The sequence below is a fragment of the Rhizobium sp. WW_1 genome, from assembly GCF_003610155.1.
Taxonomy (GTDB): Bacteria; Pseudomonadota; Alphaproteobacteria; order Rhizobiales; family Rhizobiaceae; genus Rhizobium; species Rhizobium tropici_A.
The window spans coordinates 910,829-966,921 of record NZ_RAIN01000001.1 but is presented as its reverse complement, the minus strand read 5'-3'; the positions used below and the strand labels follow the sequence as shown (position 1 = coordinate 966,921).

The following is a 56,093-nucleotide window of genomic DNA, read 5'->3' as shown; positions in this document are numbered from 1 at the left end:
GTCTGCAGCTGCGTCACCGCGTCACCGCTCTGCGTGGGATCGTTAAGGGTTACGACGATCTGGTCGCCGGTGCGGACGACCGAGCGGGTCTGGATGTTCTTGTCGCGCAGGACGCGGCGTGCGTCCTGCTGCAGCGATTGCAGCCGACCGTTCGTCAGGTCCTTCTCGTCGACTTCGAGGACGAGATAGGAGCCGCCGCGAAGGTCGAGGCCGAGCGAAACCTGGCTATGCGGAAGCCAGGACGGAATCTTGCTGAGAACCGACTGCGGCAGCGCGTTCGGCAATGCAATCAGAAAGCCAATGACGATGATCACTGTATAAAGTGCCACGAGCCATGGTGAAGTACGCATGGGTATTATCCTTGAAATAAGCTTATGCCTACGGTCTGGCCGCCGGCGGACTTAAGGTCTTGTCGGAGATTTAGCGCGTCTGCGCCGATCGCTTAAGCGAAGTCGCTCGGAGGGCCCCGCGCGCGATAGGCGCGGAAGGTCAGGGATTCGAACCGGGCAGCATCGTCCGGACAGTTCGATTGCCAGGAGCTTGCCGGATATCCGAGCGAGGGAAGGGCTGCAAGCGTTGCAGGCCCGATGTCGTGCCATGTCGCCTTCGGCGTCACCAGCCGGTCGGCCACGACGATGCCGCGCACCGGATCGCGCAGCGAAAGGTAGAGCGGCTGGGTGTCCTTGCCCGAAGAGAGGGCATCCGCATCGGCACGCGCGGCAAGGTTGATACCGCCGCCAAGCGCCAAGCCGATATAGGCGAAGAACGCGACGAACAGCGAGGCAATCACGCGCGCTCCGGCGCGGTGCTTCCTGTGATCGCTATCTTCGCTGTCGGCGGCGCCGAATTCGAGCGGGCTCAACGGTCCAAAATGCCTTTATTCGTCTGCCGGCGCGAACGCCGGCGGTTCGGTCATGATATCAGGACGCCTCGCGTCTTCCCACTGCATAATTCCTTAAATCTGGGTCGATTTAAGGAATTATGCAGCAGATTGAAAGTGCTACAGCGACCTTTGCGCGTCACATGTGACGCGCGGCGCTGTAGTGCGGCCTGTCATGATGCAGTTGTGCGAGCCGGTCAACCGTCCGGGCGCGATTTCTTAATTTTCCGTATCTCCCGTTTCGGCGGCGGATGGCTTGGGCGCGAGGCAGGATGCCGGGACGCGATAGGCATAAAGCGTCTTGCCCTTCATTTCGCCATAGGGCGGCGACCAGCTCTTCAGGAGCTCGGCCTGGCCCCCCGGGCAATCGATCGGATCGTTGTCGACGAACAGGACCGGACCGGTCACGCTGGCCGGCAGGGAGAAATCCTGCTCGTAATAGTTATGGGGAAAGCCGCCGAAATGGCGGGCATAGATGCGGAACGGCTGGCCCTTCAGCGTATAGTAGAGATCGGCGAGGACATCGCGGTCCTGCGCGACGATATCGGTCATCTTCGCTTCCGTGGCGATATTGGCGATTTCGTTGCTGATGACGCTGCGGCCGACATAGCGCTTCATGACAAGATCGCCGTTCGGCAGCTTGATGTCATAGGCGAAGACCGTCAGGACGGGGATGACGATGGCGACGACCGCGCCGATGATCAGCGACGTGCTCAGCCCCTTCTTCGTCAGGCGATAGAGCACCAGCACGGCGAGAATGGTGCCGGCGGCATAGGCGGAGACGGCCCAGTTGGCATAGGCCTTGGCGAGAAGGGCTTGCAGCGTGATCAGGGCTATGACCGGCACGGACAGCCAGAACAGCAGCTTTTCCCTGTCGTCGCTCTGCCCGCGGATGACCCGCCACGTTGCCCATAACATCGCATAGAAGACGACCGGGCCGACGACCCCGAATTGCGCGCCGAAGAAGCTGAGCCCGTTGAGCACATGCTTCGGCAGGCTGTTGCCGTTGCCGCCCTTGCTCCATTGGGCAATGCTTTCGGTGTGCTTGATCGTCGCCGCATCATGGGTGAGGTTCCACCAGAGATTGGGGGAAACGACGATGGCGCCGACGATCGCGGCAATCGCGACGTCCCGCCAGGCGATGCGCGCCGACCGCATCGTCAGCATGGCAATGCCGACGCCGGGGAGCAGGAAGAGCACGGAATATTTCGTCAGGAAGGCGATGCCGAGGCTGGCGCCGAGGATGATGGCTTCCAGCACCGAAGAGCGCTTGTTGAGGCCGATAAAGGCCCAGACGGCGATCGTCACGAACAGGATCTGGATCGTGTCGGTCGATACGAGCACTGCCGAGAGCGAGGCGGCGGGCAGTGTGATGAAGATGACGCCGACCCAGGGCGCGATCTCGCGTCCGGTCTCGTCGTCGATCAGCCGCCGCGTGGTGCACATCAGCATCAGCGCGGTGGCGAGGTGGAAGAGCGGCGCCGACAAGCGCACCCAGAAGGTCGAATCCGATCCCGAGATCACGTTGAAGAAGCGGATGACCCAGGCAATCATGGGCGGCTTGGAATAATAGCCAAAATCCAGATTCTGGCCCCAGAACCAGTATTGCGCCTCGTCGACGAAGAGATCCGTCCTGTTGAGGAGCAGCATGAGCACGCGCCAGAGCGTCACTCCGAAGATGATCGCAAGGGCGAGCCCCAGCGAAAGTTTCTGGCCGTGTGTTCGGGAATGGGTCGTGTCGAGCATTAAAGGATGGGTCTCGGTGCCTGATCGTGAGGCTTAATACGGAACTATTGAGGCCAAAGCTAGCTCCCGGCTATCTCGAAAGACAGCAGGGATTGCTTCATGGCGGCGAAGCGCCATGCATCCGATCCGGGCGATCCGGGATTGTGAGGTATCCGTACGGCCCGCCTAGAGAACGCGGGAAGCGGTCTTGCCGCGCGTCTCTTCGATGCGGCACAGAAGCATGAACGCCACAAGCGTCAGGCTGGCCATCAGCGAGGCGGTCAAACCAAGAACAATCATTGCTCTCTCCGTAGCGACATCGAACCTGTCTATGCCCTGGGTAGTAAGGCATGAAGCTTGCTCGTGACTTGCGGCCTGAGCGCTTGGCGGGCGTTTCACTATGCTGGAAAGTAATTTCTAATTTAGAATAAAGTAGATCGAGCGGTGCTATGCTTGGCTATTAACCTTCAGGCAAGGAATTAACCATAAATATTGAGCCTGAACGTCGGAATGGGAAAATTGTGACTCGTTCTCAGCAGGCATGAAGCCGCCCCGTCGTACCGGGTTCGATCCGGTATCCATTTCATCAAACAGGTCCGCAACAGACTTTGATGAACGAGCGAGCTTCGGTGCCTCGATCAGCTGATCGATGGCGACGGCTGCCCTTCCTCGCCTCCTCATTGCGCCTGGCGCGGATCATCAGCGGCTTCGCCGGCGCTTGGATGCGCGGCAGTTCGGCAGGGACGATTTTGGCGCAGGATACGCCGTCAGATCAGGCAGGCAGGGCGCAGGCTGGCAGCCTTCGCGACCGCTTGCGTTTTGCTGGTCTCGACGCCGGGCAATGCGACACGCTGCGCCGCAGCCGGCCGATGCTCGAAGCCCATCTCAAGGCCGGCCTTCGCGATCTTTTCCACCGCTTCCAGACTTTCCCCGATGCTTCCCGCAATTTCACCAGTGAAAGCCAGCTCGAACGGCTTCAGGATCTGCAATCCTCGCACTGGGACGTGCTGACGGATGCGCGCTTCGACAGCCTCTATGCCGAGCGAGTCAAGGTCCTGTCCGACAGCGAAAGCAAGATGGGCCTCGACCCGCGCTGGCATGTTGCGGGCCATGGCGTCATGCTGGAGCATCTTCTTTCCGGCCTTCTCGGCGAGATGGGTGGCCGCGCCATCCTGCCGGGAGCCAAGCGTCGCGCCCGCGAACTCGGCGAACTTGTGACTGCGGTCGTGCGCCTCGTCATGGTCGATGTCGAGATTGCCGTATCGCTGCGTTTCAACGAATTGCGTGTCGGCCATCAGCGCGCACTGACCGAGCAACGGACCGCCGACCGCGCTGAGGCGGCTGCCTTCATCGCCGAACTTGCCAACGGTCTGGCGGATCGCGATCTGACGACCCGGTTGCCGGCCGATTGTCCCGATGCCTATGTCGAAGTCGCGGAAGCCTTGAATGTGGCGCTCTCGGATATCCAGCAGCAGTTTTCGGCCCTGTCCGGCGGCGTGCAGGCGGCCGAGGCGACGAGCGACGCCATTTCCCGCGCCTCGAAATCTCTGGCGGAAAAGTCGGCCGAGCAGTCGCAAGGACTTGCGAACTCCGCGAGGCAATTGGCCGAGCTTGCCGACCAGGTGCGCGGCAACGCCGCCAATACCCGCTCGGCCGAGCGCGTGACGGCATCGACCCGGGCTGCGGCGGAAGATAGCGGCCGGATCGTCGGCCAGGCGATATCGGCCATGGCGGATATCGAGACCTCGGCCGAAAAGATCGGCCAGATTATCGGCGTCATCGACGAGATCGCCTTCCAGACCAATCTTCTCGCCCTCAACGCCGGCATCGAGGCGGCCCGGGCCGGCGACAGCGGTCGCGGCTTTGCCGTCGTCGCGCAGGAAGTTCGCGCGCTCGCGCAGCGTTCCGCTGATGCGGCGCGCGAGATCAAGGTTCTGGTGACGGGGACCAAGGCGCAGGTGGATGCCGGCGTCCAGATGGTCGGCCGCACCCAGGATGCGATCGGCAGCATCGTGCGCCAGGTAACCGATATCAACGACGCCATTTCAGGGATCGCCGCCGCCAGTGACGAACAGGTCGCCGGCCTGAAGACGCTGACGGCTGATATCGGCGGCTATAGCGAGCGTGCGGCCGCAAGCGAAAGTCAGGCAACCCGCACCGAAGCAGGTGCCGATCATCTGCATAGCGTCGTCGTCGAGCTCGGCCGGACCATTCGCGAGTTCCGCATCGAGCGCGAGCGGCGTCATGCAGCGCCCGCCGCGCCGGTCAAGGCCGCCCAGCAACGGCAGCTTTCCGCTCGCGACGAACTCGGTCTCGCGCGAGATGAACAAGACATGGCCGATTTCGGCTTCCCGCTTCGCAGGACCGCAACGGGAGGCGAGCGTAATGCCTTTTGATCTTTCAGTTTCATGCACATGCGGGCCGGTCGGTCCGATTTCAGACAACGAGGAATGACGCGATGCCGAGCAGGAAAGGCGAAAAGACAATCAGTCTGGCCGCGGTGCTGGACCTCAACGAGGCCTCTGCCCTTCGCGGCACGCTGATGGGATTGCGCGGCAGCAATGTCGCGATCGATGCGTCCGGCGTCGAAAGGATCGGGACCTTGTGCGTGCAGGTCATCATGGCTGCCGCCAAGACCTGGGATGAGGACAAGCTCTCCTTCACCTTCTCCAAGGTGTCGGATGCATTTCAAAAAACGATGCAGGTGATCGGGGTGGATGTCTCCCATCTGCTTGCCAAGGAGATCCGGAAATGAAGAAAAAAGTGCTGACCGTGGATGATTCACGGACCATTCGAAACATGCTTCTCGTCACCCTCAACAATGCGGGTTTCGAGACCATTCAGGCCGAAGACGGTGTCGAGGGCCTTGAAATCCTGGAAGAAGCCAATCCCGACGTCATCGTCACGGATATCAACATGCCGCGTCTTGACGGTTTCGGCTTTATCGAAGGCGTTCGCCGCAACGACAGATATCGCGCAGTTCCGATCCTCGTCCTGACGACGGAAAGCGATGCGGAAAAGAAGAACCGTGCCCGTCAGGCGGGTGCGACCGGCTGGATCGTCAAGCCTTTCGATCCCGCCAAGCTGATCGATGCCATCGAGCGCGTAACCGCCTAAACAGGACCCGCCCCTTATGGATATGAACGAAATCAAAGAGATTTTCTTCCAGGAGTGCGAAGAGCAGCTCGCCGAACTGGAATCCGGTCTCCTGAAAATGAATGACGGCGACCGCGATCCGGAAACCGTCAATGCCGTATTCCGCGCCGTTCATTCCATCAAGGGTGGGGCAGGTGCCTTCGGTCTGGACGACCTGGTCGCATTCGCCCACGTCTTCGAGACCACGCTCGATTGCGTTCGATCCAACAAGCTGGAGCCGACCCAAGATGTCCTGAAGGTCATGCTCAAGGCGGCGGACGTTCTGGCGGATCTCACCAATGCCGCCCGCGATGGCGGCAGCGTCGATCAGGCCCGCAGTCGCGGCCTGGTCAAGGAACTGGAAGCTCTGGCAACTGGCGGTGTCCCCGCGCCCTCCGTTTCCGTGGTCGTCGAGGCCGCTCCCAAGCCCGCAATGCCCGTGCCGACAGATGATAGCGGTTTTCAGCCGATCCCCTTCAGCTTCGACGACGATTTCGGCAGCGACGAGCCGGCGAACGACGGCGTGCCGGAATATGAAGTCAACTTCAAGCCGCGCTCCGATCTCTACGCCAAGGGCAACGACGCGACGCTGCTGCTGCGCGATCTCGCGCGGCTCGGCGAAATGAACATCTTCTGCGACATGGACGCCTTGCCGGGCCTCACGGATCTCGATCCCGAAGGCGCCTATTTCAAATGGGCGATCGCGATCAAGACGGACAAGGGCGAAGACGCCATTCGCACCGTCTTCGAATTCGCCGAATGGGACTGCGATCTCGAAGTCCGGCTGGCTGGCGGTGATGCTGCTTCGAGTGGCGAAGAATTGCCGATGGTGCCGGTGCCCTTCGATCTTTCGATCCTCGACGATGACACCGCCGCGCCGGCTGTCGAACCCGCCGAGGAAGCGCCGGCTCTGAAAAACGACGTTGCCGCCGCAGTCGCTGCCGCAGAGACGGCCAGCAACGTTACGCAGCTCGCTTCCGCCGCTGCGCGCGTCGAGAAGAAGGAAGCTGCCCTTGCCGCAGCTGCCTCGAATGCCGCCGCCGCGCAAAACAATGCAGCCGCTGCGGCGGCTGGGCAAACCATTCGTGTCGACCTCGACCGCGTCGATCGCCTGATCAACCTCGTCGGCGAGCTTGTCATCAACCAGGCGATGCTCTCCCAGAGCGTGATCGAAAACGACAATAACGGCGCATCTTCGATCAATATGGGTCTCGAAGAGCTGCAGCAGCTCACTCGCGAGATCCAGGATAGCGTCATGGCGATCCGCGCGCAGCCGGTGAAGCCGGTCTTCCAGCGCATGTCGCGTATCGTCCGCGAAATCGCCGACATGACAGGCAAGTCGATCCGCCTGATCACGGAGGGTGAGAACACCGAAGTCGACAAGACCGTCATCGACAAGCTCGCCGAGCCGCTGACGCATATGATCCGCAACGCCGTCGACCACGGTATCGAGAGCCCTGAGAAGCGCACGACGCTCGGCAAGAATCCGGAAGGCACCGTTCGCCTGACGGCAAAGCATCGCTCCGGCCGCATCCTGATCGAACTGGCCGACGACGGCGCCGGCATCAACCGTGAGAGAGTGCGCCAGAAAGCGATCGACAACGATCTGATCGCGGCCGACGCCAACCTTTCCGATGAGGAAATCGACAATCTGATCTTCCTGCCGGGCTTCTCGACCGCCGACAAGATTTCCGACATTTCCGGCCGCGGCGTCGGCATGGATGTTGTCAAACGCTCCATCCAGGCGCTCGGCGGCCGCATCAACATCACCTCCAAGCCGGGGCAAGGCTCCGTCTTCACCATGAGCCTGCCGCTGACCCTCGCCGTTCTCGACGGCATGGTGGTGACGGTTGCCGGCCAGACGCTGGTCGTTCCATTGACGGCAATCGTCGAAACGCTGCAGCCCGAAGCTGCGGCCATCCACTCCTTCGGTGCGAACCATCGCCTGATCTCGATCCGTAATAGCTTCTGCCCGCTGGTCGATGTCGGACGCATCCTGAATTTCCGCGCCACCCAGGCCAATCCGGTCGAAGGCGTCGCGCTGCTGGTGGAATCGGAAGGCGGCGGCCAGCGCGCCCTCATGGTCGATGCGATCCAGGGTCAGCGCCAGGTCGTCATCAAGAGCCTCGAGGCCAATTATACGCACGTGCCTGGCATCGCGGCTGCGACCATCCTCGGCGATGGCCGCGTCGCTCTCATCCTCGATGTCGATGCGGTGGTCGGCGCGTCGCGCGGCCAGTCGCTGAAGGCTGAGATGTCTTACGCGGCGGCGGGGTGAGTTGATGTCCTATGCCGTCAAGAACCTGAGCCAGGGCAATCGCGAGCTGATCGCCTTCCGCATCGGCGATCAGGAATTCTGCGTCGATATCATGTCGGTCCGCGAAATTCGCGGCTGGACTCCGGCAACGGCCATGCCGCATGCGCCCGGCTACATGCTCGGCGTCATCAATCTGCGCGGCGCGGTGCTGCCGATTATCGACCTCTCGGCCCGGCTCGGCATGAAGCGGGCGGAGCCGACGGCGCGGCATGTGATCATCGTGGCGCAGGTCAAGCATAAGGTGGTCGGCCTTCTCGTGGATGCCGTTTCGGACATCCTGACGATCACCGACGATAGCATTCAGCCGACGCCGGAGGTCTCTTCCGACCACGAACGGCAGTTTGCCCGCGGCATCGTGGCGATCGATCGCCGCATGATCTGTCTGATAGAGTTGGAAGCCCTGTTCCCTGAAAGCGAAAGCGAGGCTGCATGAGCGTGATGGGAGCAACGGATTTCAGGGCGTCTCCGGACGAGGTGCTGGCGAGCGGCGAATATCCGCTGACGCGTCGCGATCTCTCGGAAATCGCCGCCATGATCTATGCGGATGCGGGCATTTCTCTCAACGAGAGCAAGGCGTCGCTCGTCTATTCCAGGCTGTCGAAGCATATCCGCGCGCTGGGTCTTGCCGGCTTTCGCGATTACTGCCAGCTGGTTTCATCGCCGGCGGGAAGTGCCGCGCGCCGGGAGATGCTGTCGCACCTGACGACGAATTTCACGCGCTTCTTCCGCGAAAACCATCATTTCGATCATCTGCGCGACGAGGTCCTGCCGGGTCTCCTGGCGCGCGCCAAGGCCGGTGGCCGGGTGCGCATCTGGTCGGCTGCCTGTTCCGACGGGCAGGAGCCCTATTCGATCGCGCTCACCGTGCTCGCCTTGATGCCGAACGTCGCGGACTTCGATTTCAAGATCCTGGCGACGGACATCGATCCCAAGATCCTGGGTCTGGCACGCGCCGGCGCCTATGATGAGGCGGCGCTCGAAACGATTTCGCCCGCCATGCGCAAGCAGTGGTTCCAGGACGTCAACCTGCAGGGCCGCCGCAAATTCCAGATCGACGATCGCGTCAAGCGGCTGATCACCTTCAACGAGCTGAACCTGCTCGGGCAATGGCCGTTCAAGGGCATGTTCGACGTCATCTTCTGCCGTAACGTCGTCATCTATTTCGATGAGCCGACGCAGACGAAGATCTGGACCCGTTTCGCCGGCCAGCTGCACGATCACGGTCATCTCTATATCGGTCACTCCGAGCGGGTGGCCGGGGAAGCGAAGCACGTCTTCGACAATATCGGCATTACCACCTATCGCTATCTCGGCAAGAATGCGGGGAGAAAACCATGAGCACCGCTGCCCGCGTTCTCGTTGTCGATGACTCCCCGACCATGCGCGGCCTGATCACGGCCGTCTTGCGCGCCGATCCGGAGGTCAATGTCGTCGGCCAGGCCGGCGATGCGATGGAGGCGCGCGCCGCGATCAAGGCGCTCAATCCTGATGTCGTAACCCTTGATATCGAGATGCCGAACATGAACGGCCTCGAATTCCTCGAAAAGATCATGACGCTCCGGCCCATGCCGGTCATCATGGTTTCCACGATGACGCATCGCGGCGCTGACGCGACGCTCGCAGCCCTTGAGATCGGTGCGTTCGATTGCGTCGGCAAGCCCTCGCCGGGCGAGCCGCATCCCTTCGGCGATCTGGCCGACAAGGTGAAGGCGGCAGCCCGCTCGCAGCGGCAATATGTCAAGCCCGCCGCCCAGCGTGTGCCGCCGCCGGCTGTCTCGGACTTCCGCGTGGGGCGCAAGATCGTCGCGATCGGCTCCTCTACCGGCGGTGTCGAGGCGCTGATCAACGTTCTGCAGAAATTTCCGGCCAACTGCCCGCCGACCGTCATCACGCAGCACATGCCGCCGACCTTTACGCGCAGCTTCGCCGAGCGGCTGAACCGCCTCTGCGCGCCTGTTGTCCAGGAGGCGACGGATGGTGCGCGGCTGGAAATCGGCAAGATCTATCTGGCGCCGGGCGGCGAAAGGCACCTTAGGGTCGCCAACGCCTCGGCGCCCCATTGCCGTCTGGTGGACGGCGGGCCGGTAAACGGCCATCGCCCCTCTGTCGACGTGCTCTTTGATTCGGTTGCCGAACTGGCAGGCCGCAATGCCGTCGGCGTGATCCTGACCGGTATGGGCCGCGACGGCGCCGCCGGTCTCCTCAAGATGCGCCACGCCGGTGCGCGCACCATCGGCCAGAACGAGAAGACCTGCGTGGTCTACGGCATGCCGAGGGTCGCCCACGAGCTCGGTGCAGTCGAACAGCAGTTTCCGCTGAACGCCATTGGCGAGGAAATTTTGAAAGCCACAGCCGCCCGAAAGGAAGGGAGCGAATAATGTCTCTAGCGGAGAAAATCAAAGTTCTGATCGTCGACGATCAGGTCACCAGCCGCCTGTTGCTGAGCGATGCGCTGACGCAGCTCGGCTTCAAGCAGATTACGGCTGCCGGCGACGGCGAGCAGGGGATGAAGATCATGCAGCAGCAGCCGCATCATCTCGTCATCTCCGACTTCAACATGCCGAAGATGGATGGGCTCGGCCTCCTGCAGGCGGTGCGCACCAACCCGGCGACCAAGAAGGCTGCCTTCATCATCCTGACGGCGCAGGGCGACCGCGCGCTCGTGCAGAAGGCGGCGCAGCTCGGCGCCAACAACGTGCTCGCCAAGCCCTTCACGATTGAAAAGATGAAAGCTGCCATCGAGGCCGTCTTCGGAGCGTTAAAATGATCACCGAGGGTGCAGCCCGTCGCGTGCATATCATTCAGGGCGAGTACAAGGTCATCAGCGATCCCGAAGTGGTGCTGACGACCATTCTCGGCTCTTGCGTGGCGGCTTGCCTGCGCGATCCCATCGCCGGCGTCGGCGGGATGAACCATTTCCTCCTCCCGGGAATGGCCAACTCGCCGATGAACGGTGGCGATGCGACGCGTTACGGCGTGCATCTGATGGAGCTTCTGATCAACGGCCTGTTGAAGAAAGGCGCACGACGCGACCGGCTGGAGGCGAAAGTCTTCGGCGGCGCCAAGACGATCGCGACCTTTTCCAATGTCGGCGAGCAGAATGCCGTTTTCGCCATGCAGTTCCTGAAAGACGAAGGCATCCCGGTCGTCGGCTCCAGCACGGGCGGTGAGCATGGGCGCAAGATCGAATATTGGCCGATCTCCGGACGGGCCAGGCAATACCCGCTGACCGGTGCGGAAACGCAGAAGACCGTTGCGCTGGAACAGCGTCCGGTCGTGGCACCCAAGCCGGTCGACAATACGATCGAATTTTTCTGATCAGCGAGGCTACCGCATGACCCCCTTCCAGCGCATTGAAACGACTGCCATCGAGGAAACGCTTCCGGCCATCCTTCTGCGCATCGTTTCCGAATTGCACGATGTCGCCTATCTGATCGAACGCATCGAGCCGCAGCTGCTCGATATCAGCGGCGCCAGCATGATGGCGTCTCCCGAGGCGATGAAGGTCGTGCAGGGCATCGATCTTGCCGTTCAGAAGACGCGGGGCATCGCCGAATTCATCGACACGATTGCCGGCACCATGCCGGAAGGATGGACGGTCGATCTTGCAACCGCGCTGAGCCTGGTCAAGTTGACGGAGATGCAGAGGGCGCTTGGCGGCGGCGGTTTTCACGCCCATTCCCAGCCCATGGCGAAAGCTGCCGGCGATTTCGATTTCTTCTGATCTCGCCATCGGCGACAGATACTGTTTTTCTTATGTAATCCCCTCTGTTTCTCCACGGCTTTTTCCTGATTTCTCCGGCCGGACGAAACGCTCGCACAAGTTTCGGTTTCTATTTTCGCTGCAGGGTACAAAGCCATCAAGTCTTTGACGAATCGTGCGAGAACAGAATGAATCTGTTAAATCAATTAGTTCCCCTGCTTCGGAATCTGCAGAATCTCGGGAGAACGCGGCTGATGATCCTGGGGGGCGTGGGCGCGGTGTCCATGCTGCTGATCCTTTTTGCGGCCCTCTATGTCAACAAGCCAGCCCAGGAGACGCTGTATGTCGGCCTGGATGCGACCGATCTCAACCAGATCAGCATCGCGCTTGCGGAAGCCAAGATCAATTTTCAGGTTGGTACGGATGGCACCAGCCTGACAGTTCCGGCCGGGATGACCGGCAAGGCTCGCGCGCTTCTCGCCGAGCGTGGCCTACCCACCAGCGGCAAGGCCGGTTATGAGCTCTTCGACAATGTCGGCTCGCTCGGTCTGACCTCCTTCATGCAGGAAGTCACTCGCGTCCGTGCTCTCGAGGGTGAAATCAGCCGCACCATCACCTCGATCGCCGGCATCAGCGCCGCCCGCGTCCATATCGTCATGCAGGACGTCGGCAACTTCCGCAAGGCCGACCAGAAGCCGACGGCATCGGTCATGATCCGGGCGAGCGCGGAAGCCGCCCGCAAATCGGCCTCGGCAATCCGTCACCTCGTCGCCTCCGCCGTTCCCGGCCTGGAGGTCGATGACGTGACGATCCTCGATTCCACCGGCCAGTTGCTTGCATCGGGCGATGATCCCGGCAATGGCGCTCTCAGCCGCAATCTTGGCATCGTGCAGAACGTGCAGAACGAGGTCGAATCCAACATCGACAAGGCGCTCGCGCCCTTCCTCGGCATGGACAACTTCCGCTCCAGCGTAACGGCGCAGTTGAACACCGACAGCCAGCAGGTGCAGGAAACCACTTACGATCCGGACTCGAAGGTCGAGCGTTCCGTCCGCACCGTGAAGGAAGCCCAGAAGTCGCAGCAGAGCCAGCCCGACAGCGCCGCGACTGTGGAACAGAATATTCCGCAGGCGGCTCCGCAGTCCGGCGGCAACACGCCGACGTCGAACGACCAGTCCGACAAGCGCGAAGAGCAGACGAACTACGAAATCAACAGCAAGACGACGGCGACGACCCGCAACAGCTACAGGGTCGAAAAGCTGTCCGTCGCCGTGGTGGTCAACAAGGGTCGTATCGCCCAGATGGTCGGCCAGGGTGCCGACCAGGCAAAGATCGACGCCTATATCGCCGAAATGCAGAAGATCGTCGCGACGGCGGCTGGCGTCGATCCGTCGCGCGGCGACGTCGTGACGGTCAACGCGATGGACTTCCTCGACACCCAGCTGCTCGAGGACACGTCCTCCAGCTTCAGCATCACCGACATGCTGAGCCGCAACATGGCCGGCATCATCAACTCGCTGGCCTTCGTCGCGGTCGCCTTCCTGATCGTCTGGATGGGCTTCCGTCCGCTGATCCGCTCGCTCGGCGGCGCAAACAGCGGTGCCGCGCTGCCGGAAGCGGCCGGCCTCGAACTGCCGGACTTCGCACCTGCGGTTGGCGGCCCGGGCGCGGCGCTGATGGACGGCTTCGGCTCCGACTTCGGCTTCGACAGCACCGACGACCTGCTGACGATGGGCGACGACGGCGGCACCTTCAACCGCCGTGTCAAGGAAGGACCGGAGCGACGCCTGTCCCGCATGGTGGAAATCAGCGAGGAGCGCGCCGCGAAGATCCTCAGAAAATGGGCCGTCGACAAGGCCGCCTGACAGAAGGACCGGGAAATTTCCCGGTCCTTTTTTATTGTCCGGGCGACGGCATTTGATCTTGCGACATCGTCGGCGCCACCTGTGATCAATTAGTCGCTGCCAAGCGAATTGACGTGTTCGTAAGATGGAATTTCACTGGATAGACGGTTGCTGGGTATAAAGAATCGACTTACAAATACTATGGCCGCTACGTAATAGCCGTGTATTCAAAGCGAATCGGCCCTCGTTTTCCGTGTTTTGCATGTTTTAAGTTGCAGGTACCCGGAATGCGGAAAAATCAGTCCATGGTTCGCAGATCGTGTTTTCGGCGGTGCATGGCAACACGGGCGCAGATGTGTAATTCAAGGATGAGTGCGCTCATCTGCCCGCTTCCGCCGGGATGTGTTTGTGTCGCGGGGAGAAAGATCCGGCGCTGAAGCCTCATCGGAATCCCTTTGGGTTTCCTGAGCTGATGTGTCGGGCTCATGGGAACAATGCTCTCGTTGACGACGAATCGTCCAACAGCGGCAGGAAATGCAAGTATGGACATGCAGATATCGCAGATGAGCAAGGGCGATAGAGATGCGCGATCGATCGTGTCCGCCGGAGCTATGTCGCGCGAGCAGCTTATTTTGCAGCTGAATGCCGTTTCCGGCCCAGGCTATCTGCAAGCCGGCCTTCACGCACTGACGAATTATGCCGGTGCCTGCCACTATCTTCTCGTCCGGTCGGATCTTATCCAGGAAAGCGGCCTGGATTTCGTGATTTCCTCCGATTGGCCTTTCGATCTCGTCCGCCGCCTGTCAGCGGAACTGACGAGCGGCTATGGCAGGATAGGCGAGCTGGAAAAATGCATGGCGCTGTTTCAGGCGAGCGTCGCGCTGTTGCCCGATGATGTCCTGCCGCCTGACGGCGTCGGCCGCCAGTACTACTCCTTGACCTTCAATGTCGGTCGTACGCGCTTCTCGCTGCTGTTGCTGGCGGCGGAAGCGGGGCTGCTTTCGCCGGAGCGGCTGCGCGATGTCGGCCTGCTGGCCGGCTATCTCGCCAGTTCCACGCGCTGTTTCGAGGGCAAGCTGGAGCGGGAGTTCGATCTGACCGAACGTGAGCTGGAATGTCTGTTCTGGATCGCCGAAGGCAAGACGAGCGACGAGATCGCCATGATTCTCGGGATCTCGCGCAATACCATCAACAACTACATCACGAGCGTCATGCGCAAGACCGCCACCAAGACCCGCTCGGAGGCGATCGCCTTCGCGGTGCGCAACAATCTCGTTTAAAGGCCGACCGGATGCGCTATCAGCCAGACAGGACGACGGATATGCCGGGTGAATCCAGGCTGACCCGTTCCGGGCGGATTTCCGGCCGCTCCGATCTGTTTCCGAAGCTGGTGTCGATGCAGAAACTGGTCGATGCGCAGCATTTCGCCGTCTATCGGCTGCATGGTTCCGGTCTGCCTCACAAGCAGCGTCTGGTCTGCGAACTCGACAATTGGGGCTCGGCCAATTCTGTCATCGGCAAATCTTTCGTGGAGGCCTATGGCGAAGCGCTGATCGAGCATATCGACAAATCGCTGCTCCCGCTGATGTGGAACGGGCGTGACAGCGACAGCACGGCCGAGACGCCGGATTTCGCCGTCTTCACGCAACGTCTGAAACCGCATCTCCTGCCCTTTGCCGGCGTCGCCTTTCCTGTGCGGCTGGGTGCGGTCGGCAACGGCTACATCGTCTTCACGGCCAAGTTCATGGATCTCGCAAGCGATCTGATCGTAGAGCTGCACGGCCGCTGCTGTCAGATCATGATGGAGCTTCTGTCGCTGGATGAGCGGCGCTCGCAGGCTGCCGAAGCGCTCAGCGAGCGCGAAATCGCCTGCCTGCAGCTTGCCGGCGACGGGCGCATCAGCGAGGAGATCGCCGAGAAGCTGGGATTGTCGGTGCATACCGTCAATGCCTATCTCGGATCGGCGACGATCAAGCTCGACAGCGTCAACCGCATCCAGGCAATCGCAAAGGCGATTCGCTTCGGTTACATAAGCTGACGCGGCGGTGCCGCGCGGAGCATTTGCGGTGAGGCGCAGTTGCCGACCGCTTGCTGCTGAAACAAACAAATATCGTTGAAGCAAACAAATAGAGCGGCTGTCCGGCCTTGGCCGACACATGCCGCTCCAGCGAATCGTTTCCTCCAGCTATTGAACTGAGCGCTTCAGATCGCGCGCACGGGCTCGCCGCGCACGACATACCGCGCGTCTCTCAGGCCGCGTGCAAGCAGGGCCGTATTCTCATCCGGATCGTTCGAGGCCTTGTCGAAGGCGATATGGTTGATCTCGATGCCGGCATGGTGTTCCGCCAGCGACAGCTTGGCATAGATCGTGACGCCGCGCGGCTTGATCTCCAGATCGAGCGTGACCTCAGCCGGTCCGCCCCAATCGAGCTTGTAGTCGCCGCCAAGCCCGAAATTGACCGTGCCGGGAAGGAAATAGAGCTCGGCCGCAGAGGCGACCAGGTCGGCGAGATTGCCGTATCGCTCGAAGCGCAACAGCGAGATCAGGTCGGCGGCATCGAGGAGGCGCAACTCGCTGGCAACCGGGCTGATGGCTTCGGCTAGTATTTGTTCACGTTGGGCAGAGTAGGGGCATTTTTTCATTTGGTTTATCGTACCCGTTTTCTATTCGACTGCGCCGCGTAGATCCGATGGATGAGTTCTGCGACAGCCTTGTAAAATACTGACGGTATGACGCTATCAACCGAGACTTGCGCAAACATGGAGCGCGCGAGCGGTGGGTCCTCGAAAACGGGAATATTGTTGGCTTCGGCTATCTCTCTGATTTTCAAAGCAATCAGATCCTGGCCCTTGGCGACGACGATGGGCGCGTCGCTTTCCTCGCGCACATAGCGAAGCGCCACGGCAAAGTGAGTCGGATTGGCGATGACCAGGGTGGCGCGCGGCACCTGCTTCATCATGCGGCGACGGGCGCGGTCACGCGCGATCGAACGCTGGCGCGACTTGACGATCGGGTCGCCCTGCGACTGCTTATGCTCGTCCTTGACCTCCTGCTTGGTCATCTTCAACTGGTCGAACCAGTGGTGTCGGCTCCACAGCAGGTCGGCGATGCCGACGACGATGGTCGCCAGCAGCACGAGGATCAGGATGCGCTGAACGATCGTCGAAAGCCGCACGAAGATGGTCTGCGGATCGGATACCAGCGAATCCATTGCATGGAAGTATTGGCTACGCAGTACGAAAAACATGACGATGCTGACGAGCACGATCTTCGTGAGCGATTTGCCGAATTCCACCATGCCGGTCGCGCTGAAGATGCGCTTGAAGCCCGCTACCGGCGAGATGCGGGAAAACTGCGGCCGGATTCGCTCCAGAACCGGGGTCGGCAGGTTTTGGAACATCGAGGCGCTGACCCCGAAGAGGAAGAAGAGCACCACGGCGGGCAGCACCATATTGCCGATCTCCCAGCCGATGCGCGTTAGCAGGGCGATGGCATCGGGGCCTGTCTCCAGCTGCCATTGATCGGGCTTTTCGAAGAGATCGCGCAAAACCTCGCCCATGCGACCGACGCGCTCGGGCAGGAAGAAAGTCACATAGATGACAGTCGCAAGCATGGAAGCAAAGATCGTTGCTTCCCTGGAGTGAGGGACATTGCCCTTCTCCATGGTGTCGCGGAGTTTTTTCTCCGTCGGTTTCTCTGTTTTACTGTCCTTGTCTTCGTCAGCCAAAGCAGCCGCCCTTTGCGAAACGGAAAGAGGCCGCGCTTCGCGCGCGGCCCGCAGTTCGCCAGTCTACGACGTTTTCCCTGAGTCGCGCCGCGCTTACGCGGCTTCTTCCACAGGCGTATTTTCCTTGGCCTTCAACTCGATCTGGCCGGAATTGGCGAGGCGAATGGCCTCCTGGGCGATGGCGCGTCGCGCAATCGCGATCTCGCGCGGGTTGATGCCGGTATTGCCCATCTGCAGATCGGATTCGATCATGCGGCGCTGGCGCGGACTGATCGAGGACAGAACGATCTCGCGAATCTCGTTGCTGGAACCTCGCAGGGCCATCGTCAGGATGTCGGCGGCGATATCGTTGAGCAGAAGGACGCGGCTCGGCTGCGGCATGCGCGTGAGATCGTCGAAGAGGAAGATCTTCGGACGAACCTTCTCGACCGATTCCTTGTTGATCGATTCGAGCGAGCTGAGCAGCGTATCGACCTGCGGCTTGTCGAGCTCGTTCATGAGGTCTGCGACCTTCGTCGAGCCGGAAGCGTTGCGTTCGGCGTCGATCTCGGCCATCAGCCCGAGCACGCGGTTCTCGATGATCTGGGCAGCCTTTGGGCTGACATCCTTGATGTTGACCGTGCGGTTCATGATGTCGGCGCGCTGGGCTTCGGGAAGCTGCAGCAGGATCTTCGCACCGAATGCCGAAGGCATCATCGACAGGACATAGGCAATGGTCTGTGGATGCTCGCGCAGGAAGAACTTGGCAACGAAGACCGGGTCGGCTTCGCCCAGACGATCCCAGATGGAGGTTTCATAAGCCTGGAAGGCCGTGCGGCGGCCAAGCAGACTGTCCACCTCATCCGGCGTCAATCCCTCTTCGAGAATGCTCTCGATGGCCTTGGCGTTATCCATGAGGCCGGCGCCCTCGGTGAAGAGGTCTTCGAATTCGGCCACGAGCTGCGCCAATTCGTCCGGCGGAATGAGCCTCAGCGATTGCGCCGAGGCAATGATCATCTGCAGTTCGTTCTGCGTGAAATATTTCAGCAGCCGCCCTGCCACTTGTTTTCCCATGGCGAGGAGGACGGCGGCTGCCTTTTCAGTCTGAGATAACGGTTTCTCGGCGATCGCGCCGCTGAAATCGTCAAAGTCCATCATGGTCTTCTTCTCCGTCCCGCAAGGGGGAGTGGGCTCATCCTGAGCCGGGTTCAGCTTTTCTTCGCGTTGTAGATCTCAGTGAGCTTGATGCCGAACCTGGTATCGTCATGTTCCAGAACGGTAATCTCGCCCCGGCCGATCTTGCGGCCGTTCACGGTAATTTCGACCGGTTCCCCGATCTTCTTGTCGAGCGCAATGATTGCGCCCTCGGTCAGGTTCATCAGGCCTGATACCTGCATGCGGCTGCTGCCGAGCACGATCTGGACATCGATCGGAATATCCATGATCAGGTCCAGATTGGCGGTCAGCGCGCTGCCTGGAGCGGCCGGTGCGGCGGAGGTGCCGCCGAAATCGCTGTCGTCGAAGGCCGGGCCGGCATTATCGTCGCCGAAATCGCCGAAGGTGGAAAGATCCGTGCCCGTTTCCGCGCCGAATGCTTCGGCGTTGAAATCAGGCAGGCCGCCTTCATTGTCTTTCTTCAGGACGCCGCGCAGACCATCGATGGCCTCGTCCAGGGCGGCGTCGCTGCTTGAAACTTCCAGCGATTCCTCGCCGCTTTGCTGTATCGTCTTCGTAGCCATGAAATCACTATTCCAGTTGAAACTTGCCTCAAGCTGCCGTGAGGGTGACTCACGCGCCAGCCGATCAATTCATCAAATGTCGAAGAAGCTCGTCGTCGGAATTGACGTTGTCCTTGACGCGCACCGTATAATTTTCGCCAGAGCGGCCGAATTCGCAGATGTAGAGGTCCTTGCTGTTGGCGCTGACCTCGACCCGGACGTCGCCGGTATTGTCCATGAAAGGAATGACATCGCCGACCGCAAGCTTCGAGATCGTTTCCAGCGTCAGTGATTCCAGCCTGATTCGCGCCTCGAGCGTCACCTGCGAGCGGCGCACCTGTTCGCCGAGCTGTTCCGACCACGCCTGGGAGGCTGCTGTCGGGTTCTTGGCGCGCGGTGCGCTGACGACGGTGCGCAGAAGGTCGCGCTGCGGCGCGATGATGACGATCTGCGAAAGCGATTTGCCGAGAGAGATCGTCATCGTGATCGCTGCGGCGAACTCATTGCCCTCGTCGCCGATGGCCGCGGCGCGGTCCTCGATGTTGTAAGGCGGATCGAGATAGGGTTCGAAGCCGCCGGTGGCATTGACCGCCGAGCGCAGCACCTTGGCGATCTTTTCGAACACCATGACCGAAAGGTCGAGTTCGATGACGGATAGCGGCCGCGCGTCTGCTGGTTCCATGTCCTCGGGCCGCGCGCCCAGCATATGCTCCATCAGCGTCATGATGAAGCCGGCGCCGCAGCCAAGAATGAAGTTCGGCGCCCAGTTGCGCAGCGAGCCGTTGACCAGGGCATGATTGCCGCCGAGCGCGGCGATCAGCTCGTTCATCGGGCCGGACTGACAGCCGGCATAGGCGATGTTGATGTCCAGACCCGTCTCGCTCTTGATGACGTCGGGCAGGAATTCGGCATAGACCTGGGCGAAGGCCGTACCGAGTTTCGCAAGTGTCGCCTGATCCCCGAGATTGCCCGTGAGCTTGGCAAAGAGGGTGCGGTCCATCGTCGGTGCCTTATGCGCTGATTGCTGGCTCATGATCGTCAGGCTGCCTTGCTTTCACCGCCGGGGTTCATCATTTCCTGCTCGACGGCATCGATCGACGGGCGCTCGTAGGAGGAGATGGTCTTGCGGCCGTATTCGAGAGCGACCTGCGGAACCGATCCGTTCATGTAGGCAAGCAGGGTCTGCTTCACGATGACGTAGAGGCGGTGCTGCTTGCTGCGCACGACCTTGATCTGGGAGACCAGGGGCGCGCAGACCGAATAGGACAGGATGATGCCGAGGAAGGTGCCGACCAGCGCCGAGCCGATGAGATGGCCGAGCACTTCGGGCGATTCGTTGATGTGGCTCATGGCCTTGATGACGCCGAGAACGGCGGCGACGATACCGATCGCGGGGAAGGAATCGCCCATGATCGTGATGGAGTGATAGGGCTTCATCTTGTCGTGCAGCATCGTGTCGAGCTCTTCGTCCATCAGCGCCTCGATCTCGTGCGAGCGGGCATTGCCGATGATAATGAGGCGGACATAATCGCAGATGAAGGCCGTCAGATCCTTGTTCTTCAGCACAGTCGGCGCCGCCTTGAAGATCGAGGATTCGTCGGGATTGTCGATATGGGCTTCGATCTCGTTGCGCGACTTGGTGCGCAGATCGCGCATCAGGGCATAGAGCACGCCGAGCGTGTCGAGATAGTCGCGTTCCTTCGGCACCGCGTGGCGGAAGGCTTCGCCGAGCGCCTTGCCCGAATCCTTCACGACTTTCATCGGATTGGCCATGATGAAGCCGCCGAGGCCGGCGCCTGCAATAATGACAAATTCGAAGGGCTGGAACAGCGCGCCTACGTCTCCGCCCATAGCCATGAAGCTGCCTATGATGCAGCCGCAGGTCACTACAAATCCGATAATAATATTCATCGTCGGTCCACACCTGAACGTTGCTTCATACGATGAACTAGGGGACCTGCCTTGCGTGAGGCTGTTCGATGGGCCTTCACGCGCCCTTTTTGCCTTGTCAGCTTCGCACAAGCCAAGCCCTTCAGGATGGCGGGTAAGGGCATCCATGCCCCGCTAACGAAATGTAGGAGCGCCCCGGCGTTTCCTTTCCCGTTATTCTCCAATGTCCGGAGGGCGTTGAAAATGCAGTCTGGTATCTATGTGGCGCTATCGTCCCAGATGGCGCTGGAGCGGCGTCTGACGACGATCGCCGACAACCTGGCCAACGTGAACACGACGGGTTTCCGTGGTACCGAGGTCAAGTTCGATCAGGTCCTCAGCAATACCCAAAACAAGCTCAACGCCAAGGTCGCCTTCGTCTCGCAGGGCAACGACTATCTCTCCACTGAAAACGGCGAACTGCAGAACACCGGCAATCTCTTCGATTTCGCCGTCAAGGGTGACGCCTATTTCGGCATGAACACGCCGGCTGGCCTGGTGCTGACGCGCGACGGCCGCTTCACCATGACCGACAGCGGTGCGCTGGTCACCACGAGGGGCTTCCCCGTGCTCGATCCCGGCGGCGCCCCGATCCAGCTCGATCCCGCCGGCGGCGCGCCGACCGTCTCGTCGAACGGCACGATCACGCAGAACGGCCGGCGCATGGGTCAGATCGGCCTTTATAGCGCCGATGTCAGCAAGGGCTTCCTGCGCTACCAGAACAGCGGCATCCTGCCGACCGACACGCCGCAGCCGATCATCGACCGCTCGAATATCGGCATCGCCCAGGGCTATATCGAAAACTCCAACGTCAACGGCATGCGGGAGATGGCCAACCTGATCGAGGTCAGCCGCGCCTTCGACAATATCAGCACCTTGACGAGCAGCAGTGAAGGCACGCTCACCGACGCCATCAAGACCCTCGGCGGCAGCCAGTAAAGAGGCTTGTCATGGTAGAGGATCGGTTGCCTGAGGGCGCAATGTCGCCGAAGCTTTCGCATCTGGCCGTTCTGGCGGGCCAATACGCGATGGCGGAGAATGCCGTGGCCCATGGCGGCCATGTACGCACCATCGCTGCTGGGCACTATACCGTCGCCGGCCTTTCCAGACAGGTGCGCCTCGGCGATTTCGTTGCGCATCGCTCGCAGACCGGCGTTCACCTCGGCGAGGTCGTCCGCGTCGAGCCGGAGCTCACCTATGTATGTCCGATCGAGCCGGGCGAACCGATCGGCATCCAGGACACTATCATCCGCAAGGGTGCCTTTCGCCTTGCGCCCGATGACAGCTGGTGTGGCCGCACGATCAATTCGCTCGGCGAGCCGATCGACGGGCTTGGGCCGATGACTGCCGGCCTGGAGGCACGCTCGATCTCCAACACCGCACCGCCTTCGATGACGCGCAAGCGCGTCGAAACCGGTTTCAAGACCGGCGTGCGCGCTATCGATATCTTCTCGCCGCTCTGCCTTGGTCAGCGCCTCGGCATCTTCGCCGGCTCCGGCGTTGGCAAATCGACGCTGCTGTCGATGGTGGCGAGAGCCGACGCCTTCGACAAGGTGGTGATCGCCCTTGTCGGCGAACGTGGCCGCGAAGTGCGCGAATTCATCGAGGATACGCTCGGCCCGCATATGCAGAAATCGGTGGCCGTCGTTGCGACCAGCGACGAGAGCCCGATGCTGCGCAAGATGGCGCCGCTTTCGGCCATCACCATCGCCGAGCATTTTCGCGATCAGGGCGACAACGTGCTCCTGATCGTCGACAGCGTGACCCGTTTCGCCCATGCCATCCGTGAAGTGGCGACCGCCTCCGGCGAGCCGCCGATCGCCCGCGGATATCCGGCTTCAGTCTTCACCGAACTGCCGCGTCTTCTCGAGCGGGCAGGTCCGGGACCGGAAGGGACCGGCACCATCACCGCCATCATCTCCATTCTCGTCGATGGCGATAATCACAACGATCCGATCGCCGATTCCACCCGTGGCATTCTCGATGGCCATATCGTTCTGCAGCGCAGCCTTGCCGAGGAAGGGCGCTATCCGCCGATCGATCCGCTCGCATCCGTCTCGCGTCTGGCGCGAAAGGCCTGGACTCCGGACCAGGAAAAGCTGGTTTCGCGCCTGAAGGCGCTGGTGCATCGCTATGAGGAAACGCGCGATCTGCGCCTGATCGGCGGCTATCGCCAGGGCAGCGACGGCGATCTCGATATCGCCGTGCGCCAGGTGCCGATCATCTACGACATACTGAAGCAGACCCCCGGCGAAGAGCCGTCGGCGGATGCGTTCACCGACCTTGCGACAGCCCTCAGAAACGCTTCGGGCGGTGTTCCCGCGAGAGGCAAGTGATGACCGTTCGCCGTATTACCTCGATTATTTCCCGTCGAAAAAGGGGCCAGAAGTGAGAGAATCCGACGCAGATGAACCGGTCGCCCCGCCGAAATCGGCGAGAAGGCGAACCGTCGCGGACAAGGCTCTGGCCTTTACCGGACTGGCGCTTGCCGGCGCTTCTGCCTTCTTCCCCTGGTACGTCTTTCTGAACCCGGACAAGTTCGGCATCCATGTGGCCGAAGGCGATCGCACCCGCGATCTGCCGAATTGGCCGGGCCGCACCGTCGTCAGCGTATCGCCGCTTGCCATGGTCAACAAGAATCCGAGCGAGCCGAAGGATCTCATTCCCGATCCCTTGACGACGGCGACGGTCAGCAACACCGGTCGCGAGGACGACAAGGGGCCGCCGGCCGATCAGCAGCCCTTCCCCGGCAAGTCCGCCTTCCAGCTGCTGCATGTCGCCAATGGCCGCGCGCTGATCGAGGACGATACGGGCATGTATGTCGTGCGGGTCGGATCGCTTCTGCCCGACAACAGCCGGCTCGCTTCGATCGAACAACGAGAGGGAAAATGGGTCATCGTCACCTCGGCGGGCGATGTCTACGGCAACAATTGAGGAAGCCCCGGAATCGCCTGGATTTCAGGCACTTCGAAGACTTTACAGGAACGCATTTTCCGCAAGTCCCACGCAAGATTATCCCGCTAGATTCACAGTGTAAGAACGGAGAGAAGCCATGCAACCGATTCAGCTCTTTGACCTGGCCTCGCGGCAAGCCGAGTGGCTCCAGGTGCGTCAGCAGGTTGTTGCCGGCAATATCGCCAATGCCAATACCCCGAAGTTTCGCGCCAAGGATGTCACGCCGTTCCAGGCGGTTCTGGACAACCAGAACGTCAGCATGGCCCGGACCAATCCAGCGCATCTTTCGGGCAGCGAATTCAGCACGAGCGGCAACGTGAATGTCGAAGAAGCGCCGCTCGCGCAAGAAATTGGCGTCCAGGAGTCGGGTAACACCGTCGGCCTGGAAGACGAGCTCGCCAAGGCCGGTGAAATCAAGCGCCAGTATAGCTTGAACACCGCGCTCGTAAGCTCCTTTCATCGCATGATGTTGATGGCCGTAAAACAATAGAGATGAAGTGAAGATGTCATGGACCCCTTATCAGCCACATTGAAGATAGCAGGCTCCGGCCTGGAGGCTCAATCGACCCGTCTGCGTATCGTCTCCGAAAATATCGCCAACGCCCGTTCGACGGGTGACACGCCCGGCGCCGATCCCTACCGGCGCAAGACCGTGACGTTCGGCGCGGAAATGGATCGCGCCAATGGCGTAGCCACGGTCGGCGTCAAGAAACTCGGAGAGGACACGGGCAAATTCGTCGAAGAATATGATCCCAGCAATCCGGCGGCGGACCAGAAGGGCTACGTCAAGATGCCCAACGTCAACATCCTCGTCGAGATGGCCGACATGCGGGAGGCCAATCGTTCCTACGAAGCTAATCTGCAGACGATCAGACAGACCCGTGATCTCATCTCCTCCACTATCGATTTGCTGAAGAACCAATGATCGACTCGGTAAAGAATGTAGCCTCTCTTTCGGCGACGCGCGGCCTCGGCGGCATCGCCACGGATATGACCTCCGCCGCATCAAGCGCGCTCAACGCTTCCCCCGCGGTCGCCATGGGGGCGGATGCCGGAATGAGCTTCGCGTCGGTCATGTCGAATGTCGCGAAGGATTCCATCAACTCGCTGAAAGATGCCGAAAACGCTTCCTTTGCCGGCATCAAGGGTACGATGAGCACCCGCGAAGTCGTCGACAAGGTCATGCAGGCCGATCAGACCCTGCAGACCGCGATCGCGCTGCGCGACAAGGTCGTCTCGGCGTTTCTCGATATTACAAAGATGCAGATTTAGTGCGGGGCTTCCCGCTCTAATTACTTGATTTGGCGTGAGTTGTTCGCTGGCCGCATCGCGGCTTCGAAGGTCTCGCCCTTGCTCGAAGGACGAAAGCATGAGAGCGCTCGCAATTGCCGCGACGGGCATGGACGCCCAGCAGACCAATCTTGAAGTGATCGCGAACAACATCGCGAACATCAATACGACGGGTTACAAGCGCTCGCGCGCCGAGTTCTCCGACCTTCTCTATCAGACCGAGCGCGCCAAGGGCATCTCCAACAGGCCGAACCAGGCCGTGGTGCCGGAAGGCGCCAATATCGGTCTCGGCGTGCAGACGGTGGCCGTGCGCAACATCCAGGTCCAGGGCCAGCTGTCGCAGACGCAGAACGACCTCGACGTCGCGCTCGTCGGCCGCGGCTGGTTCCAGATCCAGATGCCTGACGGCACGACGGCCTACACCCGCGCCGGCTCGTTCAACAGGAGCGATACCGGCCAGATCGTCACGCCCGACGGCAACGTGCTGCAGCCGGGCATCACGATCCCCAGCAATGCCAGCAGCGTTACCATCAGCCAGTCCGGCCAAGTCGCCGCGATCATCGGCACGAACACGACACCGACGGTGCTCGGTCAGCTGCAGATCGCCAATTTCGTCAACGAAGCCGGCCTGCAGCCGATGGGAAGCAACCTCTTCACGCAGACGCCGGCGTCGGGCGACCCGGTCGTCTCCGATCCGAACCAGAACGGCTTCGGTTACATGAAGCAATTCTACCTGGAATCGTCGAACGTCGATCCGGTTAAGGAAATCACCGATCTGATCACCGCGCAGCGCGCCTACGAGATGAATTCCAAGGTCATCACGACGGCAGACGAAATGGCGCAGATCGTCAGCAAGAACCTGAAGTAGCGAGAGGGACGGGCCGAACATGAGGTTTCGCCGGATGAAAAGCTTAGCAATGGCCTGGTTCGCCGCGGCGAGCCTCTCCGTCGTATTCGTCTCGGTCGCGCCGATGGGCGCCGCGAGCGCCGACGGACCGAGCCTCGGAACGGCCGTTGTGCCGACCGAGACGATCTATCCTGGCGATATCATCACCAGCGGTCAGCTCGAAGAGGTCGAGGTCACTAACCCGAACCTGACCGGCGACTATGCCAAGCGGCTGCGCGATGTTACGGGGCTGGTGTCGAAACGCACGCTTCTTCCCGGCCGCACCATTTCGATCTCCGCGCTGCGCCAGCCTTATGCGGTGACGCGCGGCTCCAATGTCCGGCTGGTGATGAGCATGGGCAGCATGACGATCACGGCAGCCGGTACGCCGCTCGATGATGGCGCCGTCGGTGACAACATCCGCGCCCGCAACATGGACTCGGGCATCATCGTCAACGGCACTGTCCTCCAGAACGGCACGATCCGCGTGGTCGCAAAATGAAACGGCTTCGTCAATTTCTAGCAGTCCTGTTCGCATTGCCGAGCCTGATCGTCGCCGATCCGGCTCTCGCGATGCAATCGCGCATCAAGGATATCGCGTCGCTGCAATCCGGCCGCGACAACCAGCTGATCGGCTATGGCCTGATCGTCGGTCTCCAGGGGACCGGCGACGGCTTGCGTTCCTCGCCGTTCACCGAGCAATCCATGCGCGCGATGCTGCAGAACCTCGGCATCTCGACGCAGGGCGGGCAGTCGGCCGCCAAGAATACCGCAGCCGTGATGGTGACGACGAACCTGCCGCCCTTCGCCAGCCCCGGCAGCCGCATCGACGTGACGGTCAGTTCGCTCGGCGATGCGACGTCGCTGCGCGGTGGCACGCTGATCATGACCTCGCTGAGCGGCGCCGATGGGCAAATCTATGCTGTCGCACAAGGCTCCGTCATCGTGTCGGGCTTCCAGGCACAGGGGGCCGCCGCGACCGTGACCGAAGGTGTCACGACGGCCGGCCGCGTGCCCGGCGGGGCCATCATCGAACGTGAATTGCCTTCGCGTTTCAAGGATTCCGTCAATCTGGTCCTGCAGCTGCGCAATCCGGATTTCTCCACCGCGATCCGCATTTCAGACACGGTCAATACCTGGGCGACCTCGCGTTACGGCGCGCCGATCGCGGAAGCCAAGGATTCTCAGGAAGTGACGATCGCCAAGCCGAAGATGGCCGATCTGACGCGCCTGATGGCCGATATCGAAAATCTCAACGTCCAGACCGACACGCCCGCCAAGGTCGTTATCAACGAGCGCACCGGAACGATCGTTATCGGCGCCGACGTCCGCGTCTCGCCGGTCGCCGTCAGCTACGGAACGCTGACCGTGCAGGTCAGCGAAAACCCGCAGGTCATCCAGCCCGAGCCCTTCTCCGATGGCCAGACGGCTATCCAGGATCAGACGGATATCACCGCCACCAAGAGCGGTGGCCGGGTCGCCGTGCTGGAAGGACCTGACCTGAAGACGCTGGTCGCAGGCCTGAACAACATCGGCGTCAAGCCGGACGGCATCATCGCCATCCTGCAAGGCATCAAATCGGCCGGCGCCCTGCAAGCGGAGCTCGTACTGCAATGATATCGACCGTCATCGCCAGAAGGATGCTGATCGCCTGCAGTCTCGCAACGGGAGCCTCGCTGCTGTCGCTCGGTACGGCTTCCGCCCAGGAAGCGCCGAAACCGGTCGCCGATCCCGCCTCCAGCCAGGATGAGATCCGGCAGTTCTGCACGAATATCGCCGATCCGGCTCGCGATCAGCGCTATCTCCTGCAGAAGCAGGAGCTGGAAAAGCTGCAGGCCGATGTCGATCAGCGCATTGCCGTCATGGACAAGCGCAAGGCGGAATATGAGGACTGGCTGAAACGCCGCGACGATTTCCTCAAGACGGCGGATCTCGGTCTGGTCGAAATCTACAAGAACATGAAACCGGATGCCGCAGCTGCCAGCCTCAACGATGTCAGGACCGTGGTGGCCGCGGCCATCATCATGAAGCTGTCGCCGCGCCAGTCGAGCCTGATTCTTGCGGAAATGGATGCGAAGAAGGCGGCGGTCATTACCAACATCATCTCAAGCGCATCCGACCCGAATACATCGAAGTCGAAGGACCCCTCATGAACACGCGTCTTACGGCTGCCTGCACAATCGTCGTCTTTCTCGCCGGTTGCCAGTCGCAGGCCCTCAAGGAAATCGGTAGGGCGCCTGCCATGAGTCCGATCGGCAGCGGCCTGCAATATGCGCAGACGCCGCAGATGTCGCAGTATCCGAAGCGGCCGCATCAGGTCGCGCAGGGCTATTCGCTCTGGAATGATTCGCAGGCCGCTCTCTTCAAGGATGCGCGCGCACTCAACGTCGGCGACATCCTGACGGTGACGATCCAGATCAATGACAAGGCGAATTGGGACAACGAGACCAATCGCAATCGCACCAACAAGAGCGATATGAACTGGAACATTACCGCCAAGATCTTTGGCTGGCAGCCCAGCACCAATGCCGACGCAACCTCTGGCTCGGACACCAGCACCGACAGCAAGGGCAAGATGCAGCGTTCCGAGCAGATCAACCTGCTGGTCGCCGCCGTCGTGACGGGAATTCTGGAGAACGGCAACCTGATGATCAGCGGCTCGCAGGAAGTCCGCATGAACCAGGAAATCCGTATCCTCAACGTCGCCGGCATCGTTCGGCCGCAGGACGTGACGGCGGACAACACCATTTCGTACGACAAGATCGCCGAGGCGCGCATCTCCTATGGCGGCCGCGGCCGCCTGACGGAAATACAGCAGCCGCCGAGAGGGCAGCAGGCCGTCGACCTGCTCTCGCCGCTCTGATTTGACAGTGGACGGATAGGGACATGGCAGCAGCTGCAGACGAATCGGCAAAGGGCAAGGGATCGCCGCTGATCATGATGATCGTCGGGCTACTGGTGCTGACCGTGCTCGGCGGCGGCGGCGGCTGGGTGCTGGGAACGATCGTTGCGCCGAGGATCAAGACGGCGACCGCTGCTGTCCAGGCGACCGCAAAGGCCGGCGGCGAGAGCAAGCAGGCTGCCGCGGCCGCCCAGGCCAACGGTATCGTCGCGCTCGACCCGATCACCACCAATCTCGCCTATCCCTCGCAGAGCTGGATCAGGCTGGAGCTTGCGCTTGTATTCAAGGGGCCGGCCGACACACAGCTCGCCCAGGCGATCCATCAGGATATCCTGGCCTATGTCCGCACGGTTTCCCTGCAGCAGATCGAAGGCGCGCGGGGCCTGCAATATCTTCGGGATGACATTCAGGAGCGTGTTGACCTGCGCTCGGAAGGACGAGTATCGAAAGTTATGTTCAGAACTTTCGTGATCGAATGAGTCGGTTAGCACTTGCCCTGTCTATATTAGTCATTGCTGCACTGTCGCCTGAGCTGGCGGTGGCGCAGCAATTGTCGCAACAGCTGCCCACCGATCTTCTGAACGCGCCGGTCAACGGCTCGGTTGCCGCCTGGATCATCCGCACCTTCGGGCTTTTGACGATCCTGTCGATCGCGCCCGGCATCCTGATCATGGTGACGAGCTTTCCGCGCTTCATCATCGCGTTTTCGATCCTGCGCACCGGCATGGGACTGGCGACGACACCGTCGAACATGATCCTGCTCAGCCTCGCGCTGTTCATGACCTTCTACGTCATGTCGCCGACCTTCGATCAGGCATGGAAGGACGGTGTCCAGCCGCTTCTCGCCAATCAGATTTCGGAAGGGGAGGCGGTCCAGCGCATCGCCGAGCCTTTCCGCACCTTCATGTCCAACAATACGCGCGACAAGGATTTGAAGCTCTTCGTCGATCTCGCACAGGAGCGCGGCCAGACGACCGTCGTCGACAACAAGATCGATTACCGCGTCCTGATCCCGGCCTTCATGATTTCGGAAATCCGTCGCGGCTTCGAAATCGGCTTCCTAGTGGTCCTGCCGTTTCTCGTCATCGACCTGATCGTGTCGACCATCGTCATGGCGATGGGCATGATGATGCTGCCGCCGACGTCGATCTCCCTGCCGTTCAAGATTCTGTTCTTCGTGCTGATAGATGGCTGGAATCTGCTGGTCGGCAGTCTGGTTCGCTCATTCCACTGACCGAGTGGGCCACTAACCGAGCGGGCCTCTGACCAAGCAGGCCAGTTGAGCGAGCAGGTATGAGGCGATCGCCGGAGATCTTCTCCCCGACGATCGCAAAGCTTTACTCGGCCGCGATTGCCGCCGAGTTCCGGTCTTCTTCCATGAACGGCTGCGAGCGCACCGGCAGTGCCGGTACATCCATATGTTCGGGCGTAAGTCCCTGCCTGGCGCGTTCCGCCATCATCTCGAACGCGGTCTCCAGATGGTGCGTGAAGCGTTCTGCGTCGAAAAGCGGCTTGATATAGCGATTGGCCGCCAGCGTTTCCTTGAACTGAGCGATGCGTTCGGGCTGGCCTGCGAGCTGTACAGCCATGTCCTCGTAGGCCTTGATATCGTCGGCCACCAGTTCGGGCAGGCCGATGGCATTCAGCAGGCTTTCGCTGACGCGCGAGGCGAAGTTGTTGCCTTTGACCGTCAGGACGGGCAATCCACCCCATAGCTGCTCCGACGTCGTGGTATGGCCGTTGACGGGGAAGGTGTCGAGGCCGAGATCGGCAAGCTGCTGACGGTCGATGTGATCCTCGTAGCGAATGCGGGCGGTGAAGACGACCCGCTTGCGGTTGATGCCGCGCGCTTCCAGGCGTGACCAGATATTGGCCTCCGCACGCGGGCCGTTGCACAGAAGCCAGAGCACGCTGTTCTTGCTGCGCTTGAGGATGTTGCACCAGACATCGACCATCTGCGGCGTGATCTTGCGGTTGCCGTTGAAAGAGGCGTAGACGAATGCATCCTCGGGCAGTCCATATTGCGCGCGCGTCGTCGGCCGCGGCTTCGGGCGGTTGAATGGGTCGTTCGGCTGATAGCATTCGGGAAGGCGGCAGTATTTCTCGTAGAAATGCGCCTTTGAAGCATCCGGCAGCACGTAATGGTCGCCGATGATGTAATCGAGATCGATGTTGACGGTCGTGCCGGGAAAGCCGAGCCAGGCGACCTGGATCGGAGCCGGCATGTGATTGAGGATGTAGGCGCGGCTCCCTCTGGTATGGCCCTTTAGGTCGACGAGAACATCGATTCCGCGGGCGCGGATCGCCTCCGCCGCCGCTTGATTGGAAAGGCCGCGAATATCGACCGTCGTGCCCAGCTGCGAATAGTCGAAGACCTCCTCGCTCTGGTGGGACGGTTCTGAATGGTCGAAAAGGGTGATCTCGAACCGGTCCTTGTCGTGCAGCTCGAGAACGCGCTGCAGCAGCTTCATCGTCGCGTGGCCCGGCCAGAAGTCGGAGGAGAGGTAGCCGATGCGAATCTTGCTACCCCACGTATGCGGCAGCTTGCGACGAGTTTCTGCATGGTCCGCCGGTAGCGGATCGGTATCGTGGATCACAAGCTTGTTGATCGCTTCGTCGCCGCACCAGTGGAGATGGAAGAAGGGATTGTCGGGAATGATGTGGTCGAGCTTACCCTGGGCGAGCGACGCCGTAATGGGCGCCATGTGCTTTTCGACGGCTGCCAGATCCGATACCTCGCGCGCAAAGATCAGATAGAGCGCGCGGAAGATGACGTTCTCCGGATGCTTCTTGAACAACGTCGCGACGATATGCCGGTTGCCTTCGTCATAGAGATCGTCGGTCAGCAGCTTCGCGGCCATCTGCCGATGCTTGAGTTCCGGCCCCTCGACGAGCACCGTCTTGAAGCCGGCCAGCAGTTCCTTCTGTTGTCGGCTGAGGAAAATGCGGCTGAGGACGAAGGCGAGATCCGGGTCCTTGAATGCCAGCGGCAGGATCAGGCTTCCCAGAGCAAGGGCCTGATCGTCGTTGCCGCAATCGCCATGGAGCAGGAGCGCCTCGCGAAGATAATCATCGCGCTGGGGCTTCTGCCGGCCCGCCAGTTCGTAGGCGCTTGCCGCATCCGACCTGAAGCCGAGCTTGACCAGCGTCTTTGCCAGCAGCGCATAGGTCTTGGGCGATCTGTCGACGTTCAACAGCTCGTTCAGCGTTTCGAGCGCGCGCGTATATTGCCCCTTTTGATAGAAGCTGGACGCTGTCACAAAGGCATTTTTCGTATTCACGAGCGAGAACTCCGAGCGATATGTTGACTGGCTCCCGCCGAAGGTCGAGGGCCGGCATCATGGATTCGCTTCATGATCCCTCACGGAGCTTGCCTGAAACCGAAGCACTGGTCGAAAATGCCTTTACGAATTCTTAGCCACGTTCCGTGGAGGCGGTGCCCGGGGCTCCCGGATTTAAGAAATTGGCAAGCAATGGGTGCGAACTTCTTCGCGACATGACGGGTTTGGTCCTCTAGGAAAATGGATCGAGGGGCATGAAGCTGCTCCGTCATCGCCGGTATCTCAGTCCGGTATGTCCTCCTTTTGTATCCAGTTTCCAGGGGACACTCCTATGACCAGCATTATTACCAACAATTCCGCAATGGCAGCTCTCCAGACGCTGCAGAACATCAGCGGCAACCTGCAGAGCACGCAGCAGGCTGTTTCTTCCGGTCTGCGCATCTCCAAGGCTTCCGACAACGCTGCTTACTGGTCGATCGCTACCAGCATGAAGTCCGACAACAGCGCCATCGGCGCCGTTTCCGACGCTCTCGGCCTCGGCGCCGCCAAGGTTGACACCGCATCGACGGCCGTCACCAGCGCCATCGACATCGTCGGCCAGATCAAGGACAAGCTCGCAACCGCCATGGAAGGTTCGGTTGACAAGGGTTCCGTCCAGGAAGAAATCGGCCAGCTGCAGCAGCAGCTGCAGAGCGTTGCCCAGTCGGCTTCGTTCAACGGCGAAAACTGGGTCATGGCTGCAAACAACGGCTCGGCTTCGGTTGTTTCTTCGTTCATCCGCGGCACCAACGGCACCGTTTCGGTCAGCACGAGCTCCTACGCCTTCAACACCGGCGCAACCGGCAACGTTCTGTTCGGCGCGAATGCAAACGGCACGATCAACACGTCCGCCGGTATTCTCGGCACCAAGGGCAGCAACGGCTACTCGGTCTTCAGCCTCGACATCAGCAAGATGACCGGTGGCCAGATCTCCAGCGCGCTCAACCTGGTTCAGACCGCTCTGAACTCCATGACCAGCATGAACTCGAAGCTCGGCTCCATCTCCAGCCGTATCGACCTGCAGACGAGCTTTGCTTCCTCGCTCTCCGACTCGATCCAGTCGGGCGTTGGCAAGCTGGTTGATGCCGACATGGAACAGGAATCGAGCAAGCTGTCCGCTCTGCAGACGCAGCAGCAGCTGGCCATCCAGTCTCTGTCGATCGCCAACTCCTCGACCCAGTCGATCCTGTCGCTCTTCCGTTAATAGGAAGCGCCAACGCAGCGCGTTGGTCGAAAATCCTAAACAAGATATTAACCGCGCCCGTCTAAGGCGCGGTTTTTTTTATATTTTCCGGCTGGGAGCGGTTCAGCTTTTCTTAACTATATTGCTGTTTCTTAGGACCATCGAAACGGCGAGTTAACCTTAACGGATTTGGTTAACAGGCATGATGCTGAATGCCGTTACCGGTTTTAGGTCCGGAATGTCCCTTATTCAACCACTGCCAAAGGGGCAAATATCATGACGAGCATTCTTACCAACAACGCCGCAATGGCTGCTCTCCAGACGCTGCGCAGCATCGGCTCGAACCTGCAGGAGACGCAGAGCGCCGTTTCTTCCGGCCTGCGCATCTCCAAGGCTTCCGACAACGCTGCTTACTGGTCGATCGCTACCAGCATGAAGTCCGACAACAGCGCCATCGGCGCCGTTTCCGACGCTCTCGGCCTCGGCGCCGCCAAGGTTGACACCGCATCGACGGCCGTCACCAGCGCCATCGACGTCGTTGGCCAGATCAAGAACAAGCTTGCAACCGCCATGGAACCGTCGGTTGACAAGAAGTCCGTACAGGAAGAAATCAGCCAGCTGCAGCAGCAGCTGCAGAGCGTTGCCCAGTCGGCTTCGTTCAACGGCGAAAACTGGGTCATGGCCGCAGACAAAGGCTCGGCTTCGGTTGTTTCTTCGTTCATCCGCGGCACCAACGGCACCGTTTCGGTCAGCTCGACGTCCTACGAATTCAACACCGGCGCAACCGGCAACGTTCTGTTCGGCGCGAATGCAAGCGGCACGATCAACACGTCCGCTGGTATTCTCGGCACCAAGGGCAGCAACGGCTACTCGGTCTTCAGCCTCGACATCAGCAACATGACCGGCGGCCAGATCTCCAGCGCGCTCAACCTGGTTCAGACCGCGATGAACTCGCTGACCAGCCTGGGTTCGAAGCTCGGCTCCATCTCCAGCCGTATCGACCTGCAGACGACCTTCGCTTCCTCGCTCTCCGACTCGATCCAGTCGGGCGTTGGCAAGCTGGTTGACGCTAACATGGAAGAAGAATCCAGCAAGCTGTCCGCTCTGCAGACGCAGCAGCAGCTGGCCGTGCAGTCGCTGTCGATCGCCAACTCCTCGACCCAGCAGATCCTGTCGCTCTTCCGTTAATCGGAAGCGCCGGCGCGCCGCGCTGGCTGACCACACAGGAAAACGAAATTACCGCGCCTTCCCCGGAGGGCGCGGTTTTCATTTTGGCACCACGTCGAATGCGGCCTCAAGGCTTAACGCGCGGCGCTTGCCTTCCGGCTGATGGCATCGACGAAGCCATCGAACAGCTTGCGCATGGCGACCTGCTTGTAGGGATAGATGACGGGGTCATCCATATTGTGGACCACCATCGCTACGTCGAGCTCGAATACGAGCAGGCGCCCGTCGGGAAGCTCCGCACAATCGATGCCGAAATAGTCGAGCTTGATATGACGGCAGAGCGCCGCAAAACTTTCCTGGTGGCGCACGGCGAAATCGTGATCGAAATCTTCCATCCATGCCTGTTCGACCGCGCGTTTTGCAGGGCTCTGGCCCATGCCCGCGCTCAAATAGTGCACGATCCAGTGGTCCGAAAGCGCCATGTGGCTGGCGAATGCCTTGCCGTCGATGAAGACGACGCGCTGCTTGTTGTAGAAGCCGTCGGCCCCGCGAAAATCGATGAAGGGCGCCACGTAAAGCTCGGATGCCGGCTGAACCGCCAGAAAGGCCGCCAGTTCGGCCGGCCCGGCGATAAGCTCCATTCCATTGCCGGCGTGGGTGCTGATCGGGCGTACGACCAGCGGGAATGTAAGGCCCTGAGCGCAGTCGTTCAGCTGCTTCGCGCCGGCGCCGATGGCCGCGAGGTCGTCGCGCGAGACTCGATGCGTGCTGGGCGACAGGATGGACGGCTCTCCCGCCAGCGTTGCGCTCACACCGTCGCGCGTCAGCCCTGCAATCAGTTCCGGATTGCGGTTCATCACCAGACCATCGAATCCGGCAAGCAGTTTTTGCATATGGGCAAGCAGCGGCGCGTTTTCGGTCGACTCTCCGATCGCCATGAAGGCGACGTCGTGATCCGGCAGATCGGTGATTTCAGTGACTTCCAGGTTGACGTAGCGCAGCAACAGCACGCAATTGCTGCCCGCCAGCAGAAAATCCAGAGGCGTGTTGGCCATGAAGTCGCCTTCGGTGACGAAGGCCAGCAGATGTCGCCCGGTTCCATTGCCATGGACCACAGAAAAGTCGCGGCGCAATTGCACGGCGTTTTTCAGGATCTGGCGAGCCTCCTCGGTGCGGCCGAGGGTCTGTAGGATAATCGCGAGATCCATGAATGCGGCCGCATCGGTCGGGTCCGCCGTCACGCGCTGCATGAGCTCGTTCCACAGCGGCGTCACGTCGCGACCGGCATAGACGAGCGAAACGATCCTCTGCATACCGAGAATGCGCGAGGCGTCAGGCGTGCTGGGCGAAACCGGATCGATGGTCGGGGCTTTGGTCATCAGCATTGGGGGAGGTCCTGTTGCGAGCCGATTGTCAAAACGCTGTGAACGAGCGCGTCTATGTCGGCCTGCCGCGTGCGGTGGTTGACGATCGCGGCGCGGATTGCCGGCTGCCCGTTCAGATGGGTCAGGGATGGAGCGACGCGGCCTTCGGCATGTAGCCGCTCGACGATATGGGAATTGACCGATGCAGGCGCCGTCCCGTTCGGGCCGACATAGGCGAAGCAGACGATATTGAGCGCGACCGGTGCGAGCAGTTTCAGGGTAGGTTCCCGTTCGATGCGCCCGGCGAGCGCGCGGGCCAGCCTACAATTGGCGCTCATCGCATTCCCCAGCGCTTCGGTGCCATGGGTTTTCAGCGTGAACCAGGTCTTCAGCGCCCTGAAGCCGCGCGACAGATCCGGGCCGTAGTCGCAGGGCCACCAGTCTCCGCCGGCAAGCCCCGTGGTGGCGCGGCTGAGATAGGCGGCATCCGAGGCGAAGGTTTGCCGCTGCCATTCGCTGTCCCGCACGAGCAGGAAGCCGGCATCATAGGGCACCTGGCCCCATTTGTGGAAATCGAAGGCAAGCGAATCGCAGCTGTCGATCCCGGCGAACAGAGGCGCAAGGTCAGGGCTCAGTATGCCGAGGGCGCCCAGCGCGCCGTCGACGTGAAAATGAAGATCGTAGCCGTCGGCGATACGTCGCAGCGCGGCGAGGTCGTCGACGGCGCCGGTATTGACCGTCCCCGCGCTGCCGATGACCAGGAACGGCACGAAACCCTCCTGTCTGTCACGAAGGATGGTCTGTTCCAGTGCATCGACGTCGATCTGGCCGAGATGATTGACCGGGATGCGTCGCAGCTGATCGCTGCCGATGCCGGACATTTCGAAGGCGCGGGGAACGCAGCCATGCACCTCGCTTGAGGCATAGGCGACAAGCCGGGATTCGTCGGAGAGGCCGGTCACGCGCACGTCGCGTCCGAGCTTGCGGCATCTGGCGATCTGCACCGCAACGAAATTGGCCTGCGATGCGCCGGTCAGGAAAATGCCGCCCGCCGTCTCCGGAAAAGAGAAGATCTCGCGCGTCCAGCGGATGATCTGGCGCTCGACCTCGATCGGCATGTGGTCGCGCCCGCCGAGATTGGCATTCAGCCCGCCCGCAAGCATCTCGGCCAGCATGCCGGTAACCGTGCCGCCGCCCTGGACCCAGCCCATGAAGCCCGGATGAATATTGCCGCTGCCATAGGGGAGGATATTCTCCCGGAAGATGGCATGGATCTCGGCAAGATCACTGGCCTTGGTGGGCAGCGGTGCATCGAGCAAGGCGCGGGCGGAGGAGGGGGGATGCTGCCAGACAGGCTTCGTTCCAAGCGACTGGAGATGATCGAACATGTCGTCGAGCATCTGATGGCCCTGCTTGCGCAGGGCCTGCCAATCATCGGGGTCGAGGCTCGTTCGCTCGTGGCGATCGACCGCCGCTCGTCCGGCGTCCTGCAAACTGAACATCTCAACCTCACATAGGGACCGCCGATGACGGCCCCGCCGTGGAGTGCCGCCGAGGCACTGGCCACTTCTCGCCCGGACATGGACGCATCGCGGGCATGCTACGCCGCCGAAGGTGGCGCGAAGCTGACCTGCGGCCCTTGCGACCCGTCAAACGGCGATCTTTGGCTCGAAAAGCCGATCTCTGCGCACGCCAGACGGATAGTGCGCCATGGGGTTCAATGAAAGGTGGCGGTGTCGGCGGCATGATATCGAGCGAGCCTGTTAACGGTACAAACGATTCCGTTAACTTTTTGAGGTGGAGTTAACCTTTTATTAACCCTGATGCTGTCAGTTGCAGCTAGCGCAACGGTTGGTTAACCTCTCCTAAGAGGCGGTTAACAAGCATGAGGCTGATTGCCGTTCCCGGCCGCAGACCGGAATGTCCCTTCCAAATTCAGCCACAAGGGGCACTTTTCGATGACAAGCATCCTCACAAACGACGCGGCGATGTCCGCCCTCCAAACCCTGCGCACCATCAACGCAAGCCTGCAGGACACGCAAAGCCGCGTTTCCTCCGGCTACAAGGTCGCCAAGGCATCCGACAACGCCGCCTATTGGTCGATCGCGACGACCATGCGGTCCGACAACAGCGCGCTCTCCGCCGTCTCGGATGCATTGGGCCTGGGTGCTGCCAAGGTCGATACGGCCTATACCGCAATGGATAACTCCATCACGGTCGTTCAGCAGATCAAGGACAAGCTCGTCGCGGCAACCGAAAACAGCGTGTCGAAATCGGACGTCCAGGAGGAAATCGCACAGCTTCAGCAGCAGCTGGCGAGCATTGCTCAATCCGCATCCTTCTCGGGGCAGAACTGGATGTATGCCGTCAACGGTGCTTCGGCCTCGGTCGTCTCCTCCTTCGTGCGCAACAATAACGGCACGGTTTCCGTCAACAGCACCAGCTACGCCTTCAACACAGGCTCGCAGGGCAACGTCCTCTTCGGTGCGAAAAGCAATGGAACGATCGACACGGGTTCGGGGATCCTTGGCAGCAAGCAGACCATCAGCGGCAAGGCCTATTCCGTTTTCAGCCTCGACATCACCAACATGACGAGCGGCGATATCGGCAAGGCGATGAACCTGGTACAAGGCGCTCTCAACGCCATGAACAGCACGGCTTCGCAGCTCGGCTCGCTCTCGACCCGCATCGATCTCCAGACGAGCTTCGTCTCCACCCTGCGCGACACGATCGATTCCGGCGTTGGCAAGCTGGTCGATGCGGACATGGAAGAAGAGTCGAGCAAGCTGTCGGCGCTCCAGACCCAGCAGCAGTTGGCCATCCAGTCGCTGCAGATCGCAAACACCAGTGCGCAAAACGTTCTCGCCCTCTTCAAGTGAGCCTTGACTGGAGCTTGCGTTGATATGGCGCGGCGGCTTTTCTCTCTTGTCGCCGCGTACAAGCTTTTGTTAACCTTGCCGCCAATTGATTTGCAGTCTTTGTGCAGATCCGGCTTTCGTTCCTTTCTCGAGCGGCAGCCGGGTCGTGTTTTAGCGACGGGCCGCGCTGGGAGATCTCCCGCTGGCGGGCATGAGGCCAATCGTTGCTGCCGGATCGGCCCGGCTTGCCACTCCCAATGGAATTACGGATTTTCAGATGAGCAATGTGACGACGAATCCTGCCGCGTCGGCGGCGCTGACCGTGCTGCGCGGAATCAACACAGATCTCGGTGTCGTGCAGCAGCAGGTCTCATCCGGTTACCGCATCCAGACGGCAAGCGACGATCCGACCTATTGGTCGATGGCGACCACCATGCGCTCGGACCAGAGCAGTCTTTCGACGATTACCGATGCGCTGGGTCTCGGCGCGTCCAAGGTCGACACCGCGTCCACCGCCATGGATACGGTCGTCAGCCTGCTGACCCAGATCCAGGCCAAGCTGGTTTCTGCTACGGAGGCGGGTACCGACAAGGATGCCATCAATTCCGATATTCAGCAGCTCAAGGGGCAGCTGCAATCGGTAACCCAGTCGGCTTCCTTCTCCGGTGAGAACTGGCTCTACAATTCGGCGCAGCAGCCCACCACGCAGCAATCCGTGATCAGCAACTTCACGCGCGGAACAAGCGGGCAGATCAGCTTCACGACCATCAACTACGACAGTTCCCAGACCTTGATGATCGACACCGCAAATCCCAGCCGGGGCTTGCTGACGAAAAATGTGGATGCCAGCACGCTCGGCACTTCCAGCAGCAGCGGCGGCACAGCTCGCAACTATTATCTCCTGGCGGCCAGCGGCGGCTCGACGCCGGCGGGCGGGACCGAGATCGCTCTGTCGAGCAGCACAACCGCCGACGAGCTGACGGATATGATCAACGTCACCAATTCGCTCCTGAAGTCGGCGACCTCTGCGGATTCGACGCTGGGTCTGATGAAGTCGAATATCGATAGCCAGTCGGACTACATCTCCAAACTCAGCGATGCCATCAAGAGCAGCGTCGGCGATCTCGTCGATACGAATATGGAAGAAGCCTCGGTTCGACAGAGCGCTCTGCAGACTGCGCAACAGATGGGTGTCCAGGCATTGTCGATCGCCAACAGCATGGCGAGCAAGGTGTTGATTATCCTCCAGTCGAAATGATCGTCGGGGCGGCTGCGTCGGATCGGCAATAGCGCATCGCATTCATCCTCGCACAAGTTTGACTGCCTACGGTCTTTCGCATTGGCTTGGTTGCGCAATGTGCCGGTGACAACGGTCTCCGAAAGCGTGGCACGAGGACGGAAACCGGAAGCGTGATGATCGACGTTTTGAGAATGGGAATGGATCGGCCCCTTGGTGGCATCGACTTGCAGCGTCTTTGTGACGCGCATGGGGAGATGCGCGCGTGAGCCTGACATTATCCCGATATCTCAAGGATTTCAGCGCCGAGCAGGTTGTTCCTCCCCACGTCGAGGATATGGTTTTTGCGGAGCCGGCGGAGTTCATCGAAAGCCCGCTCGCACCGCCCATCGATATCGAGGCCGAGCGTCGTGCCGCCTATATGGAAGGGCACGAAGCGGCGACGCAGGAATTGACGCAGAAGCATCAGGCCGAGCTTGAGGCAAGGGACGCAGCGTCTCGGGCCGAAATGGATGCGATGCGCATACGCTACGAGGAGCAGGCGGCGGAGAAGATCGCGGCGGATGTGACGCGGATCGCCGCGATGCTCGGGCAGGCGATCAGCACCGAAGTCGCCGCCATCCTTGCGCCGATCATGACCGAGACGCTGACGACCAAGGCCGTCGCCGATCTCGCCGAACTGGTGAGGGTTGCGATTCTCGACGGCAGCGCCGGCCCGATCTCGGTCAGCGGCCCGCGCCATCTTTTCGAGGTCCTTCACGACCGTCTCGGCGATGACGGTTCGCTCCTGCGCCACGTCGAGGCTGACGACATCGATCTCACCGTCACGATCGGCGAGAGCGTTCTCGTAACCCGCATGTCCGCCTGGGCCGCCAGTCTGAAAGAGATCTTGAAATGAGCGACGGCGATCAAAATCACGGCAAGCACGAGATCATCATCGTCAAGCGTCATGGCGGCGGCGATCACGAAGGCGGGCATGGCGGCGCATGGAAGATCGCCTATGCCGACTTCATGACTGCGATGATGGCTTTCTTCCTCGTGATGTGGTTGGTCAACGCCGCAAACGAGGAAACGAAGGCGTCCGTCGCCTCCTATTTCAATCCTATCAAGCTTGCCGATGAGAAGCCCACCGAAAAGGGCCTCAAGAAGCCCGTCGATCAGGCCGAGGGTGAAAAGAACCAGCAGAAGTCGGACAAGGCCCAGGACAAGCCGAACAACGGCAAATCAGCCAAAACGGGTGAAGACCTGACATCGACCTCCGGCGACCAGACGAATTACTCCGAAGCGGATTTCTTCGAGAATCCCTATTCGGTGCTGGCCGAAATCGCGCAGGAAGTCGGCCAACAGGCAAACGTCAGCGCCAAGGGCGACGGCGGAGCGGCTCAATCCGGTCCGGCAACCGGCGCGGATGGCGGCCAGGCCTACCGCGATCCGTTCGATCCGGATTTCTGGACGAAGCAGGTTCAGGTTTCCAGCGCGTCAAAGAAGGCAAACGAGGAACAGTCCGCCAAGTCGGATCAATCGCCGAAGGGCGAAGTCATCGCCCTGTCGAAGGCGACAGCCGCCGATGCCGGTCAGCCGGCAGATCAGCCGCAAACGCCCGAACAGCAGCCGACGGTCAGCGAGCAGCAGACGCAGGGCAGCAAGCAGGACAAGCAGACGCAGCAGCTCGCCAAGGCCTCCGCGCAAAGCGATGCTTCGATGCTCGAGGATAATGCCGCCTTGCCTCAGGCCAAGGACATCCCGCCGACCAAGGCACAGCAGCAGGAGGCCAAGGATTTGCAGCAGGCCATCCAGGCCGAGATCAAGGGTGTTGCCGGTCAACTGGCCGAGGGGCTGCAGGTTACCGCCGCCGAAGGCGGCGTGCTGGTGACGATTTCCGACCAGAGCAACGATCCGATGTTCAATATCGGTTCGGCGGTTCCGCGGCGCGAGATGGTGTTGGCGATGGAAAAGATCGGCAAGATCCTGGCCGAACATAAGGGCTCGATCCTGATCCGCGGCCACACGGACGGACGCCCCTATATGGTTGGCGGACGCAACGACAACTGGCGCTTGTCGCTCGATCGCGCCCAGAGCGCCTATTACATGCTGACCAGCGGCGGTCTGGACGAAAAGCGGATTGCGCAAGTCTCCGGTTTCGCGGATCGCCGCCTGAAGCTGCCCGCCGACCCCTTCAACGACGCCAATCGCCGCATCGAGATCCTGATCGCGACACCCGCGGACCAAGCGGTCACGGACCCTCAGACGCCCGCCAAGCCTGCTCCGGGCAAGGTCAAGCCGAGCCAAGGCAAGCAGGGATAGCTCATGGCGCGCAAACAGCATCGTCATCGCCTCGCGCTTACGCTCACCCTCGGTATCCTGATGCCGGGGATTGCCAGTGCCGAGGGGCAGGACAGCCTGCCGCTCTACAAGATGCTGCGCTCGCTTGAATTCGTTCAGGATTCCGTTGTCGCGGGGGATAGTTCCGCCGGCGAGATGCAGCGTTTCCTGCTCGCCACCATTGATGAACGTCTACGCAATGCGGATAAATCCGTCTTCGAGGACAATCGCAATGTTGATGCGGCGCTGATCTATGCCATGAGCGGCGGCAATCCCGAGACGCTCGAATATCTGATGTCGCGCGACGTCAATGGTAATTTCGACAATCGCGTCGCGGATGTCCTCAGGAAATATCTGAACGGTAAGGGGCTGCTCGTCGTCAATACGCTTGCAGACATAGCCAAGGAATACCGCGACAAGCCGATCGGTCCCTATCTCTCGCTGGTTGCCGGAAACGTCATGTCGGGCAAGAATGCCAAGGCCGCCTTGCAGCTCTATGACTGGGCGCGGTTGATGGCGCCCGGCACGATCGTCGAGGAATCGGCGCTGCGCCGCTCGCTGGCTCTATGTGCGGATGCGGGAATGGTGCCGCGGGGGCTCGACTATGCGCAGCGTTACACCAGGCGCTTCCTGCATTCGCCCTATGCAAGCCAGTTCGCCGATCTCTTCGTGCAGCTGGTGGTGGACCACGATACCGACGTCAAGCAGCAGGACATCATCGACATCCTGTCCTTCATGGACCCGCCGAGACAACGGGAGATCTATCTCCGCATGGCGCGCCGGGCGGCGATCGCCGGCAAGGCCGATCTTGCCGCGCTCGCGGCCGGCCGTGCCCAGGCGATCTCCAGCGACGGCAGCGATGCCTTCGGTGCGCTTGCGAATTTCTACGGCGGCGTGGCGGGCATATCGACGCCTGAGCTGAAGTCGGCGATCAACGATGTGAACCAGATGCCGGCGGGCGAATTGAACGCTAGGGATCGCGCATTGCGCGATGCCGCAAAGGCCGTGGCAGAGGAGATATTGCGGACGCCCGATGCTGCAAGCCTCGGGCAAGGCAAGGTTCCTAACCTGCCCAACCAACAGAAGACTGAACACGATGCTGCTGTGACGAATCAAGCGGGAGGCCAATCTCCCGGCACGGCGGGTGTTGAGCAGGGAGCCTCGGCAAGCGTGGCTCCCGCCCCGGAGGGAGGGCGGCAGGAGGCCGACTCTTCGTTCAACGCATTCGTCACGACGAGCCGCTCGAAGCTGGATGCCATCGACGGTCTGTTGAAGCAGGAAAGTCATTGATATGAACGACATCGGTGTGTCTAACGCCTCATCGGGGGCGGATATCCTTGCTGTTGCCAAAGGCGCCCGCTCTTCGAAGCAGGACGACGGCAAGGGCTTCATCGATGCACTGACAAGTTCGCTCGGCAACGGCCGCAAATCCTCAAGCCAGAATGCCGGCGCAGACGCGTCGGCCAATGCGAACACGGCTGCCGGCGACGATGCCGACACGGATGCAAGTGCGGCAAAGACGACCGCGGGCAATTCCACGGCCGTAGCTTTCACCATTGACGACAGCGCTGAGGCCGCAGCTGGAATGATCGACACCTCCGGAGCCAACTTCGTCAACCTCGTCGGCTTGAATAAGGGCGCAAAAGCTTCGCAGGGCCAGAGCGCTACCACGCTCTCCAAGTCGTTGATCGAGCTGCAGAAGGCTGCCTCGGCCGCCGCCGAAGGCGATGCGGCCCCCGTTCAAGGTGATCAGCCTGGCGCAACGAAAGACCCAGCCATGCCGGCGATCGATCCGGGCAAAGTGCCGGCACAGTCCGCTGCGCTCGATCAGCTTGCCGAGATGGCGCAGCAGCTGGCGGATATCGCGCCGACCGCTGGCCCGGCGATGCCGGTGAAGGGCGATGACAAAGGTTCCGTTACGAAAGGCGGCAAGGACGCGCAATCGACAACGGATGATGGTAAGTCTGTGCCGACGCAGACAAGTCAGGCAGCCAATACGATCACCGATGCCCTCTCGCTCCTGAACGTCGCTCAGCCGATCGCTGCAGCGCAGGCTGGCACCGCACAGGCGGGCAAGGCTGTCGAGGATGCGAAGGCTCAGGGCGTGCCGCTCGGCAAGGCGGCGATTGCGGATACCGTATCGGATACGACAGTGTCGCTGCCGAATGACGGCAATGGAACGGATGCCTCGCAGACCTTCCGCCTGACCCGGGCTGACGGGCGTGCGCTCGATCTTTCGATCAGCAAGAGCGGTGATGATGCAGCGGAAGTCAAGGCGAGTGAGCCCGCAGGCGGCGACATGCCGACGGTCACGGTGTTGGATTCCCGCCGTTATCTGGGACTTGCCGCCAATTCCAACTCGGCGCTCGTCGCCGGAAGCCTGGCGGGCGATCACGAATGGTCGGCGGCGATGCAGCCCGGTTCGGCGCTTTCCAATGCAGCGAATCTGACGAGCACCGGCAAAGTCGTCAACACGCTGAAGATCCAGCTGCGCCCCGACAATCTCGGCGACGTCACGGCCACCATGCGGCTTTCCGGAGACCAGCTGAGTGTCGATCTGAAGGTGCAGACAGGAGAAGCCTACAGGCAGCTTCATGCCGATCAGAGCCGCATGGTCGATGCACTGCGCGCCCAGGGCTATCAGGTCGACAATATCACCGTCACCCTGGCATCCAGCGCGGATCAGCAGTCGGATAGCAGTCGCAATTCCGGATCGAATCAGCAGCAACAGCAGTCTCTGTTGAACCAGGGGCAGGGGGGCGACGCGCGTCCCAAGGGCCAGAACTATTCGGGGCAGCAGACAAATGGAAACGACGGCAATCGCAGTTCGGGTGAGCGCGGTGTTGAGGATGGCTCTGCTGGTGGCGTGCTGCGGCCTCGCTCTGGCGCGGTTTACCTCTGAGGCGTCTGCTTCGGGCAATCCTGCGCCGCCTGATAATGGCGCGGCTGGCCTCTGCGAACGCGAAATTCAATCCGCCGCCGCGAAATATGGAATACCGGAAGGGATTCTCTATTCGGTCGGTTTGACCGAAACCGGACGCAAGGGATCGCTTTATCCCTACGCGCTCAATGTCGAGGGACGGCCCATGTTTCCGCCGTCGGAAGGGGCCGCGCTGCAGATATTTGCTGCCGCACGGCAGAACGGGGCCAAGCTTATCGATGTCGGATGCATGCAGATCAATCAGTATTTCCATGGCGAAAACTTCACGTCCGTCGCCGCCATGTTCGATCCGCGTAGTAATGTCGAGTATGCTGCAAAGTTTCTCCGCAATCTGCACGACAGGCATGAGACCTGGACAATGGCGGTAGCGAGATACCACGCCGGTCCGAACAACGACCCCGCCCAGAAGGTCTATGTCTGCCGCGTGATCGCCAATCTTGTCGCCACCGGTTACGGGAAATGGACGCCCAATGCGGCGACGTTCTGCCGGAATTAGACAACCCATAGGTTGTATTGGCGTTCGGGTTAGCCGTCGCTAACCAAATCGAAGCGGTTGACTGCCGTGGATTTGCCTAAAATGCGCCTGTTAATAATATGCTCGCTAACAACTTTTTTATCGGTGTAAATCGCCGATGACCTACTATATCTAGTGCAAATCGCACCCTTATGGTTAATCAATTATTAATTTCCGCCACTCATTTCCGACAGTTGTTCGTGATTCGCCCGATTCGTACCCATAGGTCATCGAAACACCACACTGATTCGGAGGCGGACGAATGATCGTAGTGGTTGATGAGCGAGAGCTCGTTAAGGACGGATATACATCACTGTTTGGGCGCGAGGGCATCCCTTCCACGGGGTTTGATCCACGCGAATTCGGCGAATGGGTCACGACTGCGGCAGAGGGCGACATTGCCGCAGTCGAGGCCTTTCTGATCGGGCAGGGCCAGCAGGTGCACGAGCTTCCCAGGGCGATTCGAGACCGGACGACAGCACCTGTCATCGCGGTCAGCGACCAGCCCTCGCTGGAAGCAACCCTTGCACTTTTCGATTGTGGCGTGGACGACGTCGTGCGCAAGCCGGTGCATCCTCGCGAGATCCTTGCGCGGGCCGCGGCGATCCGCCGCCGGTTGAAGGCGATCAGCAACTATACCGATATCGGCCCTATTCGGGTCTTTGCGGATGGCCGCGATCCGGAAATCAACGGTTCCGTCTTCGCCTTGCCGCGCCGCGAGCGCCGCATCCTCGAATACTTGATCGCCAATCGCGGTCGCCGCGTGACGAAGACGCAGATCTTCAACGCCATCTACGGCATCTTCGACGAGGAAGTCGAAGAGAACGTAGTCGAAAGCCACATCTCCAAGCTGCGCAAGAAGCTCGGTTTCGATCCGGTCGATTCCAAGCGCTTCCTTGGCTACTGCATCGACTGGAGCTGATGCCGCCAGTCGCGCATCCTGGTCATCAAATTGCTGAACAGGCCCGAGAATCAGATGATTCCCGGGCCTGTTCTTTTTCGGTGCAAGCGATTGGCATAGCGTTGGAAGGTGCGCCGTCTCTTACGGTTTCGATGCGTGATGACCGGCTGCGATGCGGGCGAGCGGCACTCGCCGCGAAGCTTTTCGCGATGATCGGTTTTTCGTCCTCTCAGACAGCTTCACGCAAGGCCCGCCACCTACTCTCAGTCGTATGAAGGATAACGAGGATTCCAGATGAGGAATTTCGGCAGCATCAGGATCGCATGCACGAAAGCAGAAGCACGGGCGACTTGCCTGGGCGTCGCTCGCGGCGGTTTTGCCGATGCGGTGCCGGTTCGCTCTGATGATCTTCCATCCGCGGTAAAGGATCACCTGGTCTATTTCGCCGGCCTTGCTCTGGCAGGCTATTCCGACACTTCGGCCAAGCTGCCGCGCTAAAACGAATAGGGTATCGAGTCAGTCATGTCGCTCACAACAGCTCTCAACAACGCGCAGGCAATATTCAACAATACCGGCACGCAGAGCAGCGTCGTGTCGAACAATATCGCCAATGCCAACAACACGAATTATTCGCGTCGGCAGGCGGTGTTGACCACCAACATGGCTGGCGCCCAGGTGGTGCAGATCTCTCGCAGCAGCGAGCCTTCGCTGCAGAAGGCCTATCTCGGCTCGTCGTCGTCGGATTCGGCGCAGCAACTGTTGTTGAACGCATACAGCAATCTTCAGTCGGCAACGATTGGCGGCAATAACAATGAAATCGCGCCGGCGACCTATCTGTCGGCATTTCAGGATGCGATGCAGAATTATGCGGGATCGCCGTCCAACGCGACCGCCGCTCAATCCGCTATCAACGCCGCCCAGAGCCTGGTGACATCGCTGAACAACGCGACGACGGCGGTGCAGGGCGCCCGCGCCGATGCGGACAAGCAGATCGCTTCCGATGTCACCACGCTGAACAGCCTGTTGTCGCAGTTCCAGCAGGCCAACGACGCGGTAAAATCGGCCACTGCATCAGCCGGTCCAACATCTAACGCCCTTGCAGACGCGCTGGATCAGCGCGATTCGATCCTGGGCCAGATCTCACAGATTGTCGGCGTGACGACCGTGACGCGCGGCAACAACGACATGGCGCTCTATACCACGAGCGGGACGACGCTGTTCGAAACCATTCCGCGCACGGTGACATTCCAGCCGACGAGTACTTACACGGCCGATGCGCCCGGTCCCGGCAACAGCGTCTATATCGATGGCGTTGCGCTGACCCCTGGCCAGGGCGCCAATACGACGGCGCAGGGCACCCTTCAGGCAGCGCTCCAGATCCGAGACGACGTTGCGCCGACCTACCAGAAGCAGCTCGATGAAATCGCGCGCGGTCTAGTGACGACGTTCGCGGAAACGAACAATACGAACCCGAGCAGCCCGGTCATGGCGACCGGTCTGTTCACCTACTCCGGCGCGACGACCTGGACAAGCGGTACAGGGCCAAGCAATGCGGCGGTCATCAGCGGTCTGGCCGGCTCCATCAAGCTCAGTTCCGCAGCGGTGGCAAATCCGAACTTGGTGCGTGATGGTGGTATTAATAACACCGCTACCAACACTGGTTACACGAAGAATACCAGTGGCGACAGCGGCTATTCCACGCAGTTGGACGCCTATATTACCGCCATGAATACGAAGACGAGTTTCGACGGAAGTGCCGGCTCCAGCACCAATGCGAGCCTCATGGATTATTCGTCGAGCTCCATCGGCTGGCTCGAGGGCCAGCGCAGCACGGCAACGACTGCGGCGGAAAACACCTCTGCCGCCCTCTCGCGCTCCTCAAGCGCCTATTCGAATGCGACGGGTGTCAACCTCGACGAAGAGCTGACGCTGATGATGGATATCGAGCAGTCCTACAAGGCTGGAACGAAGATATTGAACGCAGTCAACGAGATGCTTCAATCGGTACTGGATATTGCGAGCTAAGCCATGAAACTTTCTTCCATTTCGAGCACAGCAATTCAGAACGCCATGCGCCAGACGATCCGTCAGGCGCAGAATGAGATGACGAGTGCCTCGACGGAGGCGACCACGGGCGTCTACGCGGACATCGGGGTTGCGCTCGGCGCCAATACGTCGCAGAACGTGAATCTGACGCGGGAAGTGTCGCGCATTGACTCCATTCTCAGCAGCAATTCCATCGCCAACCAGCGCATGACGACGTCGCAGACCGCGCTGACCAATATGGGCACGCAGGCGCAGGCCCTGATGGATCAGCTTGTGGCGCTGAGCGGCAATGGCGACGGCAGCAGTGTCGCCCTGGCGCAGCAGGCTGCGACATCGACCTTGTCGAGCGTCATCGGCTCCGCCAATACGATGGTGAATGGCGAATATCTCTTTGCCGGGACCAATACCGACGTTCAGCCGATGACCGATTATTCCTCGACGGCGAACGCGACTATCCAAAGCAAGCTTAATGACTATGTGAACACGTTGAAAAGTCAGGGGCTGACTCCTCCGGTTAACTCGGCGAGCGATCTGAGTGCAGGCCAGATAACGACCTTCATCACCAATACCGTCGCGCCGATGTTCACATCCGATAGTGGTTGGGCGAATTGGTCGAGTGCGTCCGATCAGAACATGACGAGCCGCATCAGCAACTCCGAAGTCGTGGATACATCGACGAATTCGAATTCATCCGGCATGCGATATCTGGCGCTGGCGACCAGCGTGACGAACGCCCTGATGGGTACGCCGCCCGGCCTCAATCAAAGCGCGGTGAACGCCGTCACGCAACAGGCGATCAGCTACACGCGCCAGTCGATCGACGGCCTTAACACTCAGGCAAGCCAGCTCGGCCTCTCGCAGGCGCGTCTGACGGACGCGAATACGACTTTGAACGCCCAGAAGACCATTCTCAACACCAGCATCGGCGACCTGACCGGGGTCGATCCCTATGAGGCTTCGACCAAGGTCAACAGCCTCCAGACTCAGCTCGAAACGGCTTACACTATTGTATCCAAGATCCAGCAGCTAAGCCTTGTAAATTACCTTTGATGATCAAAGGGAAGTAATGACCAGGAAGGATGCATGAATGTATCAGTTCTCATATGCGGAAGTCATGCAGGATGCTGTGGCCGACGCCAAGGAACGAGAACGACAAGTTCTGGACCGGTCGGTTGCTCTTCTCTCTGCGGCCCGTGATGCCGGGAAATACGGCCGTGAAGCGATCGAGGCAGTGTACTATACGCGGCGCGTATGGATCAGCTTCGTCGAGGACCTCAAAAGTCCGGAGAACCAGCTCAATGTCGAACTGCGCGCCAACCTAATTTCGATCGCCATCTGGATATTGAAGGAATGCGAACGGATACAGCGGCGTCAGTCGGTAAACTATCAAGGCATCATCGATGTCACCACCATCATCAGGGATGGACTTAAATGAAAAGTACGCTTCGCATATCGCTTAAAGCCGGGGAAAAGATCTTTATCAACGGAGCCGTCCTGCGCGTCGATCGCAAGGTTGCTCTGGAATTCCTGAATGATGTGACATTCCTGCTCGAAAACCACGTGCTCCAGCCTGAGGATGCGACGACGCCTCTGCGTCAGCTCTATTTCATCGCGCAGATGATCCTCATCAATCCGGAGGGCAAGGAGCAGTCCACGGCGATGTTCCGCAAGTCGATCGTCATGCTGCTGTCGTGCTTCCACAATGAGGAAGTGCTGGCCGAGCTGAAGCGCATCGACGGCCTCGTGGCGACGGGCCGCGCCTTCGACGCGCTGAAGGCGATCCGCGGCCTCTATCCGATTGAGGACAATATTCTGCACAACCAGGAAATGCCTGCGGCGACGATCGAGCACATTCGCCGGGAGATCGCTCCATGGCAGCGGTAGACGCCGTCAACAGCGCCAGCAACAGCAGCAGCAGCAGCTCTTCCAGCAGTTCCTCGAGCAGCGCCGCCGCGTCGGCGAGCGCCAATCTGAACTATAACGACTTCCTGCAGCTTCTCATCGCGCAGATGCAGAACCAGGACCCGACGGACCCGATGGATGCCAGCCAGCAGATTTCTCAGCTGGCGAGCTTCTCTCAGGTCGAGCAGCAGATCCAGACGAATTCGCACCTGGAAACGGTGCTGCAGAACCAGTGGATCTCGCAGGCCTCGGATTATATCGGCAAGCAGATCATGAGCGCCGATGGCAAGACGACGGGCACGATCAAGGAAGTTACCGTCTACACGGACGGTATCATTGCCCAGACTGATGCCGGCGACAAGATTCTGATCCAGGCCGGCGTGACTATTGCTCCTGCGGGCACGACCATTGATCAGCCGACCTCGTCGAGCGATAGTAGCAGCAGTGATTCGTCCGACAGTACGGATCAGACCAGCGGCACATGAGGTGCCGCTGAACCGGGAGTGGACATGCGATGAACGAAGCCGATGCGTTGGATATTTTCCAGGCGGCGATCTGGACGGTGCTGGTGGCTTCCGGCCCCGCTGTCATCGCGGCCATGGTGGTCGGTCTGGTCATCGCCCTGATCCAGGCGCTGACCCAGGTGCAGGAGGCGACGCTGACCTTCGTCCCGAAGATCGTCGCCGTCATGGTTACCATCGGCATCTCGGCGCCGTTTGTCGGCGCGCAGATTTCGATCTTCACCAATCTCGTCTTCTCCCGTATTCAATCGGGCTTCTAAGGGAGATCCGGGGGCCGTTCGGGCTCACGGATCATGCGCATCGATGGCGACGGCCATGCCTCGCGCAAGCTTCGACCTTTAGAGGTCGGTTCCAATAGGGCAGGCGGGTCAGCCGTTTGCCTCCTCTCATGAAGAGACGGAACCGGTCGATGGCACAACCACCCGCAATAGCACTTCCCAAAGCCAATCCCAGTGTTCGTGATATCGGGTTCGCCCTCGGTATCATGGTCATTCTGTGCGTGCTGTTCCTGCCGATACCGCCGTTCCTGATCGACCTTGGGCTGGCCTTCTCGATCGCTTTCTCCGTGCTGATCCTCATGGTGGCGCTCTGGATCAAGAAGCCGCTGGAATTCTCATCTTTCCCGACGATCCTGCTGATCGCCACGATGACGCGTCTGGCGCTGAACATCGCCACGACCCGCGTCATCCTTTCGCACGGCTACGAAGGGCATGATGCGGCCGGCGGCGTCATCGCCGGCTTCTCCAGCCTGGTCATGTCCGGTGATTTCGTCATCGGTCTGATCGTCTTCCTGATCCTCATTACCATCAACTTCATCGTCATCACCAAGGGCGCGACGCGTATCGCCGAAGTCGGCGCCCGCTTTACTCTCGATGCCATTCCCGGCAAGCAGATGGCGATCGACGCCGATCTGTCGGCCGGCCTGATCGATGAAAAGGAGGCGCAGCGGCGACGCAAGGAACTGGAAGAGGAAAGCTCCTTCTTCGGCGCGATGGACGGTGCCTCGAAATTCGTGCGCGGCGACGCGGTCGCCGGCCTTCTGATTACCTGCATCAACGTTTTCGGCGGCATCATCATCGGCTATTTCCGTCACGGCATGCCGATCAGCCAGGCTGCGGACGTTTTCGTCAAGCTCTCCGTCGGTGACGGCCTGGTTTCGCAGATGCCGGCGCTGATCGTCTCCCTCGCAGCCGGCCTTCTCGTTTCGCGCGGTGGCACTTCCGGCTCCACCGACCAGGCCGTCGTCAGCCAGCTGAGCGGCTATCCGCGCGCGCTCGCCGTCTCTGCAGTCCTCATGGGCATTCTGGCCATTATGCCGGGCATGCCCCTCTTCCCCTTCCTCGTCCTTGGTGGCCTCATGGCTACCGGCGCCTGGTTCATCCCGCGCCAGATCGAGGCCGAGAACAAGCTTCGCCGCGACGCTGAAGAGCAGAAGGTCATGCAGACGAAGGAAATCGAAAAGGATTCGGTCAAGTCGGTTCTGAAGACCGCCGAGATTGAATTGGCGCTCGGCAAGATCGTTTCCACCCGCCTGCTCGGCGCCCATCAGGAGCTGGCCTTCCGCGTCGGCAAGATGCGCAAGAAGTTCGCGACGCAATACGGTTTCGTCGTGCCGGAGATCAAGGTGATCGACGACATGGCGATTGCCGACAAGTCCTACCAGATCCGGATTCACGGCACGACGATCGCCTCCAACATGCTGCGCGTCGGCGAAGTGCTTGTCGTCACAGGTTCCGGCCGCAAGCCGACCGTGCCCGGAGACGAGATCCGCGAACCCGCCTTCGGCATGCCGGCCGTTTCCGTGCTCGAAGCCTTCACCGACGACCTGAAGCGCGAAGGCTTTCAGCCGATCGACAATGTCTCGGTCGTTCTCACGCATATGAGCGAAGTCATCCGCAACAACCTGCCGGCGCTTCTCTCCTATAAAGATGTGAAGATCCTGATCGAGCGTCTCGACCCGGAATACAAAAAACTCGCCGACGAGATCTGCTCGTCGCACATGTCCTATTCCGGCTTGCAAGCCGTGCTGAAGCTTTTGCTTGCCGAGCGCGTTTCGATCCGCAACCTGCATCTCATTCTCGAAGCCGTGGCAGAACTCGCGCCGCATGTCCGCAAGACCGAGCAGATCGTCGAGCACGTGCGCGTGCGCATGGCGCAGCAACTCTGCGGCGACCTCGCCGACAATGGCGTATTGCGGGTCCTGCGACTCGGCAGCAAGTGGGACCTGATCTTCCATCAGGCGCTGAAGCGTGACCAGAAAGGCGAGGTCGTCGAATTCGACATCGATCCGCGCAGCCTGGAAGAGTTCAGCGAACAGGCAGGCAAAGTTATCCGTGAATACATGGACCGGGGCATGCCCTTCGTTCTTGTCACGTCGCCGGAAACGCGCTCCTATGTGCGCATGATCATCGAACGCCTGTTCGCGACCCTTCCGGTCCTGTCGCATGTGGAATTGGCCAAGGGGATCGAGATCAAGATTCTAGGTTCGATTTCATGATAACCGACCCCCAGGGGACCATTCTGGCGCTATTCGTCGCCTTCTGCCGCATCGGCGGTTGCATGATGGTCCTCCCGGGATTTTCCTCCGGCCGTGTTCCCCCTCAGATCAGGCTGCTTCTTTCCGCGGGCCTGACGATGGCGATCCTGCCGCTGCTCTGGAACACGATCTATCCCGAGGTGTCGAAGGGCGATGCGAACTATATCGGCCTCATCTTCACCGAAACCGTCATCGGGTTGATGTATGGGATGATGGCGCGGATCTACACGCTGGGCCTGCAGTTCACCGGCACCGTCATATCGATGATGATCGGCTTCAACGCCCCAGGCGGCGCCGATATCATCGAGGATTCGAACGAGACGTCGCTCACCAGCCTCGTCAGCTTTTGCGGGCTGATGATTCTCTTCATTCTGGATTTTCACCATTATGTCCTACAGGCGCTGGTCGATTCCTATTCGGTCATTCCCTTCGGCGGTCACATCGAGCCACGCTCGGCGCTGATCTCGATTACCGATACGCTGGCGACGACCTTCTTCATCATGCTGCGGCTGGCGAGCCCGTTCGTGCTCTATGGTCTGATGTTCCAGATTTCGATCGGCTTCATCAACAAGCTGGCGCCGCAGATCCCGATCTATTTCATTTCGACGCCATATCTGCTGATGGGAGGGCTGTTCATGCTCTATCTCACCATAGCGGCGTTGGTCAGTCAGTTTTCCAATTCGTTCCTTGCCGTCTTCAACGGGCATTAGCCCGCAAACGGCTGAGAGGCGAAATCGATTCGAGCACGGCCGGAAAAAGCAACCGGCGGGTAGGTGGCGATGGCGGAGAAAAACCGTTCCGAAAAACTGAAGCGCCTGGTCGCGGTGCAGCGCCATCTGGAGAGGATCGCCGAAAACGAGCTTGCCGATACGACCCGGCAGCGTTCGGAGGTGACCGAATCGATGGAGCGGGTCATGGTTGCCATCGGCTCGGTCGATCCGGTGCACATGGCATTCTCGATCCATTACGCCGAACGCTATGGCCGCCTCATGATCCGGGATCAGCAGCTGGAAAATATCCAGACGCTCATCCAGATGAAGGTCCAGCAGGAGCGTACCAAGGGCGACCGGCTGGAGGAGCACATGAAGGATGCCCGCGAGCTCGAGCTGCGGGAATCGGACGACAATGCCGTCTACGATATCATCGACCAGCGCTTCGCTGGCGCAACGCCAGCCTCCAGCAAGGTTCAAAAACCATAATCATCGCGATCATGAAGCAGGATTCGCATCGTTGGGTTGCCGATCTGCTTTGACAGTTTGATTCGTCATGTCCCGATAAGAGCGCCGAGCGGCGCATTGTCAGGGTATGCGAGAGCAGAAGGAGACGTGACGTGGCTATTTCGCCTCCGAGTGATTTGGTCCTCGATGTCGTCAAGGCGGCCAACCCCGCCGATGTCGAGGTGGCGCAGGCAAAGCTTGCCGCCAACAGAGCCGCCTTTGCTGCCACCAGCCTGGCCGAGAACGGCCAGGGCTTCGGCGCATCTGTGGACGCACTCAACAGCGCCGCCACCCAGGCCGGCCTTGCCAATGCCAATACGCATGCGGCTGGGACCAAGGTTCCGCAAGCCTATCGGAAGTTCGAGTCCATGGTGCTGCAGAACTTCGTGAAGAACATGTTGCCAAGCAGCGAGACGCTCTACGGCAAGGGCTCCGCCGGCGAGATCTGGAAGGGCATGATGGCCGAACAGCTGGGCGACACGATCTCCAAGAACGGCGGCGTCGGCATCGCCGAAAAGATGTACAAGGAACAGCTCGACAAGATGCGAAATAGCGGCGCCATCCACACCGCCACCGATGAGAACGATAAGAAGATGGCGCTGAGCGCGATCACCGATTTCCAGCGTAAGACGCTGGCCGCCGCTGATGCCGACAACGACGGCACCACCGGCATCACCAACAAGAATTCGTTGACGTCCCAGAAAGCATGAGCGAGGTAACAAACATGGAAATGATGTCGCAGGACTATCGGATCAAGTCTGTCCTTGGCCGTCTGGAGATGATCATCGACAATGAAAACAACCGGATCGGCTCCGACCCGGAATTCGATCTCAAGGTATCGAACGCGCACAAGAGCCGTTGCCTCTATGAACTGTCGATGCTGTTTCGCGATACCGATCCGGCCGATCTCGCCGCCGCTCATATCGAGCAGCTTCATGATCTGAAGAAGAAGCTGGTTTTGAACGCCCGCCGCGTCGAGGCTCATCTCGAGGCCGTGCGCGCCGTTGCCGAGATTCTGAAGGATGCCGTTCAGAACGCCGATGCGGATGGCACCTATTCTCAGGAGCAATTCC

The 56,093-nt window shown here is 60.5% G+C and carries 60 protein-coding genes (2 of these 60 running past the window's edge); 48 read left to right on the top strand and 12 right to left on the bottom strand.

Going from position 1 to position 56,093, the window contains the following annotated elements; all coding sequences use genetic code 11:
* From secD to BJ928_RS04575, 3 genes are all read right to left on the bottom strand, one after another.
* Window positions 1-350, bottom strand: the 5' portion of a protein-coding gene (gene secD / locus BJ928_RS04585) for a protein translocase subunit SecD (protein WP_047628121.1). Its footprint begins 2,203 nt before the window's first position; 350 of the gene's 2,553 nt are visible here — the first part of the coding sequence; it begins with the start codon at window positions 348-350; the stop codon falls past the left edge of the window.
* 92 nt (window positions 351-442) lie between these two features.
* Window positions 443-862 (bottom strand): hypothetical protein, encoded by a 420-nt coding sequence (locus BJ928_RS04580; protein WP_047628119.1) that lies wholly within the window; start codon window positions 860-862, stop codon window positions 443-445.
* Window positions 863-1,099: 237 nt separating this feature from the next.
* The gene (locus BJ928_RS04575; protein ID WP_047628117.1) at window positions 1,100-2,626 is read right to left on the bottom strand and encodes a glycosyltransferase family 39 protein; all 1,527 of its coding nucleotides are present in this window, start codon (window positions 2,624-2,626) and stop codon (window positions 1,100-1,102) included.
* Window positions 2,627-3,354: 728 nt separating this feature from the next.
* Here BJ928_RS04575 and BJ928_RS04570 point away from each other — a divergent pair.
* The 13 genes from BJ928_RS04570 to BJ928_RS04510 all read left to right on the top strand — a co-directional run bounded on the left by BJ928_RS04570 (window position 3,355) and on the right by BJ928_RS04510 (window position 15,642).
* Window positions 3,355-5,001, top strand: a complete 1,647-nt coding sequence (locus BJ928_RS04570) for a globin-coupled sensor protein (protein ID WP_047628799.1) — start codon at window positions 3,355-3,357, stop codon at window positions 4,999-5,001.
* A gap of 62 nt (window positions 5,002-5,063) precedes the next feature.
* Complete coding sequence (locus BJ928_RS04565; RefSeq protein ID WP_047628116.1) at window positions 5,064-5,360, top strand: STAS domain-containing protein; 297 nt, start codon at window positions 5,064-5,066, stop codon at window positions 5,358-5,360.
* Complete coding sequence (gene cheY1, locus BJ928_RS04560; protein ID WP_004128526.1) at window positions 5,357-5,722, top strand: chemotaxis response regulator CheY1; 366 nt, start codon at window positions 5,357-5,359, stop codon at window positions 5,720-5,722. Before BJ928_RS04565 ends, cheY1 begins: the two co-directional genes overlap by 4 nt.
* Window positions 5,723-5,738: 16 nt before the next feature.
* A complete protein-coding gene (locus BJ928_RS04555) occupies window positions 5,739-8,018 on the top strand; it encodes a chemotaxis protein CheA (protein ID WP_047628111.1) in 2,280 nt (759 codons plus the stop codon).
* 4 nt (window positions 8,019-8,022) lie between these two features.
* Window positions 8,023-8,490, top strand: coding sequence for a chemotaxis protein CheW (locus tag BJ928_RS04550; protein WP_047628109.1), 468 nt, complete (start codon window positions 8,023-8,025; stop codon window positions 8,488-8,490).
* Window positions 8,487-9,395, top strand: a complete 909-nt coding sequence (cheR, locus tag BJ928_RS04545; protein WP_047628107.1) for a protein-glutamate O-methyltransferase CheR — start codon at window positions 8,487-8,489, stop codon at window positions 9,393-9,395. Before BJ928_RS04550 ends, cheR begins: the two co-directional genes overlap by 4 nt.
* Window positions 9,392-10,435: a protein-glutamate O-methylesterase CheB gene (gene cheB, locus BJ928_RS04540; RefSeq protein ID WP_047628106.1), complete on the top strand. Its 1,044-nt coding sequence runs from the start codon at window positions 9,392-9,394 to the stop codon at window positions 10,433-10,435. Before cheR ends, cheB begins: the two co-directional genes overlap by 4 nt.
* On the top strand, window positions 10,435-10,824 hold the full coding sequence (locus tag BJ928_RS04535; protein ID WP_007695708.1) for a response regulator: 390 nt from the start codon (window positions 10,435-10,437) through the stop codon (window positions 10,822-10,824). Before cheB ends, BJ928_RS04535 begins: the two co-directional genes overlap by 1 nt.
* On the top strand, window positions 10,821-11,375 hold the full coding sequence (gene cheD / locus BJ928_RS04530) for a chemoreceptor glutamine deamidase CheD (protein ID WP_047628103.1): 555 nt from the start codon (window positions 10,821-10,823) through the stop codon (window positions 11,373-11,375). The genes BJ928_RS04535 and cheD overlap by 4 nt, the downstream gene beginning before the upstream one ends.
* Window positions 11,376-11,391: 16 nt before the next feature.
* A complete protein-coding gene (locus tag BJ928_RS04525) occupies window positions 11,392-11,781 on the top strand; it encodes a hypothetical protein (protein WP_047628101.1) in 390 nt (129 codons plus the stop codon).
* Window positions 11,782-11,948: 167 nt separating this feature from the next.
* Entirely contained in the window at window positions 11,949-13,625 is a 1,677-nt protein-coding gene (gene fliF, locus BJ928_RS04520) for a flagellar basal-body MS-ring/collar protein FliF (protein ID WP_047628099.1), read from the top strand.
* A gap of 521 nt (window positions 13,626-14,146) precedes the next feature.
* Window positions 14,147-14,884 carry a helix-turn-helix transcriptional regulator gene (locus BJ928_RS04515; protein WP_047628097.1) on the top strand — a complete coding sequence of 246 codons (738 nt, stop codon included), beginning with the start codon at window positions 14,147-14,149 and terminating at the stop codon, window positions 14,882-14,884.
* A gap of 41 nt (window positions 14,885-14,925) precedes the next feature.
* The gene (locus BJ928_RS04510; protein WP_120296460.1) at window positions 14,926-15,642 is read left to right on the top strand and encodes a helix-turn-helix transcriptional regulator; all 717 of its coding nucleotides are present in this window, start codon (window positions 14,926-14,928) and stop codon (window positions 15,640-15,642) included.
* Between the two features lie 164 nt (window positions 15,643-15,806).
* Here BJ928_RS04510 and BJ928_RS04505 read toward each other — a convergent pair whose 3' ends face one another.
* The 6 genes from BJ928_RS04505 to motA form a co-directional block, all read right to left on the bottom strand.
* Window positions 15,807-16,247, bottom strand: coding sequence for a hypothetical protein (locus BJ928_RS04505; RefSeq protein WP_047628093.1), 441 nt, complete (start codon window positions 16,245-16,247; stop codon window positions 15,807-15,809).
* Between the two features lie 5 nt (window positions 16,248-16,252).
* A complete protein-coding gene (gene flhB / locus BJ928_RS04500; RefSeq protein WP_047628091.1) occupies window positions 16,253-17,332 on the bottom strand; it encodes a flagellar biosynthesis protein FlhB in 1,080 nt (359 codons plus the stop codon).
* 93 nt (window positions 17,333-17,425) lie between these two features.
* On the bottom strand, window positions 17,426-18,469 hold the full coding sequence (gene fliG, locus BJ928_RS04495; protein WP_047628089.1) for a flagellar motor switch protein FliG: 1,044 nt from the start codon (window positions 18,467-18,469) through the stop codon (window positions 17,426-17,428).
* Window positions 18,470-18,519: 50 nt separating this feature from the next.
* Complete coding sequence (gene fliN / locus BJ928_RS04490) at window positions 18,520-19,050, bottom strand: flagellar motor switch protein FliN (protein ID WP_047628087.1); 531 nt, start codon at window positions 19,048-19,050, stop codon at window positions 18,520-18,522.
* 64 nt (window positions 19,051-19,114) lie between these two features.
* Complete coding sequence (locus BJ928_RS04485) at window positions 19,115-20,062, bottom strand: FliM/FliN family flagellar motor switch protein (RefSeq protein ID WP_047628085.1); 948 nt, start codon at window positions 20,060-20,062, stop codon at window positions 19,115-19,117.
* 5 nt (window positions 20,063-20,067) lie between these two features.
* Window positions 20,068-20,940: a flagellar motor stator protein MotA gene (gene motA / locus BJ928_RS04480; RefSeq protein WP_047628083.1), complete on the bottom strand. Its 873-nt coding sequence runs from the start codon at window positions 20,938-20,940 to the stop codon at window positions 20,068-20,070.
* Between the two features lie 222 nt (window positions 20,941-21,162).
* On the opposite strand from motA, the gene flgF reads away from it, so the two are divergent.
* From flgF to fliP, 13 genes are all read left to right on the top strand, one after another.
* Window positions 21,163-21,897 (top strand): flagellar basal-body rod protein FlgF, encoded by a 735-nt coding sequence (gene flgF / locus BJ928_RS04475; RefSeq protein ID WP_047628081.1) that lies wholly within the window; start codon window positions 21,163-21,165, stop codon window positions 21,895-21,897.
* A gap of 11 nt (window positions 21,898-21,908) precedes the next feature.
* Window positions 21,909-23,294: a flagellar protein export ATPase FliI gene (gene fliI, locus BJ928_RS04470; protein ID WP_047628079.1), complete on the top strand. Its 1,386-nt coding sequence runs from the start codon at window positions 21,909-21,911 to the stop codon at window positions 23,292-23,294.
* Between the two features lie 52 nt (window positions 23,295-23,346).
* Window positions 23,347-23,892: a hypothetical protein gene (locus tag BJ928_RS04465; RefSeq protein WP_047628077.1), complete on the top strand. Its 546-nt coding sequence runs from the start codon at window positions 23,347-23,349 to the stop codon at window positions 23,890-23,892.
* Window positions 23,893-24,010: 118 nt separating this feature from the next.
* A complete protein-coding gene (flgB, locus tag BJ928_RS04460) occupies window positions 24,011-24,403 on the top strand; it encodes a flagellar basal body rod protein FlgB (protein ID WP_047628075.1) in 393 nt (130 codons plus the stop codon).
* 18 nt (window positions 24,404-24,421) lie between these two features.
* Entirely contained in the window at window positions 24,422-24,838 is a 417-nt protein-coding gene (gene flgC, locus BJ928_RS04455; protein WP_047628074.1) for a flagellar basal body rod protein FlgC, read from the top strand.
* On the top strand, window positions 24,835-25,185 hold the full coding sequence (locus BJ928_RS04450; RefSeq protein ID WP_047628072.1) for a flagellar hook-basal body complex protein FliE: 351 nt from the start codon (window positions 24,835-24,837) through the stop codon (window positions 25,183-25,185). Before flgC ends, BJ928_RS04450 begins: the two co-directional genes overlap by 4 nt.
* 97 nt (window positions 25,186-25,282) lie before the next feature.
* Entirely contained in the window at window positions 25,283-26,071 is a 789-nt protein-coding gene (gene flgG, locus BJ928_RS04445) for a flagellar basal-body rod protein FlgG (protein ID WP_047628070.1), read from the top strand.
* A 19-nt stretch (window positions 26,072-26,090) separates the two neighbouring features.
* Window positions 26,091-26,591 carry a flagellar basal body P-ring formation chaperone FlgA gene (flgA, locus tag BJ928_RS04440; RefSeq protein WP_047628069.1) on the top strand — a complete coding sequence of 167 codons (501 nt, stop codon included), beginning with the start codon at window positions 26,091-26,093 and terminating at the stop codon, window positions 26,589-26,591.
* Window positions 26,588-27,706 (top strand): flagellar basal body P-ring protein FlgI, encoded by a 1,119-nt coding sequence (locus BJ928_RS04435; RefSeq protein WP_047628067.1) that lies wholly within the window; start codon window positions 26,588-26,590, stop codon window positions 27,704-27,706. Before flgA ends, BJ928_RS04435 begins: the two co-directional genes overlap by 4 nt.
* A gap of 23 nt (window positions 27,707-27,729) precedes the next feature.
* Window positions 27,730-28,242, top strand: coding sequence for a MotE family protein (locus BJ928_RS04430; RefSeq protein ID WP_245432244.1), 513 nt, complete (start codon window positions 27,730-27,732; stop codon window positions 28,240-28,242).
* The gene (gene flgH, locus BJ928_RS04425) at window positions 28,239-28,952 is read left to right on the top strand and encodes a flagellar basal body L-ring protein FlgH (RefSeq protein WP_047628063.1); all 714 of its coding nucleotides are present in this window, start codon (window positions 28,239-28,241) and stop codon (window positions 28,950-28,952) included. The genes BJ928_RS04430 and flgH overlap by 4 nt, the downstream gene beginning before the upstream one ends.
* Window positions 28,953-28,975: 23 nt before the next feature.
* Window positions 28,976-29,470 (top strand): flagellar basal body-associated FliL family protein, encoded by a 495-nt coding sequence (locus tag BJ928_RS04420; RefSeq protein WP_047628061.1) that lies wholly within the window; start codon window positions 28,976-28,978, stop codon window positions 29,468-29,470.
* Complete coding sequence (fliP, locus tag BJ928_RS04415) at window positions 29,467-30,225, top strand: flagellar type III secretion system pore protein FliP (protein WP_047628060.1); 759 nt, start codon at window positions 29,467-29,469, stop codon at window positions 30,223-30,225. The genes BJ928_RS04420 and fliP overlap by 4 nt, the downstream gene beginning before the upstream one ends.
* A gap of 103 nt (window positions 30,226-30,328) precedes the next feature.
* Here the strand turns inward: fliP and BJ928_RS04410 are convergent, their stop codons facing one another.
* Window positions 30,329-32,272: a glycosyl transferase gene (locus BJ928_RS04410; RefSeq protein WP_047628058.1), complete on the bottom strand. Its 1,944-nt coding sequence runs from the start codon at window positions 32,270-32,272 to the stop codon at window positions 30,329-30,331.
* 331 nt (window positions 32,273-32,603) lie between these two features.
* On the opposite strand from BJ928_RS04410, the gene BJ928_RS04405 reads away from it, so the two are divergent.
* Window positions 32,604-33,515 (top strand): flagellin, encoded by a 912-nt coding sequence (locus BJ928_RS04405; protein WP_047628056.1) that lies wholly within the window; start codon window positions 32,604-32,606, stop codon window positions 33,513-33,515.
* A 255-nt stretch (window positions 33,516-33,770) separates the two neighbouring features.
* Window positions 33,771-34,682 (top strand): flagellin, encoded by a 912-nt coding sequence (locus BJ928_RS04400; RefSeq protein WP_047628054.1) that lies wholly within the window; start codon window positions 33,771-33,773, stop codon window positions 34,680-34,682.
* A gap of 113 nt (window positions 34,683-34,795) precedes the next feature.
* Here the strand turns inward: BJ928_RS04400 and BJ928_RS04395 are convergent, their stop codons facing one another.
* Both BJ928_RS04395 and BJ928_RS04390 read right to left on the bottom strand, forming a co-directional pair.
* A complete protein-coding gene (locus tag BJ928_RS04395) occupies window positions 34,796-36,046 on the bottom strand; it encodes a tetratricopeptide repeat protein (RefSeq protein ID WP_047628053.1) in 1,251 nt (416 codons plus the stop codon).
* Window positions 36,040-37,527 (bottom strand): pyridoxal-dependent decarboxylase, encoded by a 1,488-nt coding sequence (locus BJ928_RS04390; protein ID WP_047628052.1) that lies wholly within the window; start codon window positions 37,525-37,527, stop codon window positions 36,040-36,042. The genes BJ928_RS04395 and BJ928_RS04390 overlap by 7 nt, the downstream gene beginning before the upstream one ends.
* Window positions 37,528-37,983: 456 nt before the next feature.
* Between BJ928_RS04390 and BJ928_RS04385 the strand changes: the two genes are divergently transcribed.
* The 20 genes from BJ928_RS04385 to BJ928_RS04290 form a co-directional block, all read left to right on the top strand.
* Complete coding sequence (locus tag BJ928_RS04385) at window positions 37,984-38,904, top strand: flagellin (RefSeq protein ID WP_047628051.1); 921 nt, start codon at window positions 37,984-37,986, stop codon at window positions 38,902-38,904.
* A gap of 256 nt (window positions 38,905-39,160) precedes the next feature.
* Window positions 39,161-40,141, top strand: coding sequence for a flagellin (locus BJ928_RS04380; protein WP_047628798.1), 981 nt, complete (start codon window positions 39,161-39,163; stop codon window positions 40,139-40,141).
* 244 nt (window positions 40,142-40,385) lie between these two features.
* Window positions 40,386-41,018 (top strand): hypothetical protein, encoded by a 633-nt coding sequence (locus BJ928_RS04375; protein WP_047628050.1) that lies wholly within the window; start codon window positions 40,386-40,388, stop codon window positions 41,016-41,018.
* Window positions 41,015-42,424, top strand: coding sequence for a MotB family protein (locus BJ928_RS04370; protein ID WP_047628049.1), 1,410 nt, complete (start codon window positions 41,015-41,017; stop codon window positions 42,422-42,424). Before BJ928_RS04375 ends, BJ928_RS04370 begins: the two co-directional genes overlap by 4 nt.
* A 3-nt stretch (window positions 42,425-42,427) precedes the next feature.
* Entirely contained in the window at window positions 42,428-43,732 is a 1,305-nt protein-coding gene (gene motC, locus BJ928_RS04365) for a chemotaxis protein MotC (RefSeq protein WP_047628048.1), read from the top strand.
* Window position 43,733: 1 nt separating this feature from the next.
* Window positions 43,734-45,344 carry a flagellar hook-length control protein FliK gene (locus BJ928_RS04360; RefSeq protein ID WP_047628047.1) on the top strand — a complete coding sequence of 537 codons (1,611 nt, stop codon included), beginning with the start codon at window positions 43,734-43,736 and terminating at the stop codon, window positions 45,342-45,344.
* Window positions 45,292-45,879: a lytic transglycosylase domain-containing protein gene (locus BJ928_RS04355; RefSeq protein WP_047628045.1), complete on the top strand. Its 588-nt coding sequence runs from the start codon at window positions 45,292-45,294 to the stop codon at window positions 45,877-45,879. The genes BJ928_RS04360 and BJ928_RS04355 overlap by 53 nt, the downstream gene beginning before the upstream one ends.
* Window positions 45,880-46,159: 280 nt before the next feature.
* Window positions 46,160-46,819 (top strand): response regulator transcription factor, encoded by a 660-nt coding sequence (locus BJ928_RS04350; protein ID WP_047628044.1) that lies wholly within the window; start codon window positions 46,160-46,162, stop codon window positions 46,817-46,819.
* Window positions 46,820-47,092: 273 nt separating this feature from the next.
* A complete protein-coding gene (locus BJ928_RS04345) occupies window positions 47,093-47,296 on the top strand; it encodes a hypothetical protein (RefSeq protein WP_047628043.1) in 204 nt (67 codons plus the stop codon).
* A gap of 24 nt (window positions 47,297-47,320) precedes the next feature.
* Window positions 47,321-48,823 (top strand): flagellar hook-associated protein FlgK, encoded by a 1,503-nt coding sequence (gene flgK, locus BJ928_RS04340; protein ID WP_047628042.1) that lies wholly within the window; start codon window positions 47,321-47,323, stop codon window positions 48,821-48,823.
* Between the two features lie 3 nt (window positions 48,824-48,826).
* Window positions 48,827-49,894, top strand: a complete 1,068-nt coding sequence (locus tag BJ928_RS04335; RefSeq protein ID WP_047628041.1) for a flagellar hook-associated family protein — start codon at window positions 48,827-48,829, stop codon at window positions 49,892-49,894.
* Window positions 49,895-49,931: 37 nt separating this feature from the next.
* Window positions 49,932-50,279 (top strand): flagellar biosynthesis regulator FlaF, encoded by a 348-nt coding sequence (flaF, locus tag BJ928_RS04330; RefSeq protein ID WP_047628039.1) that lies wholly within the window; start codon window positions 49,932-49,934, stop codon window positions 50,277-50,279.
* Window positions 50,276-50,728 (top strand): flagellar biosynthesis repressor FlbT, encoded by a 453-nt coding sequence (flbT, locus tag BJ928_RS04325; protein ID WP_047628038.1) that lies wholly within the window; start codon window positions 50,276-50,278, stop codon window positions 50,726-50,728. Before flaF ends, flbT begins: the two co-directional genes overlap by 4 nt.
* Window positions 50,716-51,231 (top strand): flagellar hook assembly protein FlgD, encoded by a 516-nt coding sequence (flgD, locus tag BJ928_RS04320; protein WP_047628037.1) that lies wholly within the window; start codon window positions 50,716-50,718, stop codon window positions 51,229-51,231. Before flbT ends, flgD begins: the two co-directional genes overlap by 13 nt.
* 29 nt (window positions 51,232-51,260) lie before the next feature.
* Entirely contained in the window at window positions 51,261-51,527 is a 267-nt protein-coding gene (fliQ, locus tag BJ928_RS04315; protein WP_015338826.1) for a flagellar biosynthesis protein FliQ, read from the top strand.
* Between the two features lie 149 nt (window positions 51,528-51,676).
* Window positions 51,677-53,764 (top strand): flagellar biosynthesis protein FlhA, encoded by a 2,088-nt coding sequence (gene flhA / locus BJ928_RS04310; RefSeq protein ID WP_047628034.1) that lies wholly within the window; start codon window positions 51,677-51,679, stop codon window positions 53,762-53,764.
* Window positions 53,761-54,513 (top strand): flagellar biosynthetic protein FliR, encoded by a 753-nt coding sequence (gene fliR, locus BJ928_RS04305; protein WP_047628032.1) that lies wholly within the window; start codon window positions 53,761-53,763, stop codon window positions 54,511-54,513. Before flhA ends, fliR begins: the two co-directional genes overlap by 4 nt.
* 69 nt (window positions 54,514-54,582) lie before the next feature.
* Complete coding sequence (locus BJ928_RS04300; RefSeq protein WP_047628031.1) at window positions 54,583-55,002, top strand: hypothetical protein; 420 nt, start codon at window positions 54,583-54,585, stop codon at window positions 55,000-55,002.
* Window positions 55,003-55,133: 131 nt separating this feature from the next.
* A complete protein-coding gene (locus BJ928_RS04295) occupies window positions 55,134-55,730 on the top strand; it encodes a rod-binding protein (RefSeq protein ID WP_047628029.1) in 597 nt (198 codons plus the stop codon).
* A gap of 14 nt (window positions 55,731-55,744) precedes the next feature.
* Window positions 55,745-56,093, top strand: the 5' portion of a protein-coding gene (locus tag BJ928_RS04290; RefSeq protein WP_047628028.1) for a hypothetical protein. The gene runs 20 nt beyond the window's last position; 349 of the gene's 369 nt are visible here — the first part of the coding sequence; it begins with the start codon at window positions 55,745-55,747; its stop codon lies off the right edge, out of view.

What these genes read in the sequence shown, in the direction of transcription:
- BJ928_RS04575 (WP_047628117.1), bottom strand. Translation starts at nt 2,626, where the DNA reads ATGCTCGACACGACCCATTCCCGAACACACGGCCAGAAACTTTCGCTG.
- BJ928_RS04565 (WP_047628116.1), top strand. Translation starts at nt 5,064, where the DNA reads ATGCCGAGCAGGAAAGGCGAAAAGACAATCAGTCTGGCCGCGGTGCTG.
- cheY1 (WP_004128526.1), top strand. Translation starts at nt 5,357, where the DNA reads ATGAAGAAAAAAGTGCTGACCGTGGATGATTCACGGACCATTCGAAAC.
- BJ928_RS04555 (WP_047628111.1), top strand. Translation starts at nt 5,739, where the DNA reads ATGGATATGAACGAAATCAAAGAGATTTTCTTCCAGGAGTGCGAAGAG.
- BJ928_RS04550 (WP_047628109.1), top strand. Translation starts at nt 8,023, where the DNA reads ATGTCCTATGCCGTCAAGAACCTGAGCCAGGGCAATCGCGAGCTGATC.
- cheR (WP_047628107.1), top strand. Translation starts at nt 8,487, where the DNA reads ATGAGCGTGATGGGAGCAACGGATTTCAGGGCGTCTCCGGACGAGGTG.
- cheB (WP_047628106.1), top strand. Translation starts at nt 9,392, where the DNA reads ATGAGCACCGCTGCCCGCGTTCTCGTTGTCGATGACTCCCCGACCATG.
- BJ928_RS04535 (WP_007695708.1), top strand. Translation starts at nt 10,435, where the DNA reads ATGTCTCTAGCGGAGAAAATCAAAGTTCTGATCGTCGACGATCAGGTC.
- cheD (WP_047628103.1), top strand. Translation starts at nt 10,821, where the DNA reads ATGATCACCGAGGGTGCAGCCCGTCGCGTGCATATCATTCAGGGCGAG.
- BJ928_RS04525 (WP_047628101.1), top strand. Translation starts at nt 11,392, where the DNA reads ATGACCCCCTTCCAGCGCATTGAAACGACTGCCATCGAGGAAACGCTT.
- fliF (WP_047628099.1), top strand. Translation starts at nt 11,949, where the DNA reads ATGAATCTGTTAAATCAATTAGTTCCCCTGCTTCGGAATCTGCAGAAT.
- BJ928_RS04515 (WP_047628097.1), top strand. Translation starts at nt 14,147, where the DNA reads ATGGACATGCAGATATCGCAGATGAGCAAGGGCGATAGAGATGCGCGA.
- BJ928_RS04510 (WP_120296460.1), top strand. Translation starts at nt 14,926, where the DNA reads ATGCCGGGTGAATCCAGGCTGACCCGTTCCGGGCGGATTTCCGGCCGC.
- BJ928_RS04505 (WP_047628093.1), bottom strand. Translation starts at nt 16,247, where the DNA reads ATGAAAAAATGCCCCTACTCTGCCCAACGTGAACAAATACTAGCCGAA.
- fliG (WP_047628089.1), bottom strand. Translation starts at nt 18,469, where the DNA reads ATGATGGACTTTGACGATTTCAGCGGCGCGATCGCCGAGAAACCGTTA.
- fliN (WP_047628087.1), bottom strand. Translation starts at nt 19,050, where the DNA reads ATGGCTACGAAGACGATACAGCAAAGCGGCGAGGAATCGCTGGAAGTT.
- BJ928_RS04485 (WP_047628085.1), bottom strand. Translation starts at nt 20,062, where the DNA reads ATGAGCCAGCAATCAGCGCATAAGGCACCGACGATGGACCGCACCCTC.
- motA (WP_047628083.1), bottom strand. Translation starts at nt 20,940, where the DNA reads ATGAATATTATTATCGGATTTGTAGTGACCTGCGGCTGCATCATAGGC.
- flgF (WP_047628081.1), top strand. Translation starts at nt 21,163, where the DNA reads ATGCAGTCTGGTATCTATGTGGCGCTATCGTCCCAGATGGCGCTGGAG.
- fliI (WP_047628079.1), top strand. Translation starts at nt 21,909, where the DNA reads ATGGTAGAGGATCGGTTGCCTGAGGGCGCAATGTCGCCGAAGCTTTCG.
- flgB (WP_047628075.1), top strand. Translation starts at nt 24,011, where the DNA reads ATGCAACCGATTCAGCTCTTTGACCTGGCCTCGCGGCAAGCCGAGTGG.
- flgC (WP_047628074.1), top strand. Translation starts at nt 24,422, where the DNA reads ATGGACCCCTTATCAGCCACATTGAAGATAGCAGGCTCCGGCCTGGAG.
- BJ928_RS04450 (WP_047628072.1), top strand. Translation starts at nt 24,835, where the DNA reads ATGATCGACTCGGTAAAGAATGTAGCCTCTCTTTCGGCGACGCGCGGC.
- flgG (WP_047628070.1), top strand. Translation starts at nt 25,283, where the DNA reads ATGAGAGCGCTCGCAATTGCCGCGACGGGCATGGACGCCCAGCAGACC.
- flgA (WP_047628069.1), top strand. Translation starts at nt 26,091, where the DNA reads ATGAGGTTTCGCCGGATGAAAAGCTTAGCAATGGCCTGGTTCGCCGCG.
- BJ928_RS04435 (WP_047628067.1), top strand. Translation starts at nt 26,588, where the DNA reads ATGAAACGGCTTCGTCAATTTCTAGCAGTCCTGTTCGCATTGCCGAGC.
- BJ928_RS04430 (WP_245432244.1), top strand. Translation starts at nt 27,730, where the DNA reads ATGCTGATCGCCTGCAGTCTCGCAACGGGAGCCTCGCTGCTGTCGCTC.
- flgH (WP_047628063.1), top strand. Translation starts at nt 28,239, where the DNA reads ATGAACACGCGTCTTACGGCTGCCTGCACAATCGTCGTCTTTCTCGCC.
- BJ928_RS04420 (WP_047628061.1), top strand. Translation starts at nt 28,976, where the DNA reads ATGGCAGCAGCTGCAGACGAATCGGCAAAGGGCAAGGGATCGCCGCTG.
- fliP (WP_047628060.1), top strand. Translation starts at nt 29,467, where the DNA reads ATGAGTCGGTTAGCACTTGCCCTGTCTATATTAGTCATTGCTGCACTG.
- BJ928_RS04405 (WP_047628056.1), top strand. Translation starts at nt 32,604, where the DNA reads ATGACCAGCATTATTACCAACAATTCCGCAATGGCAGCTCTCCAGACG.
- BJ928_RS04400 (WP_047628054.1), top strand. Translation starts at nt 33,771, where the DNA reads ATGACGAGCATTCTTACCAACAACGCCGCAATGGCTGCTCTCCAGACG.
- BJ928_RS04395 (WP_047628053.1), bottom strand. Translation starts at nt 36,046, where the DNA reads ATGCTGATGACCAAAGCCCCGACCATCGATCCGGTTTCGCCCAGCACG.
- BJ928_RS04390 (WP_047628052.1), bottom strand. Translation starts at nt 37,527, where the DNA reads ATGTTCAGTTTGCAGGACGCCGGACGAGCGGCGGTCGATCGCCACGAG.
- BJ928_RS04385 (WP_047628051.1), top strand. Translation starts at nt 37,984, where the DNA reads ATGACAAGCATCCTCACAAACGACGCGGCGATGTCCGCCCTCCAAACC.
- BJ928_RS04380 (WP_047628798.1), top strand. Translation starts at nt 39,161, where the DNA reads ATGAGCAATGTGACGACGAATCCTGCCGCGTCGGCGGCGCTGACCGTG.
- BJ928_RS04370 (WP_047628049.1), top strand. Translation starts at nt 41,015, where the DNA reads ATGAGCGACGGCGATCAAAATCACGGCAAGCACGAGATCATCATCGTC.
- motC (WP_047628048.1), top strand. Translation starts at nt 42,428, where the DNA reads ATGGCGCGCAAACAGCATCGTCATCGCCTCGCGCTTACGCTCACCCTC.
- BJ928_RS04360 (WP_047628047.1), top strand. Translation starts at nt 43,734, where the DNA reads ATGAACGACATCGGTGTGTCTAACGCCTCATCGGGGGCGGATATCCTT.
- BJ928_RS04355 (WP_047628045.1), top strand. Translation starts at nt 45,292, where the DNA reads ATGGCTCTGCTGGTGGCGTGCTGCGGCCTCGCTCTGGCGCGGTTTACC.
- BJ928_RS04350 (WP_047628044.1), top strand. Translation starts at nt 46,160, where the DNA reads ATGATCGTAGTGGTTGATGAGCGAGAGCTCGTTAAGGACGGATATACA.
- BJ928_RS04345 (WP_047628043.1), top strand. Translation starts at nt 47,093, where the DNA reads ATGAGGAATTTCGGCAGCATCAGGATCGCATGCACGAAAGCAGAAGCA.
- flgK (WP_047628042.1), top strand. Translation starts at nt 47,321, where the DNA reads ATGTCGCTCACAACAGCTCTCAACAACGCGCAGGCAATATTCAACAAT.
- BJ928_RS04335 (WP_047628041.1), top strand. Translation starts at nt 48,827, where the DNA reads ATGAAACTTTCTTCCATTTCGAGCACAGCAATTCAGAACGCCATGCGC.
- flaF (WP_047628039.1), top strand. Translation starts at nt 49,932, where the DNA reads ATGTATCAGTTCTCATATGCGGAAGTCATGCAGGATGCTGTGGCCGAC.
- flbT (WP_047628038.1), top strand. Translation starts at nt 50,276, where the DNA reads ATGAAAAGTACGCTTCGCATATCGCTTAAAGCCGGGGAAAAGATCTTT.
- flgD (WP_047628037.1), top strand. Translation starts at nt 50,716, where the DNA reads ATGGCAGCGGTAGACGCCGTCAACAGCGCCAGCAACAGCAGCAGCAGC.
- fliQ (WP_015338826.1), top strand. Translation starts at nt 51,261, where the DNA reads ATGAACGAAGCCGATGCGTTGGATATTTTCCAGGCGGCGATCTGGACG.
- flhA (WP_047628034.1), top strand. Translation starts at nt 51,677, where the DNA reads ATGGCACAACCACCCGCAATAGCACTTCCCAAAGCCAATCCCAGTGTT.
- fliR (WP_047628032.1), top strand. Translation starts at nt 53,761, where the DNA reads ATGATAACCGACCCCCAGGGGACCATTCTGGCGCTATTCGTCGCCTTC.
- BJ928_RS04300 (WP_047628031.1), top strand. Translation starts at nt 54,583, where the DNA reads ATGGCGGAGAAAAACCGTTCCGAAAAACTGAAGCGCCTGGTCGCGGTG.